This is a genomic window from Chryseobacterium sp. A301 (assembly GCF_054489425.1).
This window is the reverse complement of sequence record NZ_JBTMWY010000002.1, coordinates 173,015-230,685: the sequence shown is the minus strand read 5'-3', so window position 1 is coordinate 230,685 and position 57,671 is coordinate 173,015. Positions and strand designations below refer to the sequence as shown.

Here is a 57,671-nt window from a genome sequence, read left to right as displayed (position 1 = left end):
GAAAAACGGTTCTCGAGTCTTACAATAATGTAATAAACCACAGGAACAATAATTAAGGTTAAGAATAACGAAGAGATTAGTCCTCCGATAATAACAATCGCAAGACCGTTATTCATTGAGGCTGCTGCGCCCGTTGCCATGGCAATAGGAAGCATCCCAAAGACCATTGCAATGGTCGTCATTAGAATCGGACGAAGTCTCGCATGATTCGCCTGGACAATCGCATTTTCAATATTCTCCCCCGCATCGAGTCGGTGGTTAATGAAGTCCACTAGTAAGATGGCGTTCTTGGCCACCAGACCAATCAGCATGATAATCCCTAAGATGGTGAAAATATTCAAACTCTGATTCGTTAACGCAAGTGCCCAAAGTGCTCCAATGAAGGAAAGTGGGATCGAGAATAAAACGATAAAAGGTTTGATAAAGTCATCGTAGAGAACGACCATAATCATGTACACGAGTAGAACCGCTGCCATTAGGGCAACTCCCAGTGTTCCAAACCCATCGCTTTGATTTTCCATGTTTCCACCCCAAACCCAAGTTACGCCTGCAGGTGCTTTTTCTTCTGCAAGAGAGGCTTCCCAATCTGCAGCCACAGCTCCCGTCGTACGACCTACAACCTGCGCTTGCACCGTTACGGAAGGGGTTCTGTTAAAACGCTCTAGAAGCGCAGGACCTGAACTGTAAACGATGTCTGCAAACTGCGCCAATTGGATCTGCTGTCCTTGGTTGTTTACAAACGTTACGTTTTTCACGTCCTCTATGCTTTTTCTGTTGGTTTCATCTAAAATGATGTTAATGTCATACTCGCTGTTTCCGGTACGGAACTTATTGTCTGTATTTCCACTAAATCCAGTTCTTAGGGTCGTTCCGACGCTCGCCACGTTGAGACCTAAAGCGGTCATTTTATCCCGGTCGACATTAATTGAAATCTCTGGATTTCCTTCCTCGACACTGAGTTCCACTTCAGAAGAACCGTCAATCGATTTTAGTTTTGCTTCCGAAATTTTCGCGTACTTCATTACACTCTCAAGTTCTGGACCTGTGATTGTCATTTGTAGGGGCGCTTGTTCCGCACCCATGAAACCTACAGGAACTGTGGTGATTTTTACGCCAACGACTTCTTTTTCAAGTTCTCTTTTTAGTTTGGCAGAATAGACCTTGGTCGCTTCCTCTGTGTCTTCTTTTAAGACAATGCTTATCTCCGATTTGTAATTGGTGGATTGCATTGCGCCCATATCTCCGCTCACAAGACCTACAGAAGTAATCATACTTTCTACTTCCGGCTTTTGAGCCACATAATCCTCTGCCTTTTGAGTCATGAAATTGGTTTCTTCAAGTGAGGTGTCTTTCGGCATCTCGAATTGAACTAAGAATTCTCCTTTGTCATTGGCTGGGAAGAAATCCGTTCCAATGTAGCCAAAGGCTAAAAGCAGAATGGAACTTACAAAAAGGACAATTACCACTCCAAAAGTTCTAAGTTTATGAACCAAACTCCATCTAAGGATGGATTCTATTTTACGTGTAAACCAGCTTAGTCCCTGTTCAAACTTCGTAATGATTTTTCCAAACCATGTTTTGTTGCTCATGGTCTCTAATTTCCCATATCGAGAGAAGAGCCATGGCACCACTGTAAACGAAACGAGTAAGGAAAGCAAGGTCGCAATAATTACGGTGACCGTAAACTGCTTAATAATGTCTGTTACAAGACCAGAAGAAAGGGCAATCGGTAAGAATACCACCACAATTACAAGGGTAATGGCAGTTACGGTAAACCCAATTTCCTTCGCTCCATCATAGGACGCTCGTACTTTGTTTTTCCCCATCTCCATGTGACGGTGAATGTTTTCAATTACTACGATCGCGTCATCCACCAGAATCCCCACCACAAGAGAGAGACCTAATAAACTCATTAAGTTCAAACTATAATCGAGCAGATTAAGTCCAATAAAGGTGGCAATAAGCGAGGTTGGAATCGCAACCATTACAATCAAAGCGTTTCTAAAACTATGAAGGAAGAAAAGCATCACGAAAGCCACAAGACAAATCGCGATCAGTAAGTCTTTGATTACCGCGTTTGCTGCTTCCAGGGTAAATAAGGAGGTATCGTCCGCAATGTCGATCTTCACGCCCGTATCTTGATACTGCGCTTCAATTTGTGCGATTTTCTCTCGCACGAGGGAACTCACTTCCACCGCGTTGGCATCCGTTTGCTTTTGCACCTGAAGCATAATCGTACTTTGACGGTTGATTCGGGCTAGTTTGTCCGCTTCTTTCTGTGTATCCTGTACTTCGGCCACATCCAAAAGCTTAATATTTTGACCTCCAACGGAGGCAATGGTTAAATTCCTTAGCTGATCTACGGAGGTAATTTTACCTGCCAAACGGATCAAAGTGGAATTTTCTCTCGTCTTTAAACTTCCCGTTGGGAAGTCCAAATTCGAAGCCGCAATGATTTGCTCTACTTGAGGAATGGTAAGACCATACCCCTGTAGTTTGTTTTGATCTAAGTTGATTCGAATCTCTCTTTCTTGCCCTCCGACAATGTCCACTTTTGACACCCCCGAAATTCTGGAGATTTCCGGTTGAATTCGCTCGTCAATTAAGTCGTAGAGTTCGTTTTCTGTTAAGTTGGCTGTTACCCCCATACGCACAATCGGCATATCAGAAAGTGAGAACTGGGAGAGCGAAGGCTCGTCAATGTCCTCAGGTAAATCCGATCGAATGGCATTAATTTTCCGCTGCGCTTCGTTTAAGGCGAAGTCGACATCGGCATCGTTGTTAAATTCAATAATTACAACGGATAAACTTTCGTAGGATTTGGATTGAATCTTCTTAATTCCTTCCAGGGCGGAGATCGCGTCTTCTATTTTACGCGAAACTGTATTTTCTACCTCGGCAGGCGAAGCTCCCGGATAGACCGTAGCCACTGTGACTACCTTCACTTCAAATTTAGGGATCAGCTCATAATTCAGCTGAGAGTAACTAAAGAGTCCCCCAATAATCAGTAAGGCAAGCATCACGATGACCAAACTTGGTCGCTTGATCGATACTTCTGCTAATTTCATTCTATTCTTGTATTACAATCGTTATTTAAGTAGGCTTACTTTTGTTTTGTCGCTTAGGTTGATCTGACCGCTGGTCACGACCATTTCGCCTTCTTTCAGGCCACTTACCACTTCTACATTGTCGCCTAAATTAGCTCCACTTTGAATTTTTGTTAAGTAAGCCACTCCATTTTTAACCACGAACACTTGGTTGTCACTAACGGATCCTACAAAAGCAGATCTAGGAATTAAAAGCGTTTTCCCATCCGATACGCGATTGAACATGGCGGTTCCGTACATTCCCGCTCTTAGTTGATTGTATGCATTTTTAACCGCTATTTCTACAGGGAATTTTAAAGCTCCAGACGCTGAGGGTGCAATAAAAGTAATTCTTCCCTCTAGTTCTGCATCGCTTACATCCACTTTCACTTTAATTAAGTCCCCCACTTTTAGGTTACTCACTAAAGATTGGTCCACATCCACGCGTAGTTTCACAGAAGAAATGTCTACGATTTCCACAATCGGAGTTCCTGGACTTAGAATGGTTCCAATTTCCACGAATTTCTGATTGACAATCCCGCTTATTTTCGAAACGATGTTCGTATCGCCTGATACCAAGTTCGCAGACTGCACTTGAGCTCTTGCGTTGGTCACTTGAAGTCTAGCTTGGTCCAATTGAAGGGCAGTTACCCCTCCCGTTTTGTACGCCTGTTCGTATCGGCTAAGTGCCTGTTGTGCGTTGGCTAAATTGGCCTGTGCATTCGATACGTTTACATTCAACTTATCGCCTACGAGACGACCAATGCTTTGTCCTGCTTTCACGTAACTTCCTTCTTTTACATAAAGAGAGGCTAACTGTCCGGCAATTTCAGAAGCGATCGTTACCTCGCGGTTCGGTACAAAGTTTCCGTTCACTTGAAAAGCTCCTTCAATCAATTCGGATTTTACAAGAGTCGTTCGAACGGCTACATCTTTATTTTTTTGCGCTACGATCGCCACTTCGGCCTCGTTTTTTGATTTGTTGCGTTGCAAAATGAAAAACGCAAGTACCCCAACTACGATAAGGGAAACCAGGGTGATAATTGTATTTTTTTTCATGATCGAATTAATAATTTAAAGTTCTTAGTTTCCCCTGTGATTTTAACAGGTTGATTTCAGCAAGTTTATAATCTAGTTTGGCTTGAGTTAAATGGTCTTTTGCATCCGTTAAATCCCGTTCTGCATCCAATATATCGTTTAGGGTTGCAAGTCCGTACTGGTAGTTGCTACGCGTGTTGGAAAGAACATCTTGCGCCAATTGAACGTTCTCTTCTTGCGAAGCGATAAGCGTTAAATTGTTTTCAAGAGAGGTGCGAGCATTCTTATAAGCAAGGTCGAGACCTAATTTGGTTTCTACAAGGTCTGCCTCTGCCTTTTGAATTTCTATTTTATTGAGTTCTATTTTTGATTTCGTGGCAAATCCATTAAAAATAGGCACTTGAATATTAAGTCCAATGGAAGCCATGTCAGACCAAAAAACGCCCTGCTTCTGTCCATTCCACCAAGGCATTTTCTCACCTTGTCCTAGAAAGCCATAGTTCGCTGAAAGCGATACGGTAGGATAGTACTCCGCTTCTGAGGCTTTCTTTTGCCAATCGAGAAGTTCAAGTTGCTTGTTCATTAATTTCACTTCCGTGCGCTGGTCTACTTCATAATCCGCTTGAGAGAGCATTCCCGGTTCAAAACTTCCTTCTGGTAGCGTGATCTCCGATTCCATCGGCATTCCGATCATGAACTTAAGTGCATTCTCGGCCAAGTCCACACTGTTTTCTAGCTGTTTCACACCGGAACTCACATTGTTACGAGCCACGACCACACGATCGTAATCGATCTTACGGGCAAGTCCTGCATCGTATAGACCTTTAATAATTTGAATGGTTTGATTTGTAATTTCCAGGTTGTTTTCCGCATTGTGGAGCATTTCTTCGGATTGGTATACTTGAAAATAAGCTGTAGCTACTTTTTCAATGATCTGTTCCTCCGTAAGCTCTGCATTAATTTGGTAAAACTCTGTGGTGGACTTGGCTGCTTTCAGCCCTGTAAACACCGACTGGTTAAACAGAACTTGCGATAGCTGAACCATGTTACTAGAAGTCCATTTTTGTCCAAAGGCTACTTTCACTTGTTGTCCGGGAGCCCCAAACATTTCCCCAGGGAGAACCGTTTCTTGAAGCAAAGGATTGTAAGAAGTTGAGCTCGTAAAATTCACATGAGGATAAGCGCCCGCTTTCACCTCTGCAATTTGAGCCTGACCTTTGAGCACATCCAGTCTTGCTTTTTGCGCCTCGGCCTTGTGCTCGAGTGCAAAATTAATCGCCTCAGACAGAGTCAGCACCTGCGTGTTTTGTCCAAAAGCAATTCCACTTGCCATAAGGGCGACTGCCATTAATAGTTTATTCATCGATTTTATTTGTTAACTTTTTCTAATTCTCTCTTGCCCTCTTCGCTCGTAATCGATTGCATGTACATAAGGATTACTTCCTCCATAAAATCCGTACGTTCCTTCTCTTCCTCGTCAAAGAAGGGAGATGCATCGTAGGACATCACGAGTTGCAAAAACAACTTGGCATAAATTTTCTCGTCAAAATCCTTTCGGTAAAGTCCCTGCTCTCTCCCCCTATGAATATTGCGAATAAGCACTGTCGCGAATCGGTTTCCGAAACGCTTCATGTGCGAGTAAAAAATATTGGGGTAATAGCGTATCAATTGACGAATCAGCATGGAATTGTTGGTGCGAACCGCCTGATCAATTTCTTCATCTCGGCAAAACATGCGCGCCACTGCGTTTTCCACTTTGGAATCTAACAGTTCCATTTTTTCTATCACTTTTTGAAGTTGATAGTTAAGTACATCTTCTAATAACGCTTCTTTATTTTTGTACAATTGGTAGAGCGTCTTCTTTGAAATCGAAAATTCTCTCGCGACCTCATCCATGGTCAGAGTTTTGGCTCCGTTCTCCATAAAGAGCTTCGAGGCGGTTTCTAAAAATTCTTCATTCGAGGCCATTCTTGTAAATTTCAAGTGGCAAAGATACGCTAGAGAAAACTAATAAACCAAAAAAGTTTCCTAGTTTTTTTCAATTATTTTTCATCCCTCTTTTCCGATGCCTGTTTTCACTGCTATCGCCCATGCAAAAATACTTCCTTTCAAAAAGGAAGTATTTTAAAAATGCATGAACGTAAGGTTAATTTAAGTAAAACGAATAGCGATTGTCTCCTTTTAAACTAGAAAGGAGCGTTGGATTTACCTCGATTTGCGCTTTTAAAGAAGGCAGTTCCATATGGGACTGATCTCGCGAGTCTTTGAAATAGAAATTCAACTTTTGGTCGCCTGGAAACTCGGCTAGAACCCGTTTCAAGAATTCAAAATCTTCCCTTCGTACATGAACTACATCCAGCACAAGGGAAAGACTTCTTGCAAACTTTTCAAACGCTTCCTTCAAATCAAAAACTTCGGAAACGTTGACAAAAACGCGTGAGTCTTTTGCGATGGAGTACTTGATTTTTAAGATGACGAAGCGTTGCAAATCGAGCCGGTCTCGAAGTCGGAGATAATCTCGGTCACCCAATCGGAACGAATAACTACCGCTATAGTCTTCTAAGGTTAGGAACGCAATTTTTTCTCCGCTGTTTCTCGCATCGCGCACGGTGTATTCCGTAATAAGTCCAGAGACCATGTATTCTTTTGCATTCTCCCGAAATCTTTGCTTCTCTTTGTAGTCTTTGATTTCTTCATAGAGTCGGATTTGTTCCGGTCCATACTGCTGGTCGCGGAACGGATCAATCTGATCCAAGTTCAAAAATCCAAGGGCGCCCCTGGGTTCAATAACCGTTTGTTCCAGTCCCACCATAGCATCCATATCGTCTGCTTCTAGGTCTAAATCTATACCCTCCTCAAGGACTATATCCGCATCCATCGACACGAGAGGTGCTTTTTCAAGTTCTGCCTGCTCACTTGGATCCTGCAAAACGCTTTGTTTTGAGAGTTGTCCTTGCAAGAATTCAAATTGAAACTTGAATTCATCTAAAGGGTGTGAAGACAAGTAGAACCCAATAATTTCTTTTTCTTTGTTTAGCTTGTGCATGCTCTGCCATTCGGGCGCCGGTAAAATCTTTGGCGTTTCGATTTGTACCTCGTCCGCAAAATCAGCAAAGAGTGAATTTTGAATTTCATTCTTGCCCTCTTGAAAACTCTGTCCGTATCGAAGAAGCCTCTCAAGGGTGGTTTTGCCCATCGTATCGATTTCAAAATACTGCGCTCTATGGTAAGAGTCTAGTTCGTCAAAGGCGCCTGCAATCACCAAACTTTCCGCTACCCTTTTGTTCATTTCTCGAGACGGAATGCGTTCAAAAAAATCATAGACCGTTTCAAAGCGACCTGCTTCCCTAGCCTGAACAATGGCCTCACTTGGCCCTTCTCCAATTCCTTTAATGGCTCCTAAGCCAAAACGGATTTGCCCTTTGTCATTGACCGCAAACTCGTAATGGGATTCGTTCACATCGGGTCCAAGTACATCGACACCAATGCTACGGCAGTCCTCCATGAAAAGAGTAATCTGCTTCGTGTTATTTAAATTGTGGGTCATGACACTTGCCATGTACTCCGCAGGATAGTTCGCTTTTAGATAAGCCGTATGGTAGGCAATAAGTGCGTAACAAGTCGAGTGGGATTTGTTAAAGGCATACTCGGCAAAGGCCTCCCAGTCTTTCCATATTTTATTGAGGGCTTTTTCGTCGTGTCCTTTCTCTTTTCCTCCTTCCATGAATTTAGGATAGAGTTCATCGAGAACGCTTTTTAGCTTCTTCCCCATGGCCTTTCTAAGGGTATCTGCCTCCCCTTTCGTAAAGCCTGCAAGCTTTTGAGAAAGGAGCATTACCTGTTCCTGGTAAACGGTAATTCCATAGGTTTCCTTTAGGTATTCTTCCGCCTCAGGAAGGTCGTATACGATTTCTTCTTCTCCATGTTTTCGGTTAATGAAACTTGGAATGTATTTAATAGGACCTGGACGATACAGAGCGTTCATCGCAATTAAATCCGCAAAAACGGTCGGTTTTAGCTCCCGCATGTATTTTTGCATTCCCGGACTCTCGTACTGGAAAATCCCTACCGTGTGTCCTTTTTGGAAGAGTTCATACGTTTTGGTATCGTCAAGTGGAAGGGTATCTATGTCGATATCCACCCCGTGGTTCTTTTTAATTAATTTAAGAGCATCCTTCAGTATCGTCAAGGTACGAAGTCCTAAAAAGTCCATCTTGAGAAGTCCCGCATTCTCCGCCACCGAGTTGTCAAACTGAGAAACTAAGATTTCAGAGTCTTTCGCCGCAATGGAAATAGGGACTAAATTGGAGATGTCTTCGGGCGTAATGATGACCCCGCAAGCATGAATCCCTGTATTTCGAATGGCTCCTTCTAATTTCTGAGCCGCGGAAAGCACGGCATGACGGGGATCTTTCGAGTCCCCTAGGATTCTCTTCATTTCATCGACAAGCATTTGATCCTCTGGGGGCAGTTTGTCGTATTTCGCAAAGGCTTTTTGAAAGTTCATCCCCGGAGAGGGAGGAATTAATTTGGCGAGTTCGTTGGTTTCTCCAATAGAGAATTCAAGGACCCTACCTGCGTCTTTAATCGCGGATTTCCCTCCTAAAACAGAATACGTGATAATTTGAGCTACATTGGTTTTCCCATACTTTTCAATCACCCACTTAATAATTCGGTCTCTTCCTTCGTCATCAAAGTCAATGTCAATATCGGGCATGGACACCCTTTCTGGATTCAAAAATCGCTCAAATAGCAAATCGTATTTAATCGGATCCACATTGGTAATCCCCGTGCAGTATGCCACGGCAGAACCGGCTGCCGATCCCCTACCCGGTCCAACCCATACGCCCATCTTTCTGGCTTCGTTACAAAAGTCTTGCACAATTAAGAAGTATCCAGGATACCCCGTATTGGCAATTACCTCCAGTTCAAAATCCAAACGCTCCTGAATCTCAGGCGTAATTTCCTTATAACGCGCTTTGGCTCCTTCAATCGTAAGGTGTCGGAGATACGCATTCTCTCCTCGTTTCCCTCCGTCCTCTAAATCCAGTGGACTTCGAAATTCTTCTGGAATCGCAAATTCGGGAAGAAGCACATCGCGCTTCAAACTATAAGGTTCAAATTTTTTGACCAGATCCTCGTACGCGGAGAACGCGGTGGGAAACTGGGCAAAGGATTTCTTTAACTCCTGTCTGTTTTTAAGGTAGTACTCTTTGGAAGGAAGCGCTTTTCGTTTCCCAAAGCCTCGTCCGACCTCCGTACTTAACTTCTCTCCGTCTTTTATACAGCTAAGGATTTCTTGAATCTTCGCGTCCGTAGCCTCAGAATAATAGGTTTCGTTTTGAGCAAGTAGCGGAATCGAATGCTTTTCGCTCAATTCCACCAAAACAGAATTTACGTGGTTCTCTTCTTGCACTCCATGGCTTTGAATTTGAAGATAGAAATCCTCACCAAAGGTTTCCTTCCACCACAGGGTGAGCTCCTCCCCTTTCTGCGTCCCTAGTTCCAAAATGGTTTGAGGGATGTCGCCCTGAAGGCCAGCCGAAAGGGCAATTAAGTCCTCCTTATATTCTTTTACCATCTGTCTTGAGATTCGAGGAACCCCAAAATAAAAACCATTCACATAGCCAAGGGAAGAGAGTTTTACTAAATTCTTATACCCGTTCCTATTCTTCGCAAGCAAAACTACGCGCGATCGTTTGTCGGGATTGTCTTTGGTAAACTGCTTTTGCTCCGGTCGGTCCGACAAATAGAACTCACACCCAATGATTCCTACAATGGGCTTCTTTGGGGGCACTTCGTTCCACTCTTCTCCTTTCTCTTTTGCCTCCTTTTCTCTTTCCGTATAAGCTCTGTACTCTTTTTCAAGAGCACTGTTTCTATTTTGAAGTTCCGCATTGAATTTAAAGGCGCCCATCATGTTGCCAAGATCCACGAGACCTACCGCGGGAAACTCATTTTCAAAGGCCTCGTCAATTAAGTCCGTAAGGCTACTTGAGCCTTGTAAAGAAGAGTATATACTATGGTTATGAAAATTGAAATAAGATCCGAGTTCGATCTCTACCGTAGGTTTTTTCGTCTTGTCGACTGTAGGAGACTCAATACCCGGCTGCTTTTTGACCACAATCTCAAAGGACTGAATTTGCGTAGGATTTTTCGCTTTAAAAGAAGTGTATTGCTGCTCAGAAATCCCTACGCTTGCTAGTGGCACCGCGTTTAAACGCAAAAGCTCGAAAAAGGCTCTGGCCGTCGCATTTACGTCCGCCGCCGAGTTGTGCGCCTGATCAAAATCCTCTTGAAAGAGAATCTGGTAAAGCTCTCCAAGTCTAGGAGGTTTGTAGCCTGCACGTCCCCAAGAGAGTTTACAAAAGTCGGTTCCAAAGTGCATGGTATCGGCTACTTGCAATTCTTCAATTTCAAAGGGAAGGGTTTTTCTAAAAAACTCGGAGCCTAAAACCCCAAGGTCAAACTCTAAATTATGCCCTACCATGACCTTAGTCCTAGATAAGACTTCCTTAAATTCGAGCAGTATTTCTTTTAAATCCTGTCCTTCTTTTTGTGCAATTTCGGTGGTGATTTTATGCACCTCCGCTGCTTTGTAGGGAATATCGAATCCCTCCGGACGAATGATATAGTCTTTGTTTTCAATTAGCGTACCGTCTGTATCGTGCAACTGCCAACTGATCTGCACCATGCGCGGCCAGTTCTCCGTGTCACTGTAGGGCGCTTGCATGCTTTTCGCAAGCCCGGTGGTTTCTGTATCAAATACTAAATACATTTTGCTAACTATTTTTGGTAAAATTAGAGCCTTTTTTTCTGAGATTCAAATTGTATATAAACTTCTTTTATTTTCGCTGCTCACCTGCCCTTTTGGGGAAAGGAATATTTCTCTTCTGATTGGAATTTTCAAGTGAAATTCCCGTCTCTAGACGCGCGACGCTCTAAAAGCCATGCGTTTAGTACAGCCAGTAGCAGAGAGCATTTCAATATACGACAAAAGTATTATATTTAACTCCTATGAAAACCAAGACTTCCGCTCCTATTTCAAAACAGATTCTTTTAAAAGCGTACGAACATATGATGATGGCTAAATCCATGGCCGATCATTACGAGGAGAACAGAGCCCTCTGTCCCTATGTGCATTCTACGTCTCGAGGCCATGAGGCAGTGCAGCTCGCGACCGCTTATCTTCTTACCAAAGACGATTGGGTTTCTCCTTACTACCGAGACGAGAGCCTTTTGTTAGGGATGGGATTTACTCCCTACGAGCTCATGCTTCAATTACTCGCTAAAAAGGACGATCCTTTTTCTGGAGGAAGATCTTACTATTCTCATCCTTCGAGCCGGGACAAGGAAATGCCTAAAATGATTCATCAAAGTTCTGCCACAGGCATGCAGGCGATTCCCACCACAGGAGTTGCGCAAGGACTTAAGTACATAAAAACCCAGAAGCTAAAAGCCTTTGAGAAAGATCCCATCGTCGTTTGCTCTCTAGGGGACAATTCAGTCACTGAAGGAGAAGTCTCCGAGGCCTTTCAATTCGCTGCTTTGCACCAACTTCCCATTTTGTTTTTAGTTCAGGATAACGATTGGGGTATCTCCGTCACGGGCAAAGAAGCCCGCACTGCAGATGCCTATGAATTCACAAGTGGATTTACCGGTCTTGAGCGCTTACGCATTGATGGAACTAATTTCGTAGAGGCCTATCAGGGCATGGAAAAAGCATTTTCCATTGTGCGTGATCAGCATAAACCCGTCGTGGTTTGCGCAAAAACGGTTCTTATTGGCCACCATACTTCGGGCGTAAGACGAGAGTTTTACCGGGATGAAGAGGACCTTTCAGAGCACCGAAAAAAGGATCCAGGCGTTTTGCTAAGAAACGATCTTCTAGAATACGGCATCTTAGAGTCTACTTTACAGGGAATCGAGCAAGAGGCAAAAAAAGAAACGAAACTTAGTTTTGAAAAAGCTCTCCAAGCGCCAGATCCAGACCCAGAAAGCGTGATGGACCATGTCTTTGCCCCCACGCCCATTTTGGAAGAAAAAGGAATAAGAGTTCCCGAAGGAACCAAGGAAAAGATTGTCATGGTGGATGCGGCGATTCATGCCATCCAAGAAATCATGTACGCTCATCCGGAAGCCTTACTCTATGGACAGGACGTAGGCAAACGAATTGGTGGAGTCTTTAGAGAAGCCGTGACCTTAGGAAATAAATTTGGAGACGAGCGCGTTTTCAACACCGCCATTCAAGAGGCCTATATTATAGGCTCCACGGTAGGAATGAGCGCCGTGGGACTAAAACCGATTGTGGAAGTCCAATTTGCAGACTACCTTTACCCAGGTCTTAATCAGCTCATCACGGAAATTTCAAAATCTTCTTATCTCTCGATGGGTAAATTTCCTATCTCTACACTCATCCGTGTCCCTATCGGCGCGTACGGAGGAGGAGGCCCCTACCACAGTGGAAGCATTGAAAGCATTTTAGCCACCATCAAAGGAATCAAGATTGCCTACCCTAGCAACGCGGCCGATTTTAAAGGACTCCTAAAGGCTGCATTTTACGACCCTAACCCGGTTCTCATGCTAGAGCACAAAGGACTTTACTGGTCTAAAGTTCCAGGAACAGAAGAAGCAAAAACCATTGAACCTGATTCCGACTACATTTTGCCCTTTGGAAAGGCGAACCAGATTCTTTTGGCAGACCAAGAGCAAATCGATAAAGGACGCACCCTTGTGGTAGTCACCTACGGAATGGGCGTATATTGGGCCAAGCAAGCGGCAAAAGCCTTTGAAAATCGGATTGAAATCATTGATCTTCGAACGCTTGTTCCCTTAGACGAAGACCTTGTATTTGAAAGAGTTTCTGTTCACGGAAAATGCCTTGTACTCACGGAGGAGGCAGTGACCAATTCCTTTGCTCAGGCCTTTAGTAGTCGAATCGCCCACCACTGTTTCTTCCAACTGGATTTGCCCGTGGAAACCTTAGGAGCAAAAGACACTCCCGCGGTTCCTATCAATGTCGTACTCGAAAAGGAAATGCTCCCTACGGCCGAAAAAGTAGAATCAAAAATAAGAGAAATGCTTTCTCGTTAAGTGCATCGACAAGGTATGGAAAGTCGGCTGTTGCCGTATTTTTACAAAAAAAATCCTAATTTTTAGTCCTGTTTTAAGGGGTAAAAATTAGGATTTTTAGGATTCTAGTAGGCTCTTGCTTTAAGATTCTACAGGAGCCGTTTTGGTAAAGCGGATCGATTCGATTTGCGCTTTACTCTGTTCTAATTCCACAAAGAGTTTCTTTTTAAGGGAAGAGAAATAAGGGGTCTTTTCAAACAAAGATTTGTAGTAGTCGATTCCACTAAGAAGATTCTCTTTGAAAGCCTTCCATTTCTTTTCAAGGGCAGGACTCACTACTTTCGTTTTCTCAATTTCGGATCGGAAATACTTTAAGTACTCGTCCAATTCTTTTATAAAGACATGGGGTCTGTTCTCATGGTTTTCCACAGAAGGACCTCCATAAATATGACGCATCATTTCCTTCAAACTAACTTCTTTCGAAAAATAAGCGATGTTCGGTCCAGGACAAACCACAACCCCTTGCTTTTGACCTTTTACGGGAATCCCTAATTCCAACTGAGCAGAATTTGCGAGCCCTACACAGAGGCAGGCTTTCTCAGTAATGCTTACTCTTTCTTCCTGGTACTCCCTCACATCCAATTGCGCTTTTTTCTCCTCCAATTCCTCTAGTCGGCGGTCTTGGTATTTTTTAGAGGCCGTGCAAATTCCCTCGGTTTCTCCATAGGCTTTACTCAAGGCTAAGTATTTTTTCGGGCAAGAGCTTCCCGCTTTATTCTCCTGAATTCTTTTGTTCTTAAAATACTCATTGCTCGTGCCTCGAATTGTATTAAAGGGAACCCCTAAAGGAGAAATGTCACTTAAGTACAAATCCTCTTCTTTCGCTTTTGCAAGAAGTTCGCGCGTTTCTTTATCCACTGAGGTCGCCTCGGGAACTAAAAGAAAGGGAGATCCCCAACCCACACTATCGACCTGGTAATGATCTCTTAAAAAAGCGTGCTCAGTGCCGGTTCCAACTCCCCCTTGCACCGTAATGGCAAGAGAAGGCAAAACCGTAGGAACGGTCTTCCCTTTTTGTTCTAAGGCAGGGGCCAAAAGAGCAAAGGCAGATTCGATAAGTTCCCTTTTCTTGGATCTGAATTCTTCAAGAATAGGTCCCATGAGAAGTCCTTGCGTGGCAAAGGCGTGCCCTCCACAGTTGAGTCCCGATTCAATTCGGTATTCAGAAACCCAAAGCCCTTTCTTGGCTAAGAATTGCCCTTGCACCATAGCAGAGCGAAAATCACTCACTTTAAGCACAATCTTCTTCTGGAAATCTCCCTCGAGATTTGGATAAAACACGTCAAAATTCTCCATATAACTGTAGAGACGTGGATTCATTCCTGCGGAAAAAATCACAGAACTACGCGTGGTGCTAAGGGCAAAGCCGCGAAGAGCGGCATGCGCATCGTTATACTCTCCACTCAAAGGTTCAGAATCCTTAAAATTGTCTTTATCCACCTTGGTCATGATATTCACATCGATTGAACCTGGATACAAGTATCTATTTAAGATCTCTTTTAGACCTTGAAAATCCAGCTTTTTCTCGTGGATCACCTCCTCAAGTTTCGATTTTAAAGTCGAACTGCTTGGAAGAGTTTGCAAGAAGGACTCAAGCTCTTTCTGATTCGAGGCTAAATCTTCTTTAAAATGTTCGAATTTAGTGGCAATATGCTGATCTAAAAAATTCAAATACGACGTAATTCGTTTGGCTCTATAATCCTCGATTTTCGTAGAAATCGACTCGTAAGGCTGCTTAAATTTTTCACTGTAAAAGCCTCGAACCTTCTCAATTAAATCGTCGTCCATAATGGATATTACAGAATCTATTCCGTACTGCGCCACGCGAAGCGGACTGTCAATGGTAAAGGCAAGGCCCATAACGGGTATGTGAAAATGATGTGTTTTCGAAATCGCTGTCATAAAATGTAAATAGAGTTCGGTTTGTATTAATTTTTAAACGCATAAAGATACTTGTTTCTGCGTACCTGATTTGTATGGCAAACATAACATTTATCATGCGTACCGATTGCATCCTAGATAAGCCCCTTGCCTCCTTTTATCTAGAACGACAGCCTCTAGTCTATTCCAAACCGAAAAGAAACAAAAAAAGCCTCCAGAACACAAACGCATTCTGAAGGCCGAAAATTAAAAAATTGAAAATTTAAGGTACTAGCTTAATCTCATCGACCTTAAAGGTGGTCTTCTCCGTAGCGGTTTTCCCATAACGGTCTGTCGCTCTCACTTCAAAACTGTGCGTTCCCACGCTTAGACCTTTTGGAACTCCAATGCTCCAAAGGTGGTTGGAAGGCTCGGGATTGGAAGGTCTTCTTCCCTCTTCAAGTTCAGACCTTTCATCCCACTTAAAAGTAGTCAGCATAAAGGAAGGATCTATTTCTTTCGTGAAGTTCATCGGTTTCCACTCCCCTCCGTCAATGCTATATTCTACCTTATCCAAGGCCGATCCTGTAAAGAAATTAGCATAGAATTTTGCGGAACTTCTTGTTTTCGTAACCACTTTCGGGGCATGAAGTTTAATGAGGAAGGATTCAGGATGCCCTGCCGCCTTGTACTGAACTTCGTATTTGTTGTCTTTAATGGTGAGGTAGGAATACCCGCGGTACGTTCCGTCTCTCATGATGGACATCGGAACTCCTATTGAATCCACCGTTCCGGAATACCAATCCCCTGAGGTGGTTCCCATGTTAATCTCATGAAGCATTCCTTCTCCATCCCAGCCCTCTTCCTTACCGTAGTAGATCTGAGTTTGTTTGTGGGTGTGAGCAGACATTAAAAGCACATTCTTGAAAGGCTTTAGAGCTTTAAAGATTCTTTCTCTGTCTGACAATCTAAAATGCTCGTCTCCTGCTCTCTCCGCCTTCATTTGAATGTGGTAAGAAACCACAATCAGAGTATTTGGATCCACGTGTTTTAGATCGTTTTCAAAAAACTGCAATTGCTCCTCTCTTAGTCCTCCCCAGTACCCTTTTTGGTCTCTTGGATCCGGATAAAGAATATTGTCTAAAATAACAAAATGGGCATTTGCGTAGTTGAAGGCATAATTGGCAGGACCAAAATTTTTCTCAAAGGTTTCGTCGGCTTTTGTATCGTCTGACGCCTCGTAATTCATATCGTGATTGCCCATGACATTGTACCAAGGCAGTTCGAGCTCCTTTACCGCGTCAATATAAGGTTGATGGAGAGAAAGATCGTCTCCTACTAAATCGCCTAAAGTGATCCCAAAACGAGCATTCTTTTTCGCTCCTTTCACCTCGTCAATAATCCCTCGTCTGAAGTAGTCCACTTCTTTCAGATTGTAAGGCTGAGGATCTCCAAAAACCAAAACAGTAAACTCTTTCTCTTCCTCCGATTTATAAAGCGGAAAATCGACTGATTTTGGAAGCTTTCCTGTCGGGCTCACCCCCGCATACTTAAAGTTTGTTGGGGAACCCTCAGGTTTGAAATGGTAGTAAAATTTAGGAAGTTGATCCTTTCCTACTTTGGTTTGAAACCCGGAGGGTTTAATTACAAAAAGGGTATTGTCGCCGGTCAGCGGAAGGGAATAACGACCCGTCGCATCGGTTACACTAACGTGTTGCCCGTTGGAGACAGAAACCCCTTCAATCCCTTTTTCCTTGCGGTCTTTCCGCTCGTTTCCGTTCGCATCCTCAAACACATATCCCGATACGGAACTCTGTGCGATAACGGCGGTGCCTAGAAGCAGCAGGGGTAAAATAAAACTTGTTTTCATGGGTTTGATAAAATTAATTGTTCTGGAATGTCACTTGTCACAAGATCGATCCCCATGGATTTTAATTGAGTGAAGACAGAAAGGGAGTTCACGGTCCAGGAATTGGTGCTAAGCCCTAAAGCTTTGGCCTCCGCCACCCAAGTGGGGTTGGCTAAAAGCACCGCGTACGGATAGTCAAAACCGTCAATCCCTTCTTCTTTTAGCGCCTTAGGCGAAAGATCTCCTTTTAGATACTGAACCTCAACGGATGGGTCTAGTTCCTTTAGCGCTTTGCAAATGCCAAGAGAGAAAGAGATGTACTCGCTTTGCCCAGCCACGCCTACTTTATTTACCTCCGCGAGAACCTCTTGAGCTACGATTTTCTCTAGCATAGAATCTGCAGTCGGTTTGATTTCAACCACAAGTCTTACCTTGGGATCCTTCTTCCCTACTTTTAGATACTGCCTAAGTGTAGGAAGCTTTTCCCCATTGCTTAACCTCAGATTCTTAAGGTCTTTGTACAAAGTTTTTGAAATTTCATGACCCTGAATGTCCGCATCGTGGTTAATGACAAGGACTCCGTCCAAAGTTCTTTGCACATCAAATTCAGATCCGTACACGTTTAGCGACTGAGCCGCTTTCAGCGAGGAGATGGAATTCTGCGAGGTTTCGCTTGCTTTCCAATGGCCGCGGTGCGCTACAATTCCGGTTTGCGCCTGGCACCAGCCGGCCATTAGAAGAAAGCTGATAATGTATTTTTTCATTCTTAAGGTTTGTTCCACCACATTAAGGTGTTAATATCGTCTCCGCCCATGCTCTGAACGGCCGCCTGATAGTTTGCCGGGTTCATGACTTTTGGATTGGTTGGGTACATTAAACGCTGGGGCATCTTCCCTCCGTTGAGTAGACCTCCATTGTTTGGTAGTGTTGGGAAACCCGTTCTACGGTGTTCAAACCACTGCTGATGGTCCACAAAGAAAAGTGCGATGTACTTCTGGGTCATAATCTGCTCTAAAGTTCCGTTATAAGCCACTACAGGATTGTCAAAATAACCTTCAGGAACCTCAGCATTCCATTGCTGTAAGGCCGAGCTTACACCCTTTTCATAGTAGGCTTTCGCATCTCCCGAAATAATATTCTTAAGAGCAAGTTCACTTAGGGTGAATTGAAGCTCACTGTAAGGATACACCAGCACTTTCAAAGGAGCTTTGGCAAGATTCTGATTCATATTGGACGGTTGGTAGTCTAAGGCCGTCCCTGGCGCATAACCCGAGGGAGCTCCTTTAAATCCAATCACCGTATTGTCACTAAGCTTTCTAGCCGATGTGAAAAACTGAGAAAGTCTTGGGTCACCGTTTTTCTCTAAGGTCTCCACAAAAAATTCTCCCGCTGCACGGTACGAAGTAAAGTCTTGAGGTCTTGGAATCGGGGGCATAAAAGGAGAAACTCCAGAAAGTAACATGGCAGCAGAATCGTCATTCGATTCAAAAAGTGGATAGTCTGCCGGATTGTTTACAATCGTACGGATACGCTCATTCACATTAAGTTCCCCGTTTCTTTTCTGAATTCTATTGAGAAGTCGAATCGAAAGCGAGTTTCCGAATTTCTTCCATTTAAGCACGCCTGCTGCAGACTGCTCGCCGTGGTAGAAGAGGTCTAGTTCCCCTAGGGATTTGCTCGTATCAAAAAGAAGGTTCGCCTCTTTCAAATCGTCTAAAAGAGCGACATAAATGTCTTTCTGAGAATCAAACTTAGGGGTCATGATTCCCTCTTCCAAACGAAGTGCTTCTGAAAAGGGAACATCTCCAAAGGTATCGGTTAGGTTGGAATACATCCACGCCTGAAGTACCTTGGCAATGGCTACATAGTTTGCATTGTTTTCAGCCGCTGCAAAAGATTCCATCTCTTTTGCCTGCTTAAGCCATTTGTAACTTGTGTTCCAATACCCACCACCAGAATTTTCTGTGAAATAGTAGCGACTTGGTGTATTTCCTTCGTTTGGAAAAGGAAGCGCTACTTGCATAAGTTGGAAGGTAAAGTCATCCGCACGGTTGTACCCGTAAGAGGCCATTTCGTATTGGAGTGGCGCTAGAAAACTTCCCGCCGTTGGGTTAATAATTTTACTCGTGTCGGTATTAATCTCGTCCATGTTTCTATCGCAGCTGCTTAGAAAGGCGAAAGAGAGAAGAACGAAACTTAATTTGATTGCTGTATTTTTCATTGTTGTATTAAAGCTTTAGAATTTTACATTCAATTGAATGCCTACGGTTCTTGAAGAAGGAAGCTGTCCAATTTCAACCCCTGGAGTAATGGTGCTGTTGTCAAGCGCCGCCACTTCCGGATCAAACATTGGGAAATCGGTCCACATCCATAGATTTTTACCGAAAAGAGCGAGTGTTAAATTCTCTACTCCCATCGGCTCGGTGAGCGTTTTAGGAAGCGAGTACGAGATTCGAGCGTCCCGAAGTTTGATAAACGAAGTATCAAACGTGTTGGTCTCGATGTTCGCACGACGGTAGTAATCCCCGTAGTAAGAATTAAGCGTTACTTTCTTCGTATTCGGGCTGTAAGAACCGTCTGCATTTTGCACGACTCCTTCTCCAATGATCATCCCATCCACTGCATCACGGCCTTTCAGGGTATGCATGAGTTTTCCTTGCTCAGACATCTTGTGATGCGTTTGAGAGTATGCATTTCCACCTAACTGTCCATCAAAAGAGAAACTTAGGCTAAAGTTTTTGTATTTGAACTCATTTTGAAGTCCGGCTCTCCATTCTGGAAATGCGTTGGCTACTTTCTCTATGGTGGCTGGTCTTGCGGGAAGTCCATTCTCCCCATAAATCACTTGCCCGTCGGGCGTTCTCATAAGTTTGTACCCATAGAAATCGCCTAGCGATCCTCCTACGACGGCATTAAAATAAAGAACTCCCGCCACAGTCGACATCGTGTACGGCTCCCCATTAAACTCGGGAGGAAGGGAAAGGATTTCGTTTCGGTTTAAGGACCAGTTCGCGTTCACATTCCAAGTGAAATTTTTGTTTCGAATGGGCGTTGCATCGAGGCTCATTTCCACACCCCTGTTGCGAATTTTTCCTCCGTTAATAATTCGGTGAGAATACCCCGATTCATAAAGTGCAGGAATCGAAAGGATTTGATTGTCCGTTAAGTTTTCATAGAGGGTAACACTGTAGTTCAAACGGTTTTTGAAGAAACCAAAATCCATCCCCGCTTCCATGTTTGTATTGTTCTCTGGTTTCAAGTTTGGATTCGGATACACATTAGGCGTCTGAATACTTCCTGGAAAATCACCCACGTTGTAATACTTAGTCAGCTGGTAGGGAGACCCGTCGATTCCCACCTTCGCCCAAGAGGCGCGAAGTTTCCAGAAATTAAACCCAGAACTACGAACATTAAAGATATCAGAAAGAATAAAACTCGTACTTACGGAAGGATAAAAGAAAGAGCGGTTCGATTGGATCAGCGTGGAACTCCAGTCATTTCTTCCGGTTACATCTACGAATACTTTTTGATCGTACCCTAGCGTTAAGAGTCCATAGGCACTGTTTACGCGCTCATCATAAGGCTTTGGAAGCCTTGTGTTCAGCGTAATGGCATTGGATAAACTGTAATCTCCTGCTACCTTTAGACCTTCTGCACGGTAATCGTTCATCAAATATTCGTTGTAACGAATACTTCCTCCCACCGAAGCAGACACGTCCAGTTTACCCAACTGATTCTTGTAAGTAAAAAGCGCATCCGTATTGTATTCTTGGTTTGTGATTAGTTGTTCACGGTAGAATCCTTGACGATAGTTCGCACTGCTGTAAGGTCTTTTCGTGGTTCTTTCTTCATTCAAATAATCCACTCCCGAACGTAGCATAAAGCTAAACTGATCATTCATTTGATAGTCTAAACTTACGTTCGCCCCAATGGAGCGCTTGTCCACTCCGTTTAGCATGTGGTAAGCGATTAGATACGGGTTGTCTATATAAGAGGAGAACGGGTGAATCTGATCTATATTTTCTTGCCCCTTCTTCCACACCGGTTTGTACCAAGCCAAATCCACGTTTGGATTTTGGAAGATCATGAAGTAAGAGATCGATTGGTTGTTGTACCCAGTGGCAGGTAAATTGTCACTTTTGGTTCGGTTAAAGGAAAGCTTTGTGCTTATTTTTAAGCGGTCATTTAGCTTATGTGAAAAGGATCCTGCAAAATTGAAACGGTCAAAACCCGTATTGGGCATCATCCACTCGTTCGATAAATACGTAAGGGAAGTTCTATAGCTTGTCTTCTCATTGGAGTTCTCAATCGAGATGCTATTGGAATAAGTCGATCCCGTTTCCCAGAAATCTTTTACGTTGTTTTTATAAGGTCTCCACAGTTGAGGAGAAAGACTCTGTCCCTCGACCGTAGGATCATATTGGTAATACATTTGCCCGTCAAACTTAGGTCCAAAGGCACTGGAAGTTCCCCCTGTGCTAACTCCGTCTGGAGAGGCGCCGTAGGAATAATAGAAATTTCCGTTTTTATCCTTTGCAAGAGTACCTTGTCCGTATTCGTGTTGGTAATCTGGCCATTTTAGAACGGTATCAAACGAAGCGCTTGAATTCAGAGTCACTCTGATTTTTCCATTCTTTCCTTTTCCGGATTTCGTGGTAATCATTAAAGCACCGTTCGCAGCGCGCGATCCGTAAAGTGCAGCCGCGGAGGCTCCTTTTAGAACCGTTACACTTTCAATGTCGTCTGGATTAATGGAATTAAGACCGTTCCCAAAATCAATGGGAAGGTCTCCACCAGAACCGGCACCGTAAGCAGAAGTTCCCGACCCGGAATTCACTCTCGGTCCGTCACTAAGGGGAATCCCATCCACTACAATAAGCGCATAGTTATTGTCCATGCTCATGGACTTCTCTCCACGAAGCGTGATTCGAGAAGATCCTAAAGGTCCAGCGCCTGTGGTTTGAATTTTCAAACCGGCTACTTTCCCTTCCATGGACTGCGCCCAGTTGTTGTTCTGGGTTTCTTCGAAGGTCTCAGATCCGACAGTTTCCGCCACATACCCAAGAGACTTATCTTGTCTTTTAATCCCAAGAGCGGTCACAACCACTTCTTCGATTTGTTTTTCTTTCACTGTATCGACTCGGCTTTGGGCAGCAATTTCCACAGAAATCGAACCGCTCATTGCGAGGATTAGTAGAGTTACAATTTGTCTTTTCACTTTACATATTTATTAAGTGGCAAAAGTACCCCGCATTGCTCCATAAGGGTGTTACCTCGCCCTTAACGTTTTTTTAACAATTTATCACGTGAAAATGAACCCAATGTTTCGTGTCAGCCTAATCGGCTGAAAAGCCGATCCATAGAAGCGTTAACAAAAGTTAATACCCAAATTTTTCGTTTATGTCTCCCGATTTTGTTATGCAGCGCATCGTATGCAGGAGAAAGTAGATTAATCTTAGAATTAAAGCTCTCTTCCAATAACGAACCTTTTATCGAATCTTCTAAAAAAAGCGAAGAGGACAAAAGGGAATCTGAGCGAAAATCAGTAATATTGCATAGGGCCAAGCGGCCCCAAAACCCATCTTTTGGCAAGTCCAAAAGAATCAAAGTTTAAAAATAGCGTATACTAGGATTTTAACCCTCTTCGATCAAAACCATGTCCGATTCCATTAAAGCCACAATCGAGTCTCTAAGAAAAGAACTGCACGAGTACAATTACAATTACTATATCCTCGATTCGCCTCGAATCTCGGATTTTGAGTTTGATCAAAAACTAAAAACCCTTCAGTCTTTAGAGCTTCAGTATCCTGAGTTTGACGATCCCTCTTCTCCTACCCATCGTGTGGGAGGAAGCATCAACAAATCGTTTCCGACCGTGAGCCATGAATTTCGAATGTATTCCCTGGACAACTCCTATAACGAGAAGGATTTAGAGGATTGGGCAAAGCGAGCAAGCAAAACCCTTGAGGAACCTCTCGAATTTGTGGCAGAATTAAAATACGACGGAGCCTCAATTTCTCTCTATTATGAGAATGGGAAATTAAAATCCGCGACTACGCGTGGGGATGGATTTCAAGGAGATGAAATTACAGCCAATGTAAAAACCATATCGGATATCCCACTCTCGCTAAGAGGGGAGTATCCAGAGCGCTTTTACATTCGCGGTGAAATCTTTCTTGGCAAAGACCAGTTTGCCCGGATTAACTCCCAACGCATAGAGGAAGGACTAGATCCCTTTATGAACCCACGAAACTCAGCCTCAGGAAGTTTAAAGTTGCAAGACAGCTCAGAGGTGCGTAGGCGTCGACTCTCGGCTCTCATGTATCAGATTGTTACTACAGATCCGATTGCAGAGAGTCACTCCGAACTTTTAGAAAAAGCCAATTCTTGGGGCTTTAAAACCTCTTCGCACACGAAAACATGCAAAACCCTTGAGGAGGTTTGGGCGTTCATCTCCTATTGGCAAGAAGAAAAAGACAATCTTCCTTTTGAAATCGACGGGATTGTAATCAAGATCAACAGCCTTTTGCAGCAACAAGAACTAGGTTTCACAGCAAAATCTCCCCGTTGGGCGATTGCTTATAAGTTTCCTTCCACAGCGCAAGAAACGAAATTAGAAAAAGTGACCTACCAAGTAGGCCGCACAGGGGCGGTTACGCCCGTGGCAAATTTAGCTCCCGTCCTATTAAACGGAACGGTTGTAAAAAGAGCCTCCCTTCACAACGAAGACATCATTCGAAAACTGGATCTTCACGAGAAGGACTATGTTTTTGTCGAAAAAGGGGGAGAAATCATACCCAAGATTGTAGGGATCAATCTGGATAAACGATCTACTGACAGTCAGCCCATTCAGTACATCACGCACTGTCCTGAATGCGGCACGCCGCTTGAGAAAATTGAGGACCAAGCAATTCACTACTGTCCAAACGAGCTTCACTGTCCCCCTCAAGTGGTAGGGAAAATGATTCATTATGTCTCGAGAAAGGCGCTCGACATTGAAAATTTAGGAAGCGAAACCATTGAGCAGCTCTACACGGCCAAGCTTATCGAAAACCCAGCAGATTTTTATGTCCTTACAAAGGAAATGCTCCTTCCACTCGAAAGAATGGCGGAGAAATCGGCTCAAAACATTTTAGATGCCATTGAAAAATCCAAAACGGCTCCCTTCGAGAAAGTACTCTTTGGACTCGGTATCAAACATGTGGGAGAAACCGTGGCCAAGAAATTGGCAAGAGAATTCCCTTCTATTGATGCATTAAAAGAGGCCTCTCCAGAGGATCTTTTGCAAGTGGCCGACATCGGAGAAAAGATTGTGCAAAGTTTAGTCGCGTATTTTGAGAATCCAGAGAACCAAAGAATCCTTGAACGACTAAAACTCTATGGAGTGCAGCTTGAGAGCACGGGAGAAGAAAAAACCCAGCTAAGTAGCGCCCTCAAAGATCAATCGTTTCTCTTCACGGGCAAACTCTCCTTATTCTCGAGAGAACAAGCAGAAAAAATGGTTGAGGACCATGGAGGGAAAAATGTCTCTTCCGTGTCAAGTAAACTAAACTATTTGGTAGTCGGCGAGAAAGCGGGAAGCAAACTAAAAAAAGCAATGGATTTAAAAACGGTTCAAATTTTAGACGAGCAGCAATTTCTAGATTTGATTGAACCTAGCGAAAGTGCTACTTCTTAGGCCGTTTCAACCTCAATTTAGAGGCCTCTTTTTTTTCTCATCTCGCTAAATTTTAGTAGTTTTAGCCTTTCAATTATATAAAATAAATCACCATTATGATCAAACGTAATTTTATTCTCTCTGCCCTTTTGATTCCGGCAGCGATGGCATTTGCCCAACAGTACGGGGGCATGTGGATCCCGACCGAAATCAACGAGCAAGAAATGAAAGAAATGGGCATGAAAATCAGTGCAAAAGATATTTTCGACCCAAACAAACCCTCTATTAAAGATGCTGTAGTACAGTTTAACGGAGGCTGTACGGCCGAAATTATTTCTCCACAAGGCCTTTTACTGACCAACCATCACTGTGGATACGGGCAGATTCAAAAGCATTCTAGCGTAGAGCACGATTATTTAGCAGATGGATTTTGGGCTGGAAACATGGGGGAAGAACTCGCTAACCCTGGGGTGACTGTAGACTTCATTAACGACATTAAGGAAGTGACTACTGAGGTGCTTAAAGGCACAGAAAAACTAGAAGGAAAAGCGTTAGAAGCCTTACTTGCCAAGAATACAAAGGCCGTTGAAAGTTCTTTTAAAATTAAGCCTTACCAAAAAGTTTTGGTGAGAGCCGCGTATTACGGAAACAAATACTACGCGTATATTATTGATACCTATAGAGACATTCGTCTTGTAGGGGCACCCCCAAGTTCGATTGGAAAATTTGGATCTGACACAGACAACTGGGTTTTCCCAAGACATACGGGAGATTTCTCTCTCTTTAGGATTTATGCCAATAAAAACAATGAGCCTGCAGAATACAGCGAGGACAACGTTCCTTTTGTACCGAAGCACTTCCTTCCCATTTCACTAAAGGATAAAAAAGAAGGAGACTTCACGTTCGTATTTGGATTCCCAGGTCGTACAACGGAGTATCTTCCTTCCATCGCAGTGGAAAAAATCAGAACGGAGATTGATCCGGCCATGATTGCAGTAAGAGACGTTGCGATCAAAACCTTAGACGCTCAAATGCGCGCAGACCAAGCAACGAAGATTAAGTATGCTTCGAAATTTGCTAGCGTAGCGAATTATTGGAAAAAATGGAGCGGCGAAGTCGAAGGATTAACCAAATCCAATGCAGTAGGAAAAAAACAGGCATACGAACAAACGCTTATTGCGAAAAATCCTGCGATCAAAACCACGATCGATCGATTCAATGTTCTTTACACGGAACAAGCGCCTTACGCTCTCAACCGCGCGTACTATAGCGAAGTCATTCGTAACTCTGAGACGCTAAGCCTAGCCAGTAGCTATCTTCAATACTTAGCTTTAGCAGAAAGTGGCAAGCTCAATGAGCAAACCAAAGCTAATTTCGCAAATAGACTTAGTAGTACGTATAAGAATTACGATGCGGAGTTGGATGCAAAAGTAACGGCAAAAGTGCTTGCTCTTTACGCAAACAACATGGATGCTAAATTTTTACCTTCTGGATTTGCTGCCTTCAAGGATGAAGCCCGCAATTTAGCGACGATCGAGTCTTTTTCTAAAAACTCCATCGTGAGCGGTAGAGCCTCTCTTAACGGCGCAACCGCCTACACGGATCTTGAGAAAGTCCTTTCCGATCCTAAATCGCTTGCGACTGCCCTTGAGAAAGATCCGATGGTAAAACTCTTTGCGACCCTTAGAGACACCTACAGCAAAACGACGCAGAACCAATACACGAAGTACCAAGACGAGATCGATGCACTTCAAAAAACGTACATGGCGCAACAAATGGCCACGGACAAAGACCGTAAATTCTTCCCGGACGCGAACTCTACCCTTCGTGTTACGTACGGAAAAGTAGCCGGTTCTAACCCGAAAGACGCCCTTTACTACGGATATCAAACCCATCTTTCTGGAGTGATGGAAAAATACATTCCAGGAGATTATGAATTTGATGTACCTGAAAAGCTAATCACGCTCTACAACGACAAGAACTACGGACCGTATGCGAATGCGAATGGAGAAGTTCCTGTGAATTTCACAGCGACCAACCATACGACTGGGGGTAACTCCGGAAGTCCAACCTTAGATGCAGAAGGAAACCTAATTGGTCTCAATTTCGACCGTCAATGGGAAGGGACCATGAGTGATATCAACTACGACCCTCGTTTTAGTAGAAACATTATGGTCGATGCGAAGTACATTCTCTTTATTGTAGACAAGTACGCGGATGCCAAATGGCTAATCAACGAAATGAAAATTGTAAAATAGTCCTCGAAAGACTTTATAGCGGAATGCCCTTTGAACGACTGGTTCAAAGGGCATTCTTCATTTTATCTTTATAAAAAATGCACTTTCTTACCATAGGTCAATTTCCCACAGCCTGGCTTGGTGTACATTTGCACTCAAAATAATAAACAATTTATCAAAATGAAAAAATTATCCCTTGTTGCGCTAGTATCCGTTCTAGCCCTTGCATCTTGTAAAGAATCGAAAGCAGACCAAGCTACTACAGGTGAAGCTCAATCCGTAGCCGCACACGCTGAAGACATCTACGCAGTCGCTGCAGACAGCAGTAAAGTAAACTGGACCGCGTACCACGCAGGTGGTCTTAACCCAAGATTTGGAACTACAGAGACCACAGGAACTTTATCTGTACAAGACGGAGAACTTATTTCTGGAAACTTAGTATCCGATATGGGAACTTTAACAACAGATCCAAAAGCAGTTGACTCAAGCATTTCCGACGGAAAAACTTCTGTGGATCTTGACAACCACTTAAAGAGTGCCGATTTCTTCGACATTGAAAAAAACCCAACCGTTACTTTTGACATTACGAAAGTAGAAGCTTTGCCTGCGGAAACAGTAAGCAAAGTAGAAGGAGCCAACAAACTGGTTAGCGGGAACCTTACCATCAAAGGAAAAACAGTGAACGTTAGCTTCCCAGCGAAAGTAGACGTGAGCGATAGCACCGTTTCTTTAACTTCTAAATTCACGATCAACCGTCAAGATTGGGGTCTAACGTACGGAACCGAAGGAGATCCAAAAGATTGGATGATTTCTCAAGAAGTAGATTTAGATCTAAACTTGGTTGCCACGAAATAATCGCAGCGAAAAAAAACTTACTAACCGTCTCAATTTACGAATTGAGACGGTTTTTTTTAGGTTCCCATTCATGCGATCGCACAAGAAAAAAAAGACCCTTGCGAATTGCAAGGGTCCTTTACTTGGGTCTGTTCAAAACCTAAATAAGCCTGAGCCGACTGTTTCGCTTACCAGATACGAATACGATCTTCTGGCGCTTTGTATAGATTGTCTCCTGGTTTTGTACCAAATGCTTCGTGGAACGCATCTACGTTAAGTAGAGGTGCGAACGCTCTATAGTATCCTGGAGAGTGTGGATCTGTTTTTACTTGATTCTGCATGTATTGATCCGTAGATTTGGTTCTCCAAACCGTAGCCCAACTCATAAAGAAACGTTGATCTTGCGTGAATCCACTGATCTTCCCTGGATTGCCGTGGTCTTTTAGGTACATCTGTAAAGCTTCGTATGCCACAGAAACGCCCCCTAAATCCCCGATATTTTCTCCACTCGTGAATTTACCGTTTACGAAACTTCCTTTTACAGGTTCGTAAGCATCGTACTGAGCGGCTAATTCCCCTACTTTCTTATCAAAATTCGTACGATCGGATTCCGTCCACCAGTTCTTAAGGTTTCCGTCTCCGTCAAATCTGGATCCCCCGTCGTCAAATCCGTGAGAAATCTCGTGTCCGATTACGGCACCAATTCCACCAAAATTCACTGCAGGATCTGCTTTGAAATTAAAGAAAGGAGGTTGAAGGATGGCTGCAGGGAATACGATTTCATTGTTAGAAGAGCTGTAGTATGCATTCACCGTTTGAGGAGACATTCCCCATTCTGTTTTGTCTACCGCCTTCCCTATTTTCGCTAGGTTTTTGTCGTAATTCCACTTCGATAAATTCACAAGGTTTCCATAAAGGGATCCTCCGTCTTTAGGCGAAGCCATTTGAAGTTTTGAATAGTCTTTCCAAGTATCTGGATACGCAATCTTAACCGTGAATTTAGAGAGTTTTTCTTTTGCTTTCACTTTCGTATCCGCGCTCATCCAGTCTAGGTCTCCAATGCGCTTATCAAACGCTTTGCGGATGTAATCCACATAGGTTACCATTTGCGATTTTGCTTCTGCTGGGAAATATTTCTCTACATATAGTTTTCCGAAGGCTTCTCCTAAAATACCGTTGATTAGAGAAAGACCTCTTTTTTCCATCGGTCTTTGTTCTTTCTGTCCTTGAAGGTATTTTGAGTAGAAATCAAAATTCAGATCGTCCATTTTTTGATCTAGGTTCCCCATGTTTCCTCTTAGCAGGTGCATTTTCATGTACTCTTTTAAGAGAGGTAGGTTCTTCTCTGTAATGAACTTATCCATATTTTGGTAATACTCAAGTTCACCCACGATCACGCGGTCTGTATTCACTCCTACTGTTTTTAAATAGGTAGGAAGATCTACATTTTTCACAAGACTCTTAAGCTCTGCATTGGTCTTTGGATTGTAACGTAAGTTCGCATCTCTACCCTCTTCATTGGTAAGTAGGTAATTTGCCAATTGGTTTTCAAAAGCGACCACTTCAGAAGCCGACTTCGCTGGATTCGTAGACCCTAGCGTTTCAAAAAGTTTCCCTGCAAACTCTGTGTATTTTGCAAGAGTGGCTGTATTCGCTTCGCTTTTCTTTTGGTAATAGTCTTTTCCAAGGCCTAAGGCTGGACCTCCTAAGTACACTGCATTCATTACAGAGTTTTTAAGATCGGCCCCGACTCTCCATCCGTAGAAAGGATTGTCTCCCGTTTTGGTGGCTTCATTTAAATAAGACTGGAACTGCTTTAAATTTGAAATTGCATCAATTTTTGCAAGATCTGCTTTGATGGGAGAAAGACCAAGAGCGTTACGGGTATCCCAGTCGATAAAGCTCCCGTAAAGAGCCTGAATTTTTTGACCTTCAGATCCTTTTGCAAAAGAATCGGTTAGGATTTTATTTAAAATTTCAAGCGACGCATTGTCCGTTTCGTCTCTAAGTTCGTTGAACGAACCCCAAGATACTTTGTCCGAAGGAATCTCCGTGTTCTTGTACCAATTTCCGTTCACGTACGTAAAGAAATCCTCGGTAGGTTTTACCGAAGTATCCATGTACTCAAGGTTGATTCCATGTTCCTCTGCATCGGATGTGGCGGATGCACTCGCCTCAGTTTGGGTGTCGGCTGCAGGAGCTTTTGTAGCACAAGAATTGAGTAAAACCATTCCTGAAAAAGCAAGCAAACCAATAGTAACTTTTTTCATGTATAACTTTGATTTAATAGTATATAGGTTGTAAGTAAGAATTAAACGTTACAATTTAGTTAAATTATTTGATTAATGTTAAAGGTTTTGGCCTTAAGCGAGCCAGTCCATTCGTCGTTTTACTAGGATTTCAGCGAGTTCATGTAGCGCTCTCAAGGAAACAAAATTCATAAAATCCTTGCGGTCCAAATGAGGCAAGTAAAGTCGTCTGGTCACTTCAAAGTCATGTACACGGATCGAATAATAGACTTCACCCACCGGCGTGTTGTAAGCATCTGATGAGGGCCCTGCTGCCCCTGTCGTGGCAATGGCTAGCTCACTCCCGAAGAATTTTTGACAGCACAAACTCATTTCCTTTGCCACTTCAGAAGAGACGACACCGAACTCCTGGATTGTCTTTTCACGAACACCCAATAGCTTTACTTTCTGACTTGTATCGTAGGGCACGATTCCCCCAAGATAATGGGCGGATATTCCGGGAACACTTACAAGGCAACTAGAAATGGTTCCTCCAGTGCAGCTCTCGGCTACACTTAAAGTCAACTTCTCTTTCTGGAGCAAAGTGTGAAGTACAGCCTCAATACTACTTCCATCCCACGAAAATACAAAGGGCGCTAAAAGAGATCGGATCGGTTCAAACGTATCGGTAAGCTCCTTTTTCAACAATTCTAGATTGTTGCCAGATCCACTCAATTGCAATTTGATTCGACCTTCCACCGGTAGGTACGAAAGACTCAAATGCTTGGGTAGCGAAAGCTCCCACTCTTCAATAAGATTAGAAAGTTCGCTCTCTGGGATACCGGAGACAGAAACGGTCCTCGTCACTAAAAAAGGCAAGGAAAATCGAGAAGACAGGTAGGGAATAATCTGATCCTTCACTAGGGGTTTCACTTCGTAGGGAACGCCGGGCATACAAATCGCAATCTTCCCCTCTTTTTCCATCATTTGACAGGGAGCGGTTCCATGTTCGTTCTGAAAGACTTTTGCTCCCTCTAGTACGAGCGCTTGGTTCTTATTCAAATCAAGAAGGTAAGACCTGTTTCTCTTTTCAAGGATAGACTTCAAATGCTCATAGGTTGCCGGATCAATGGCAGAACTTACTCCGAAATAACGCCCAAAGGCCAATAGCGTTTGATCGTCCTTGGTAGGACCGAGTCCACCCGTGGTTAAAACGAGATCCGCCCTTTCAAATGCGCGACCTAATGCCGATACGATTTCGGCAAGTTCGTCCTTTACCGTAAGAATAGCTTCCAGAGCAACTCCAATCTTTTTCAATTCCGTGGCTATAAAATTCGAATTGGTATCTAGGGTGTCGCCAGAAAGAATTTCTCCACCCACGGCAATAATCACTGCTTTCATTAAGGAAAGGTCGGAATTTTGACTGAGAAATCGATCGCGATCTGGAATTAAATTGATGTCGTTATTAATAATTTGAAATGCACTAGTAGGTTTATTCCTTTTTCTTTAAAAAAAAATAAATTCATCAAACAAGAGACCCCCACATAGAAAACTCTATAAACATCGTGCTAAATTTTATAAAGCTATAGCCAAACATCCTATTTATCTTTGTCATACAAAAACACAATTATGAAAGTAGACTTAGGCATTTCAGCCAAAAATTTAAAATCTTTACATGAACTTCTTAACAAAGTTCTTGCGGACGGGAACGTCCTATATATTAAATTGAGAAAATTCCATTGGAACTTAAACGGTCCTGATTTCTTAGAATTGCATGAGCTTTTCGAAGCGCAGTACACCGCATTAGAAGTCGCCATTGATCAAGTGGCAGAACGCATTAGCACCCTTGGAGGAATTGCGGACGGTACAATGAGTGAATTTATTGCAAATTCTCAGATTAAGGAAACACCAGGCAAAATTCCAACGAATCAAATGATGTTAAAAGAGCTTGTGGGTGATCATGAAAAGATTGTAAAAGCCCTACGTAAATATGTGGATAGTGCCGACACCAAATATGGGGATGCAGGGACTGCCGACTTCTTAACGGGTCTTATGACAGATCACGAGACGATGGCGTGGAAACTACGTCAGTACTTTAGAGAATAAATCATTTATTTCATTTTACTTAAGCAATTAGGCCCGCTTCAATTTTGAAGCGGGCCTAATTTTATTGCAGTAAAAGTATTTCCTTTCTATTGGAAAATGGAGGAGAAAAAGGCTTTCATTTCTTCCCAAGATTTCTCATCTGCCTCTTTGTTGTAGGCAATGTTCATATCAAACTTCTTCCCTACTTCTGTTGAAGCAGGATTGGTAAAGGCGTGCACTGCGCCTGGGTAGTTCACAAACTTATAATCAATCTTCGCAGAATCCATTTCTTTCTTAAAAGCGGCGATTTCTTCCGCCGGTACAAAATTATCCGCCTCCCCATTCAGCACGAGGTATTTCACTTTTGAATTTGTCGGTTTGACGCCCGTTTGAAGATTTCCATGGAAACTTACCACTCCTTTTAACTCCTGGTTTTGGCGACCGAGATTCAGCGCTTGCGCTCCTCCAAAACAGTAACCCATCACGGCTATTTTACTTCCATCCGCCTTCGAATCTTTCGCCAAAGTGGCTTTCACGGCCTGATAAATAGCCTGCCCTTTCGAGGGATCTTGGTAGAACACAGTAGCTTCCTTTTGCGCCTCTTCAGGGGTTTGAACTGCCTTTCCATTGCCGTAATAGTCTAGCGCTACAGCGTAATACCCTAGACTGGCTAATTGGTCGGCCCTGCCCTTTGCATAGTCATTTAAGCCCCACCATTCCGGAATTACCAGTACAATCGGGAGCGATCCTGCGCGCGTAGAATCGTACGCCACATAGCCTTTATGACTAATTCCATTGGCATCATACTCTAGGACTTTGGTATGAAGTTGAGCCTGTTCAACGGTAACAGAATCCGAACTCACCTCGGGTTCCAATACTTTAGAATCTGTCTTTTTCTGACAGGAAACGAGCGCAATACTGGCAAACAAAAGCGCGCTGAAGAATGTTAATTTCATATTTTTTTATTTTTTGGTGTTTTTAAAGTTAAAAAAAATATTCTAAAGCTTTATAAAAAAGAGAGCGACCCAAAAGGTCGCTCTCTATATATTTTCTGTCGTACTTAGTAATTACAATAAGTGTCTTTCGGCGTGGTAAGAACTTCTTACCAAAGGAGAGCTCTCCACGTGTCGGAACCCTAACCCTAAAGCAAATTCGCGGTACTCTTCAAATTCTTCAGGACTTACAAATCGCTTTACGGGCAAATGGTTTTTACTAGGTTGTAAATATTGTCCTATCGTGATCACATCTACTTTCGCTTCGCGAATGTCTTCGATGGTTCTTAGTACTTCGTCTTTCTCTTCTCCAAGTCCTAACATTAGACCCGTCTTGGTTCTTCTTTGACCTGAGTCTTTCAAGTAACGAAGCACATCAAGGCTACGTTCATACTTCGCTTGAATCCGTACTTCTCTTGTTAATCGTTTTACAGTTTCCATGTTATGGGAAATCACCTCGGGTGCCACCTCAAGCATGCGATCGATATGTTTATGAACGCCTTGGAAGTCTGGGATTAACGTCTCCATTGTGGTTCCCGGGGAAATTCTTCTCACCGCATTCACGGTTTCTGCCCATAGAATGGATCCCATGTCTTTCAAGTCATCACGGTCTACAGAGGTAAGAACTGCATGCTTAATTTTCATAAGCTTAATAGATCGTGCTACTTTCTCAGGTTCATCCCAGTTGACATCGAGTGGCTTCCCAGTCTTAACGCCGCAAAAACCACAACTACGCGTACAAATATTTCCAAGGATCATGAACGTGGCCGTCCCCTCTCCCCAACATTCACCCATGTTGGGACAGCTCCCACTTTGGCAAATCGTATTAAGTTTGTATTTATCCACTAAGGAACGAAGTTCCCGGTAGTTTTTACCGGTTGGGAGTTTCACCCGAATCCATTTCGGTTTTTGTATCGTTGTATTTGGGGTCATTAATTGCTCTTCCATAATAGTCTGCACGCTTTCGCCTGCTTTTTTATTTCTTTAATAATTCCGCTAGGACCTTTTTGGCTCGCATAATTCGAACCTTTGTATTCGAAACCGAGAGTCCTAATTCCTCGGCAATTTCTTTAATGCTTTTCTCTTCGTAAAAGCGAAGCGTTATAATTTGCTGATAGCTTTTATCCATGGTAGAGAGAATCTGCCTAATCTCTGACTGCTCTTCTAGACTAATCATGAGTTCCTCGGGAGATTGTGCAAATTCATTATGCACTTCTTCTAAATCGGTATGCAAGTCTTTCGTCTCCCGACTCTTTTTTCTCCAAAAATCAATCGTCGTGTTCTGTGCAATGGTCAAAACCCACGTTTTAAATTCAAACTGCGGATCAAAATAATCGAGTTTGCCTAAGACTTTCGAAAACACCTTCACGGTGATTTCATCTGCATCGTTCTTATCCCCTACTTTCTTTAAGACATAAGAGAAGACCGCTACCCAATACAAATTAATGAGTTGAGTCTGCGCTTTTTGGTCTTTTTCACGCGCTTTTTGAATGAGCAAAAGGAGCTTTGATTTCGTCATTTAAAAGACAAATTTACGAAAAAATAAAGTGTAAATCGAACCTTCTACAGCAAGTCCTTAGAATTGAAGAAACCCACAAAAATTCCACTTCAAAATAAGAGTGAGGAACTTAATGAAACTAGAGATAAGGGGGCTGCTCACTCCTAGGCAAAGAATGGAACCTTTAAAGGAAAGTGGCTAAAAGCATGTTAGGTTTAATTAGGCGCTCTAGGAAGTATTTACTAATTTTGCACGTTATAAATTTAGAATAATGAATCCTTTTATCGAAGAATTAAAATGGCGCGGCCTTTACGCCGACATGATGCCAGGAACCGAAGATCAACTCAATAAAGAGATGACCTCTGCCTATATCGGGTTTGACCCCACGGCCGATTCTTTGCACATAGGGAGTCTTATTCCCATTAAAGTTCTTGCTCATTTCCAGCAGCATGGCCACAAGCCAATCGCACTTGTGGGTGGAGCGACAGGTATGATTGGTGACCCTTCTGGGAAATCCTCGGAAAGGAACCTTTTGGACGAGGCGACCCTTAATCACTATGTAGAATGTTTGAAAGGCCAGCTTTCTCGTTTCCTAGACTTTGAAGGTTCAGGAGAGAATCGTGCAGAATTGGTGAACAACTATGACTGGATGAAGGAAGTTACCTTTCTAGATTTCGTTAAAGACATCGGAAAGCATTTAACGGTTAATTACATGATGGCGAAAGACTCTGTAAAAAAGCGTTTTTCAGGCCAAGACGGTGCTGACGGAATGAGTTTTACTGAATTCACCTACCAACTATTGCAAGGATATGATTTCCTGCACTTATACAAAGAGAAGAATGTAAAACTACAAATGGGCGGTTCCGACCAGTGGGGAAACATCACCACAGGATCCGAACTAATCCGTAGAAAAGTACAAGGAGAAGCCTTCGCCTTAACGGTGCCCCTCATTACCAAAGCGGACGGAACTAAATTTGGAAAATCAGAAAGCGGTGAAAATTACTGGCTCGATAAAAAAAGAACCTCCCCGTATAAATTTTACCAATTCTGGTTAAATTCAAGCGATCAAGATAGCGAGCGCTTTATTAAGTTCTACACGTTTTTAGATCAACAGACCATTACGGATTTAATTACCCTTCATAAAGAAGCCCCGCACGAACGCAAACTTCAAAAGACCTTGGCGAAGGAAGTCACCACGTGGGTGCACGGAGAGGAAGAATACGAGAAGGCGGTTAAAGCTTCTGAGATTCTCTTTGGACGTTCCACGGCCTCTGACTTAGTTGAACTTGAAGAAGAAACTTTTTTGGAAGTTTTTGAAGGGGTTCCTCAAAAAGAAGTTTCAAAAGCAGATCTTTTTGATAGTAACTTAACCGATGTTTTATCGGAGTTGAGTGGCTTTTTAAAATCCAAAAGCGAAGCACAAAGAGAACTAAAAGGACAAAGTATTTCGGTCAACAAAGTGAAAGTGGATGCCGAGTTTCAATGCACGGAAAGCGATTTAATCGATGGGAAATTCCTTTTGCTACAGAAAGGGAAAAAGAATTACTTCATTCTTAAAGCAATCTAACTAGTCTTTTCACAAGAAATATACAAACTAAGCCGAATCGTAAAAAATTCGGCTTTTTTACTTCGTAGCCAAATGTAAGGGACAATGATTCTCTCTCTTTTTAAAGAAAATCTTTACCTTTGGGCTATGGTATTAGATCACTTAGTAAGGGAACCTGAAACAATCACTCCCGCTACCCCCATATTATTTTTACTCCACGGCTATGGAAGCCACGAGGAGGACCTTTTTGCTTTTACACCGGACTTACCCTCGGACTGGATCATTGTAAGCTTTAGAGCGCCGTTAAACGCCCCCATTGAGGGCTACGCATGGTATTCGATTGACTTCATGGATCTGGAACGTCTGGTGGATGTTCCTGAGGCAACCGATTCTCTCAATGCCGTGATGAACTCGATTAAAGAAATTCGAGAACGCTATAAGCTTGACAATACGACCCCATCGCATTTGTGCGGGTTTAGTCAAGGGGGAATTCTAAGTTATGCCCTCTCCCTTACTTATCCAGAGCAATTCTCAAAAGTAGCTTTGCTTTCTGCTTATCCCGAAAATAGACTTCTGACCCAAAGAGTCAAAGAAAAAAAGCGTTTGGAACACCTTCGCTTTTTCGTATCTCATGGAACTGACGATGTCACAATTCCTTTAGAATGGGGCTCAAAAGGAGCAGAAATGCTTTACGATTTTGGATGCTACTTCACTTTCCGTGAGTATGTAAGTGGACACGGCGTAAACCAAAAGAACTACAAAGATTTAATGGAGTTTTTTGAATCGTAAAACCAAAAAAATGAAATTTTTACCCCTTCTCATGGCGATTGGAATGCTTGGCACCGCCACAGCGCAAGAGCATTCAAGTTCTACAAGAGAAAAAAACGTTCATATTCTCTCTGAGAACTTTGAAATCCCTCAATTAAATCGAGAACGAAGAATTTGGATCTATCTACCTCCTTCGTATACCTCATCGAATAAAAAGTTTCCAGTTCTATACTTGCACGATGGACAAAACCTTTTTGACAAGGCCACATCCTATGCAGGGGAATGGGGAGTAGACGAGACGCTTAATACCCTTTCGAAAGAAGGATATGCTGAGAGTATTGTCGTAGGGATAGACAACGGAGGAGAAAAACGGATGGATGAACTCTCTCCTTTTAAAAACGAAGAGTACAAAGCAGGAGGAAGCGGAGATGAATATCTCGCCTTTGTCGTGGAGACTTTAAAACCTTATATTGATTCTCATTACCGTACTAAAGCTTCACGCAAGAATACGACCCTTGGTGGAAGTTCTTTAGGTGCACTAATATCGGTTTACGGCGGTGTGAAATACCCCGATACTTTTGGAAACATCCTCGCTTTTAGTTCCGCATTTTGGTTCAATCGTGAACCTTTAATGACCTATATAAAAGAATCGGATCACTCGCTGAGGAAACAGCGATACTATTTCATTGAAGGGGAAAAGGAATCCTTTGACATGGGAAAAGACACCTCAAAGGTGATTACTTTACTAAAAGAGAAAGGAGTAAAAACGAAGAACGTTTTTTACAAAGTTCACCCTGATGGAAAACACAACGAAGCGTACTGGAATCGTGAGTTTCCAGGTGCTTACAAGTGGTTACACTAAAGGTCGTATCCGTTCGGATGCTGCTCTTTAAGCGCCTGCACAGTTCCAAGAACTTTGGTCTCTAGTCCTTTTTGATACTCTGATAGTCTATTGGATATAGCCTCATCAAAACTGCCGATAATTTTTGCAGCCAAAAGACCTGCATTCACTGCGCCGTCCAATCCGACGGTGGCTACTGGAATCCCAGCTGGCATTTGAAGTATGGAAAGGATGGAGTCCCATCCGTCAATTGAATTGCTTGAATGAATAGGCACCCCAATTACTGGCAATGTGGTTTCACTTGCGACCATTCCTGGCAAATGGGCAGCGCCCCCTGCTCCTGCAATGATCACACGAAGTCCTCTTTCTTTGGCTCTTGAGGCGTAATCAAACATTCTTTTAGGGGTACGATGCGCCGACACAACGGTCAATTCATAAGGGACCTCAAGGGTTTTTAATATGTCTGCTGCACCTTGCATAATTCTAAGATCGCTCTGCGAACCCATGATGATTCCTACCATATCTACTTGTTTAGTTTTCAAAGATAATGAAAATATAAAAAAATTAGGCTACCAAACGAATGCGCGGAAGTGGCCATTTAAATAGCTTGTAAATTAAAATGAGTAAAACCCCGATGGACCTACCAAAAAAAATCCGGAGTCCTATTTCGAAATCACTCGTACTACTTTCTTCAGCTCTAAGAGCTCCTGGATTAACTCTTCTCTATTTTCTGCAACCACGTTCACGTGTCCCATTTTTCGACCTGGTTTCGTCTCTGTCTTGCCATAAAGGTGAACATACGTATTGGGTCTAGATAGGAGATTCTCTAGTCCTTCATAGAGAACAGGTCCTGAATACCCTGCCTCTCCTACTAAATTTAACATACCGGAATAGCCTTTCTCCTTGGTACTGGCTAACGGAAGATTTTTAAGCACTCGATACATCTGCTCAAACTGGGAATTAAAATTCCCCTCTTGCGTTTGGTGCCCTGAGTTATGAAGCCTTGGCGCAGTTTCATTTACCCAAACTTTCCCCTTTTTATCTAAAAAGAGTTCAATAGCAAATAAGCCGGGAGATTCTGCAGCTTGAAGGAATTGCTTTGCAATCATTTCAATTTGGGAGGCTGCATCCAAAGAAATGTCGCTTGGACAAAGATTAAAATCAAGTAAGTTTAGAACGGGATCTGCAAGCATTTCCGTGACAGGGAAAACCGCCACTTCTCCCTTTTGATTGCGAGCTACAATGACGGAAAGTTCTTTTTCAATATCGACCAGGGATTCAATTACAGAGGGTGCATCCCATAGTTTTTCTAAATCTTCCTCTGAACGAATCACTTGAACGCCCTTTCCATCGTATCCACCTGTATTGAGCTTTTGTACGAAAGGAAATTCAAAATCGATTTCTGTTTTAGACTGCACCGCTTGAAATTTAGGAGACGGAATTCCCTTCTCCTTATAAAACTCTTTTTGAAGAATTTTTTGTTGGATAATCTGAATGATTCTAGGTCTAGGGATTACCTCAACTCCTGTTTTTTCCAGTTCAAAGAGCGCTTCGACGTTCACATGCTCAATCTCAATGGACACCACGTCTTTCCCCTCTCCAAAGTCTAGAACCGTTTGATAGTTATTAAAATCGCCCTGCGTAAAATCAGAAATCGTGTGGCAAGGTGCATCTTTAGCGGGATCGAGCGTGAACCACTGATCGTCGTATTTTAAAGCTTCTTGAATGAGCATTCGTCCGAGCTGGCCTCCGCCTAATAATCCTATTTTCATTCCTCTGTGAATTTACGGTTGTCTCTAATTTTCTATTAATCTTCTTTTTTGAAAGGGTTAAAAAACCATTTCGTCTTTTACAATGCCTCCTTTTTGGGTGAGTGGCTTTAAGCTGGTTTCAATAAAGGTGGTGATGGCCTCTCTAGATTCGTTCTGTGGGAAAAGCAAATGGACATTCGCTCCTGCATCTAAAGTGAAAAAAAGGGGATGTCCCGTTTCTTTTCTGAAATTCCAAATTTCATTAATCACCTCAAGAGTTCCCGACTTCATTAAAAGATAAGCCGGATTACTCATCATCATGAGCGCATGAAGAGTAAGAGCCTCATGCTCCACAAGTTTAATGAAAGCCTGTAGATCCCCTGCTTTTAATATTCTTAAGAGTTCACTTAAGTTCTCTCTTGCTTCTTCAAAGCGACGCTCTGCATAAGGATGGTCGTTCATAAGGGAATGTCCGACTGTAGAACTTACACTTTTCTCACCTTCGTGAATTAATAGAACCCAATCGTTAAAGGATCTAAAGAGGGGATGAACTTCGCTAGAAGGATAAGGAAGTCCGTAAAGAGAGGAGCTTTTTTCCATTTCTGGGATTTCTCCCCAAACCACAAGTCCTTCGTGCAGACTTCGAGCGGCACTTCCACTTCCGAGTCTGGCTAAGAAACTAGCCTTTTGGAGACTCTGTTCTTGGGAAAGGGTAGATCCAAACTTCTCATCTAGAGCCATCAGACATTTAGCTAAGGCTGCAAATCCAGAGGCAGAAGACGCAATTCCCGAACTATGAGGAAAGGAGTTTTCTGTGTGGATTTCGTAGAACCCTTTTGTGATCCAAGGCAAATAAGCCTGAATGGTTTTAAAATAAGTTTCAATTTTCTTTGAAAATGCCGGGTTCTTTTCCCCTGCTAGATAGAGCTCCACCCCAAAAGGCTTCTCCGTATCAAAACTCATTTCCGTTTGGGTGTTGCAATTCTTAAGCGTGTAGCTAATGCTTGGATTCGCTGGAATTTGCCCTGCGTATTTCCCCCAATATTTCACAAGGGCAATATTGCTGGGAGCCATTTGTTTTACACTTGTTGAAAAAACCTTTGCCTCAAACAAGGCCAAAAATTCGGTATGCATTTCTTTTTCTATTTGATTCAAACTTGTCTCTTTCTGGAAGGACTTAAGCTTTGTACAATTTCTCAATTTCTGTATGGTACTTCTCGAGCACCACTTTTCTTTTGACTTTTAAAGTCGGGGTAATCTCACCCGACTCAATTTCAAATTCTTTTGGAAGCAAAATGAATTTCTTGATTTTTTCATGACCTTGCAATCCCTTTTGCAACTCGCCAATTCTTTCGCTGTAATACTCGTGCAATCTAGAATTCTTGGTGACTTCTTCCCAATCTCCTGGGGTTATATTTAAACTTGTAAGTTTAGATTCAATCACTTCAAAATTAGGAACAACAATAGCACTTGCAAACGGTCGACCTTCTGCAATGAGCATCACTTGAGAGATATCCTCGTCATTCAAAAGTATATTTTCAATCAATTGGGGAGCTAAGTACTTCCCGTTGGAGGTTTTCATTAAGTCCTTGATACGATCGGTAATGTAAAGATTCCCTTTTGAATCTATTTTCCCTGCATCGCCGGTTCGAAACCAACCGTCGGAAGTAAAAACATGATCGGTCTCCTCCGGTTTCTTGTAATATCCTTTCATAATTCCGGGACCTTTCACAAGAATTTCATCCTCTGGACCTATTTTGATTTCGGTTCCATTCAGGGGGATTCCACAAGAGCCGTGCTCATAGCGAGTACGAGGAAAAGCGGTAAGGGTCGCTGTGGTTTCGGTAAGTCCATACCCTACGGTCATAGGAATGCCTAGGGCCGCAAAAAACTTTGTCACTTCAGGAGAAATGGACGCTCCGCCGCAAGGCATAAACCATAGGTTTCCTCCCATTTTATTTTTAATCTTTTGAAACACTAAACCGTTCGCAATTGCATACTTTACACGAAGAGAAAGCGAAGGCTTTCCTTCCAATCGTAAAATCTCAGCGCGCTCCGTACCCGCTTTAAGTGCCCAAGCAAAGAGCTTTTTCTTTACAGGTGAGGATTTCTCCACCATCCCGTGAACGCCTGCATAGATTTTCTGATAGAAGCGTGGAACCGCGCACATAAGGGTGGGCTTTACCTCCGTAAGCGCAGAGGCTATCAATTTGGTATTTTCTAAGAAACTTACTTTGGCAGCCCCTGTAAGGCAAAGCAAAGTCCAGCTTCTTTCGAAGACATGCGTTAAAGGCAGAAATGCAAGCGAATGCTCCTTTTCAAAGGATTGAAATTTAAAAAACTCAAAATGCGCCGCGATGGCCTTTGTGAAATTTCCGTGGGTGAGCATCACTCCTTTCGGTTCTCCTGTGGTTCCAGAGGTATAAATAAGGGTCGCTAGATCTTCGTGCTCTTTTGGCTCAATCTCTAAGGTTTCGCTCGCCTTTTTAATGAACTCGTCTAGGTAAACACTTTTGGTTTTCTTCGTCCAAATTCTCTTCTTGGCCAAAATAAGCTGTTCGATTTCTAGGCCATTTTCCATTAAATCAAAAGCCAGATCATACTGCTCTTGGTTTCCGACAAGTAGGACGCGAACCTTGGCTTCCTGCAGGATGTAAGAAACCTGCTCTGCATTCGCGGTCGAATAAAGCGGAACGCTCACGGCCCCTAAGGCCATTGTAGCTAAATCAAAAACAATCCATTCTGCAGAATTGTCGGAATAAATTCCGACATGATCTCCGTTTTTAATTCCAAACTCTTTTAAGGCGTTGGCCGTTTTGTACACGATACGAGAAAAATCCATCCAAGAAAGCTCCTTCCACTCCTCGTCTTTTTTAAAGCCAATCGCCGGACGCGTGGGATATTTCTGGGTGTTTGCTTTTAGAAATTCAGTTACATTCATAAAAGTGAGGATTTGTCTTTGTTTATATAATGATCAAGATGGTAATTAAGGCTTTCTTCTACCGGTATGAACTCAAAATTAAATTCGTTCTTAAACTGTTCGCTGCTCACTTTGCTGCTCGAACAAAGGGCTTTTACATTTACGGAATTGAGCATTCGTAGCGATGGAACAAGCCACCCTAATAGGAACTGAAGTCCTACGCCTAGTTTTAAAACAAAGGCAGGTAAAACTTTGGCCTCTTTTTTTTGGAAGGCTGCCCGTATATGATTCGCAACCCACAGATTGGGTTTGCTTTCTGAAACAAGTATATAGCGCTCATTCTTCGGCTCTGAGTTCATTAAGAGGCGAGACGCTTTAGAGACGTCCCTTACATCGACATAACTGGAAATGCCTGGAGGAGCAAAAGGCAAGTCTTTATAACGAGAATAAAGCTCTCCGCTGCTTTGCTTCCAGTTTCCGGAACCGAGAATGATTCCTGGATTCACCACAATTACTCTTAAGCCTTCTGCTGAAGCGCGCATGACTTCCAACTCTGCCATGTGTTTTGAAATTGCGTACGAAGAATGGGTAAGTTTGGGATTAAAATCACACGTTTCGTCCACTTCTCCCTCTGCATTATGCCCGTCTAAAACCGCAATGGAGCTCACGTGTAAAAGAGACTCTACCTGTGAATTTTCGATCGCATAAAGAAGGTTTTGGATTCCCTCTGCGTTGGTCTGATAAATCTTTTCTTCTTTCCTGGGATCAAAAGAAACTTCTCCCATGCAGTGGTAAACACTTTTTACGCCTACAAGAGCTTTTTCCAGGGTATCGAGGTCCTTAAAATCCACCTCTACCCACTCAATTTGCTCCCAGAGCTTTTGCGTTCCCCCGTGGTATAAGAAAAAAGCATCTTTAACGGCCCTTAGGTCACTTGAGGCGCGGCAAAGAGCACGAACCTCTTGTGCTTCGCGAATAAGATCAAACACGAGGACTCGACCTAGTAGACCTGTGGCGCCGGTAACTGCAATCATGGGGCGTAAAATTTTAAATTTTGCGTTCTTGGCAAAGATAATTAAAAAACCCCGAAGCAGCGTACTTTAGCCATTCTTACCTTCGAGCTAAAAACCAATACAAAACAAGGTTTTCGTTTCCCTTCTCTGCCCTCTGTTTGCTGTCTTCCCTTCTCGTAAAGGAGAGACGGATTAAGCGAAATAAGTAGGGCTAAGATACCGAAGGGACCGAAAGAAATTCAAAGACTTCTTTATTGAAATCCACCGGATTTTCACTTTGCACCCAATGCCCTGCTTTCGGGACTTCGACTACTTTTGAATTTGGGAATTGCTGCTTAATTTGAAAGGAATCTTGTGGAAGAAGATAATTGGATTTTTCTCCTTTGACAAACAAGGTAGGACCCTCAAAAACGCCGTATCGAATGGGATTGCCTACGAGATCATGGTATTTCTCCGTTAAGACTTTCAAATTAAATCGCCAGGAAAGTAGTCCGGGCTCTTTCCAAGTTAAATTCTTTGCCAAAAACTGAATGACGGACTTTTCCAGTCCGTGGTTTACGAGGATCGAATCGACGTCTTGCCGCGAAAGTCCCGGTTGAAAATCCACACTGTTGAGCGCTTTTAAAATCGCTTGGTGGTGAGGCGGATAGGCTTTAGGTCCCATATCCACTACAATGAGTTTCTCCACAAGCTCAGGATAAAGAATAGAGAACTGCATCACGGCTTTTCCCCCTAAGGAATGTCCAAGCAAAATGACTTTCTCCATTTGATGGCTCTCCATGTACGTACGAATGTCCTCTGCCATTAAATCATGGCTAATTTCCGCAGAGTGAAAGCTCTTGCCATGGTTACGAAGATCGATCAAATGCACAGGGAAATACTCCCCTAGAGCTTTTCCAAAACTTCCCCAATTGTCTAGCATGCCAAAAAGACCATGAAAAACAAGTACAGGAGTTGTCTCAAGCTGACTGCCGTATATTTTTGAATTAAGAATTTCCATTGTTCTAATTTACCCCTGCAAGTCGCAAGGCCTATTTAAAGTGAAAAAAAAAAAGGAATTAAGAGAGTCTTTTCAGGTAGGCTTGTATGGTGTTTTCAAGTCCCATATAAAGCGCTTCTGAAATCAAAGCATGTCCAATCGAGACTTCCAGAAGTCCCGGAAGATTCTGCTTAAAGTACTGAAGATTCTCTAGCGAAAGATCGTGCCCCGCATTGATTCCAAGACCAAATTCCTGAGCTCGTAGAGCAGTCTCGATGTAAGGCGCTAGTGCCTTTTCTCTATTTTGGGCATACCCAGAAGCGTACGCTTCTGTGTAAAGTTCAATTCGATCGGTCCCCGTGGAAAAAGCGGCCTCGACCATGTCTGGATTTGGATCCAAAAAGATGGAAGTCCGAATTCCTGCCTTTTTAAACTCGGCAATGACTTCTGTTAAAAAGTCTTTGTGCGTCACGCAGTCCCACCCTTGATTGGAGGTGATTGCATCGGGCAAATCGGGAACCAGGGTTACTTGCTCAGGTTTCACCTTCTTTACCATGTCGATAAAAAAGGATTCGGGATTGCCCTCAATATTAAACTCCGTATACACCAGGGGCTTTAGGTCATAAACATCTTTGCGGGTAATGTGCCTTTCGTCTGGTCTTGGATGAATCGTAATCCCCTGGGCTCCAAATGATTGAATTTTTTTCGCAGCCTCGGTAACGCTCGGGGTATCGGCCCCTCTTGCATTGCGAATGGTCGCTATTTTGTTAATGTTAACACTTAATTTTGTCATGATTCTCTATGCATTGAACGCAGTGAATTAATCCCATTAAATTCCTCTGGAATCTAGTAGTAACTTACCTGCGAAATTTCTAGTTCGAAAAGTTTTGCTGCCGTTAGCAAATGGTCAAAAATATCGGCTTGTATGGTTTCAAAATCGGTAAGTCCTGCTTTGTTTGCAAAACAATAGACCTCTAGAGGAAGTCCCTGCGGCGTGTTCTCTAGCTGACGCACGAGGATCATTTCGTCGGGATCAATATCCGGATCTTGCTTCAAATACTCCAGAGCATATTTTCGAAAGACGCCAATATTGGTAAGTTGTCTTCCGTTAATGGCTTCTGCTGGGTTCGGATGCGCTTGCTTTTCTTTTTCAATTTCGAGGGAAACATTCTCAAGATAGTGAGATAATAAATTCACTTTCTTGAGCTGGCCTAAAAGCTCTTGATCAATAAATTTAAAAGAATTAATGTTAAAGATAATGGAGCGCTTTATTCTTCGCTTGTTCCCTTCCGCCATGATCTGATTGTTCCGAATTTCCGTGGAAAGCAAATCATAGGTAGGAATAGTAGAAATCGTTTTGTCGAAGTTTGCAATTTTGGTCGTAATAATATTAATGTCCTCAATGATCCCCTCTAGGTTGTATTTGGGAATCCCGATCCAGTCTCCCACCTTTAAGCTTTTCGAGGTCGCGACATGAATCCCGGTCATAAACCCAAGGATCGTATCTCGGAACACGAGAACAAGTACCGCCGTAATCGCACCTAGACTGGTTAGAATGGTCGTGGCTTTAATTCCAAAGATGACACTTATTGCCAGCAGAGTAAAGATAAAAATCCCTACCGTTTTTAAGGTTTGAGAAATAGCATTAATCGCTACAATGCGGTAATAATCACCCTTATAGGTGTAATAATATTGAATTGCTTTTAAGAATCGGGCCGCTAAATTGGCAATGACCACCACAATCACTAGACCTATGATTCTCTCTAGGTATTGGTGACTGTACTTATGTCTCCAGAAAACGGAATACAAAGCCATCTGCGCAAAGGAAAGAGTGATCAGGTGAGCAAGGGAATAGGTGATCCTCGATTGAGAAATCGCTTTTATTAAAGGATAGACCTTTTCGTTCGAAAATTGACGAAACACAAAGCTAACGACATGCTTTAATAGGAAATCTAACACAAAGACCAAAAGTCCTAAAAACAGAAACTTGGCCAGCACCTGAAGCATCCATCCATCATAGATGTAATCTTTCACAAAATAATGAATCTTGTCGCTGATTAGCTGCAGTAAATCGAGGGTTTTATTTAATTCTTGCTCCACGAGTACAAAATTAACGAAATCGCTTGTGAATTCCTTGCAATTCTGTAAATTTAACGATAATTTGAGAATATGGACTACGGAATTATCGTACTTATTAGCCTTGTTTTGCTTGTGGTAGGCCTACTAGGAACCTTTCTACCGGTACTTCCGGGACTGCTTCTAAGTCTTTGCGGACTGTTAATTTATAAATTCGGAACCGACGCAAGTCTTTCCATGACTTTTGTTTGGATCTTTTCCTTTCTGACCGTGGTTGCAGTGATCCTAAATTATGTAATTCCGGCTAGGACCACCCGAAAATACGGTGGAACGCGATGGGGCTCCATTGGCTCCGTGATTGGTACTTTTGTGGGACTCTTGTTTATACCGGTTCCTTTTGGTTTTTTAATTGGTATGTTTTTAGGCGTCTTCGTCGGCGAGCTTTTGCACGATCGAACCGACACCAAGAAAGCGGTTCGATCCATGAAAGGCGCTTTAATAGGCTTCTTTTACGGAACAGGATTTAATTTTGTGGTAGCGCTCGCCATGTTATTTGTAGTTGTGTACGATCTCTTTTAATTTTAAAAACCCCTTAGAGATGAATGCCATTAAAAATTCAATTAGCCGCAGTTTTACTTTTGTCCTATTTGTGCTCGCTCTCACTTTATTTTTAGCAAGCTGCCAATCTAGAAAAAAAGCAGAAACCCCATCTCCAAGCACCACTCAAAAAGATACGCCCCAAAGCCAAACGCTCACTTTAGAACTAGCGAAGTCGGGCACTCTTAAATTCTCTACGGAAGGAAACAGGGAAGATGTCGTTTTCCTTGAATTCGCAAAAGTCGTAGGAGACAGTAGATGTCCCTTAGATGTCAACTGTGTTTGGGCCGGAAATGTACAAATCGCAGTTAACATAGCGGTAAATGATACGAAAAACGATTGGCGAATCCTCTCCATTGGAGCCAAAGCCCTCTCCAAACTTGAATTCGAGGGCTATACCTTTGAGCTTGTCGAGGTAAATCCTTATCCCAAAACTCAACTGGAAAAAAATGCGCTTCCTTATTCTGCAAAAATTAAGGTGTACCCGACGCCTATAACCAATCCATAGGAGCAAGCCCCCTAGCCTCTAAATCCGCATTGATCTTTGAAAAAACTTTGCTTCCAAAAAAGCCTCGATAGGCTGAGAGTGGCGAAGGGTGGGCACTTTGAAGGACCAAGTGCTTGGTGGAATCAATAAGGGGCAATTTCTTTTGGGCCTGTGCGCCCCAGAGCACGAAAATAACGCGGTCTTTGTTCTTACTTAAATGGGAAAGAAATTGATCGGTGTACTTCTCCCATCCTAAAAACTGATGCGAGCCTGGACTTCCCTCACGAACACTCAGAACGGAGTTTAACAGAAGAACACCTTGTCTTGCCCACGGCTGCAAATCTCCAGAAACCCTCTCTATCCCAAGATCCGACTGAAGTTCCTTAAATATATTGCGAAGCGAAGGCGGAAGTTTTACGTTTTCATCCACAGAAAAACTAAGCCCGTTGGCTTGTCCTACTCCATGGTAAGGATCTTGCCCTACAATCACCACTTTTACTTCTTCAAACGGTGTGATTTCAAGCGCCCGAAACAGGTGCTCTTTCTTAGGATAAACGGTGGCTTTCTCATACTCTAAATCAAGAGCACTTCGAAGTTCTTGGTACTGAGCATCCGATTCTAAGGACTCTAAAAGCGTGTTCCAACTGTTCATAAGGCAATAAGCGAGGTTTCGAGTTTCAAAGATAAGCACAAGGCGGAAACTAAAAAAAGGAAAAACCGTAAGTTTTGCTATTTTTGCACTGTGCAAATAAAAACCGACGATTTAATCGAACTGGAATTTCCAGAACTGCTTTCTCAGATTGCGCCCTTTGCGTATTCTCCTTATGTGGCGGAGCAAATCATGGAGCTTTTGCCTTTGCCTTTTGAAGAGGCACAAAGAGCTCTAAAGAAGACCTCTGAATACCTGACCAGTTTTCAGAGTCAAAACGCCATTCCTTTTTCAGAGTATCCAAACCTGGAACAGGATTTAAAGCATATCAAGATTGAGAACTTTCGTTTGGAAAACGCAGGGTTCATCCGAATTAAAACCCTAACCGAACAAATTGGGCGGCTAAAGAAATTCTTCCCTAGTGTTTCTCTCACTTTCCCCCTCCTTTTAGAAGAAGTGGAAAAACTCGATTACCAAAAAGAAATCGTAGACAAAATCGATCGAGTTTTTAACCGATTTGGGGAAGTCAAACAAGAAGCCTCCCCCGCTTTAAAGGAACTTCGAACCGAAATTCAGCATGCACAAAAAGCAATTCAAGAGAATTTCAATCGCGCACTTGTCACCTACGGAGGACAGGACCTTCTGGACGATATCCGGGAAACAATTATCGACGACCAAAGGGTACTCGCGGTCAAATCTGGATTCAAAAAAAGAGTCCCCGGACCCACCCTTGGGGTTTCCAAAACCGGCTCTATATCTTACATCCAACCCGAAAGTGTTCAAAAACACCAATTTCGTCTTCGCGAAGCCAAAGACGAAGAGAAAAAAGAAATTGACCGTATCCTTCGCGCCTTAACCGCGGAACTAGCTCCCTTTGAGGAGGTTCTTGCCCAGTACCAAGCCTATGCTTTTGACTTAGATCTTACGCAGGCAAAGGCAAGATTTGCAGAATTGACAAATTCGGTGCTCCCGAAATTAAACGCTCACCGAACGCTTCGTTTAAAAGACGCCTTCCATCCACTGCTATATTTAAAGAATAAGAAAAAAGGAGAAACCATTTTTCCGCAGTCTCTTACTTTAACGGAACAAAACCGGATCCTTTGTATTTCGGGACCGAACGCCGGTGGAAAATCCATTACGCTTAAGACCGTGGGCCTTTTGCAACTCATGATTCAAAGTGGAATCATGGTTCCAGTGCATCCTAAAAGTGAGATGTTCTTTTTTGAAAAGATGGCCTCGGATATTGGAGACAACCAGTCCATTGAAAACCACCTCTCGACCTACTCCTCTCGTCTTAAAAAGATGGCAGGAATCATAAAGGAGGCCGATCAAAACACCCTTTTGCTCATTGATGAATTTGGAACCGGATCCGACCCTGAACTAGGAGGTGCTCTGGCAGAGAGTTTCCTTGAATTCTTTTATCAAAAGAGAAGTTTCGCCATTATAACGACGCACTATACAAACATTAAACTCTTAGTTGAAAGCTTACCGGACGCCCAAAATGCGGCGATGCTTTTTGATGAGAGAACTTTTACTCCTCTCTATAAATTGGAAGTAGGTCAGGCCGGCAGCTCTTTCACGTTTGAAGTTGCAGAGAAAAATAAAATTCCACGATTCATCTTAAATTCGGCCCGAAAAAAAGTAGAAAAAGATGTGGTGAACCTCGATAAGACCATCGTCAAACTTCAACAAGAAAAGTTTGAAGTCGAGAAACTCAAATCCAATCTGGCTCAAACGAAGGAATCCAGTGAGGCTAAAAAAGAAAACCTGCAAAAGCTAAATGAGCAGATGCAGCAAAAGCTCTACAATTTTCAGAAACTATACGATACTGAGCACCGAAAACTTCAGTTTGGTTCCCGCATAGAAGAGTTCATAAAGAGCTACACAAAGGGCAAGGCTAGAAAAGAAGTGGTAAAAGATTTTGTCAAACTCTTAGAACAAGAAAAATTCAAATCCACTGAATCCGACAAAGACGAAACGAAACGCCTTCAAGTGATTAAGCGTAAAGTCACCCAACAGCTTAAAAACAAAGACATTCAGGAGAAAATCGTAGAAACCAACGAGAAAATCGAAAAGCGCAGTCAGGACGAAAGAAACCTGTGGTTAAAACCAGGGCAAAAGGTCCGAATCATTGGTTCTTCTAGTGTGGGTACCATTGAGAAGCTCGATAAGAAAAAAGCAATTGTGAATTTTGGGCATTTGAAGACTACGATTGATTCCGATCGACTCGAACGAATCTAAGAAAGAAGTTTACCATTGGATATGGACTCCTCAAGAAGGCACTAATTATTAGGCCGCTAATAAATAAAATCACCATCATTAGCTACAAAAATTTTCATTTACAGGCAAATAAATATCAGAAAATTAGGTATATTAGCACTGATATTTACGATCTAGTGATTTTTTCAATTACCCGATACGAAAGAGGAGAAAATATAGAAACTATTTAGAACAAATAGCATTATTCATACTAATCACTTTCCTCAATATGATCTTAAAACAATAAAATTTCAAATAAAAAAATAAACCTATAGGTTGATTATATGGAAATAGTTAGTATCTTTGCGGCAGATTTATTTGCTATTACCTTTCCTAATCAATCATTAGATGAATATAACAGAGCATTAGATGAATGGACAGATGTAGAATATTTAAAAAAGTTCTATGAAGACAATATCAAACTAATCGAAAATAACGAGTATTTTCCAGTTCATAATTTATTTGAGTTTGTAGAATTTATAAAGAAAAACACAGATGCTTTTGACAACAGTCTTGTTAATGCAGCGGCTGAAGGGAGTACAATAAATAATTTTGAGTCATTTTATAAAGGTGTAAGTGTTTACGAAATTCTACCCCATAAAAAAGCAAAATATCAGGTTTTAAGATTATATGGCATACAATTAGGTAGCATTATTATAATAGCAGGAAGTGCAATAAAATTGTCACAAGAAAACAGCGGACATATATTAACTGAAAAACAAGAAATTAAGCTAAGGTCACTTCAGGATTTCTTAAGAGACAACTCCATTACAGACGAAGATTCATTCTTCGATTATCTTTCTGAACAACAACAATATGACTAGTAAAGAAAAATATTTCCTTAAAACTGCAGGTAGAGAAACACAAGCAGTTAAATTAGCAAAAGAGAGAATTAAAAACCGCGAGTGGTTAAAAGAATCTCAACGGTTAGCAGTTAGAATAATGTTAAAATTAGACGATCTAAAACTAACCCAGAGAGACTTAGCTTCAATGTTAAATGTAACACCACAATACGTAAATAAGCTTTTAAAAGGGAAAGAAAAGTTTGGTTGGGAAATAATAGTTGCGTTGCAGAAAACTTTAGATATGCCTATTCTTTATAGTTATGAGCAAGAATTAGAAATGACCACAAAATCATATATTAACGAAATCGTGATAAAACGAAGTACTACTTTACCTTCAGCCAAAAAAGAGTTAGAGGTTCCAACAAAATGCAAAATAATTCCATTATTTGGCACCAAGAGTAACGAATACGAAAGTTATCAACCTGCATTTGAAATGTAAATGAAAATGAAACAAAATATTGATTTTCAACTTATTAAAATTGAAAATCCAGAATTTGCGATATTAGAGCCTTCGTATGACGACGTAAAGAGAATTAAGGTCAATACAGCTTTGCGTTTCAGTATTTCAGACCCCCATAACATGATTACTTGTCAAGTTATTATTGAATATATTTCACATGATTCAAAGAAATTATTAAAACTACAGACAGACAATCATTTTAAAGTAAAGCCTAATGATTGGGCTAAATTTAAAACGGAAAACATGATAACACTCCCTAAAGGTTTTCTCGCACACTTAGCAACAATCTCTGTGGGTAATACCAGAGGAGTTTTATTTAGTAAATCGGAAAACACATTTTATAATCGATTTCTTTTACCTTTAATTAATGTTGTAGAAATGATTCCAGAAGATGAGATTATTGAAATAAAGAACTAGACGAAAATTTCAATTCAAATTGTCTAATTCTGAATTAACTTTATTATTCAACAGAAACCAGTATTGGATAAGTTATCAGGTGAGGAAGTGATTAATAGGTCAAACTATTTCTTCTTTCGATGAGTTGAACTGCTCACTTTTCATTTTCAAAAAACAGGTAAAGCAATTGTGAATTTTGGGCATTTGAAGACTACGATTGATTCCAATCGACTCGAACGAATCTAAGAAAGAAGTTTACCCTTGGAAATGGACTCCTCAAAAAGGTTTTCAAAAAGTTCACCCATTTCTACAGAGGCACGTCTAACAGCCTCGCCTACGATGCTTTCTACTTGACTTGCCTTGACCCCCGCTTCTGTCCAACTCTTTGCGCTCGTCGCGCAGTTTAAAAGAAAAGGCATAATCCGATCTACGGCGCAGGCAAAAATGGCATCAGGCGTATCTTCCGCTTCAAACTCCATCCATAGTTCGAGAAACTCCTCTCCTATGGGATTCTCTAAGATCCCAAATAGACTCTTGGCCGCCTCTAGTTCTCGCTCGTATTTTCCAGTCATTGCCTCGTTGTCAAACAAAAACGTATCCCCCGCTTTAATCTCTACGATGTCATGAATGGAGAGCATACGCAGTACACGCAAAAGTGAAATCGATTCTTTGTTTTTGGCATAGGGATACAGAATTTGGGCAAGCACCACAATTTGCCAACTATGCTCCGCTGTGTTTTCTCGACGAGATTCGTCTAGATTGTAATTCCTACGTTCCACACTTTTCAATGCGTCCATCGCGAGGATGAACTTAAGTTCATTTTGAAGTCCCATAGTACAATATTCGGAATTTTTGATTGAATCACCTTAAAAACTACACTATATATTTACCAAGTAATACAGTCCACTTTACAAAATTGCTTCACAGCAACCCAAAAATGAGAAAAAATCGCACTTTTCTCCCAATTCCCTCCATTTCAATTTTCGCTTCTAGAAAATAATACAAGTGATTACCAGTACTTTACATTTATTTGATAAATTATTTCACTACTTTGTATTGCATAATACTAATATAATTACATATCTTTGCATCATAAAGTTAAAGGTATAACTTCTTAGCGCTTACAATTGAGTCGTGGCCTTTACAATAAATTAACCAATGCTTACGTACTAAAAATGAATACAGAAAACACAAAAGCGCAAATGCGCAAAGGCATTCTGGAGTTCTGCATCTTAAGTCTGATCCGCAGTCGAGAAATGTATGTTTCCGATTTGATGGAAGAACTTAAAGGCGGAAAACTAGACGTAGTGGAAGGCACTCTGTACCCTCTACTCACTCGGCTGAAAAATGGAGAATTTCTCTCCTACCGATGGGAAGAATCCACTGGAGGCCCTCCCCGAAAATACTACCAAATCACAGACAAAGGCATTCTGTTTTTGGAAGAACTACAAAATACCTGGAACGAACTCACAAACTCAGTGAACCAAATCACTAGCAAAATTTAGAATATCATGAACAAAACACTATCCATAGGACTTGCAGGCTTCTCATTCGTAATCGAAGAGCACGCCTACATCAAACTAAGCGACTACCTACAGGCTCTAAAGAGCTCTCTAGATCCGCAGGAAGCTGAGGAAGTCATGCACGATATCGAAATTCGTATGGTCGAAATTTTCAAAGATATTCTCGGCGCTCGTGAGGTAATTAACGCAGACGACGTAGAGAAAGTCATTGCCCAGATTGGACGTCCCGAACAAATCGAGGAACAAGAAGAAGCATACTATTCCGAAACGAAAGAAAAAACTTCGAAAAAAGGATCTACCTATACAGGACAAAGACAACTCTTTAGAGATCCGGAAAGACAAAAAATTGCTGGAGTTTGCGCAGGACTAGCACATTATACAGGTCTTGACATCACAGTAATGAGAGCTATTTGGCTAGGATTTGCAGTCCTAGGTATCTTTACTGCAGCCATTTCTACCTCAGTGATTGCTCTTATCTATATCATTCTTTGGGTGGTTCTTCCTGTGGCCAAAACCGCATCGGACCATTTAAAGATGAAAGGGATGCCCGTCAATTTTGACAACCTAAAGGAAGAATCTAACAAGATTGTTCAATTTGCAAACGAATCCACTCAAAGAGTAGGAGAAATTTACAACGAGAACAAGCCGTATATTTCTTCGGCAACCAACGGACTTTGGAATGTAGCGCGCTACGTACTTGGGGGTCTTTTCCTACTGATGAGCATCTCGTGCATCATTGGAACCTTTGCTGTATTCGGCTTCATGGGATCCACTACGTTTAGCGGATTTAACGAACTCGACTTTCTTTTTGACGGAGACTCCTTAGGTTGGTCGGTGAAAGCCATGGCTGTACTTGGAACCCTAATTCCTGCTCTCCTTTTTGGGTATTTTGCTCTTAAGCTTCTTTCTCCAAAAACACAGATGAAAAATGTTGGGTATGTTCTACTCGCCTTGTTCGTTGCCTTAATCGGTCTCGGTGCATTCTTTGGCATCAACGTAGCGAAGAAAAACATGATCTACAAAGGACACAACGAAGACACTGAGAATTTAGCGATTCCTACTACAAGCGATTCGATTTATGTCAATATCAATAAAGTAGATATCCCTCAAAACTTCAGAGCGTACGACAACGATCTATTCTCAGATAAGAACCGCGTATTCGAAGAGGATCATCCCGACGTGGACATCACTCGACAAGCGGGGATTACAGAGCCTTACCTAATTATCAAAAAAGAAGCGGAAGGTTACAACGTACCCCTAGACTTAAAAGTTCCGGTACAGGTAACAGGAAACACCCTTTATCTTCCGAACTTCATCCAATATCCTTACGACCACCGCTTCCGCGACTACAATGTGAGATACGAACTCGTTGTACCGATGGATACGAAAGTATTTAACCAAGCAGGAGAATACCAAATGCGTATCAATGGGGATTTGGATGGAAATGGCATCGATGATGATGACGAAGACCAGGACGACCACGACGTCAATGGAGTGACAATCAAATCCGATCAGGACAATCCAGGTGTACGCATCTCCAAATCTTTTGAAATGACCGTTGATGGAAAACGAATTTCTTACGATTCAAAAATGGGCGACAGTGTGATTATTGACAACAAAAAATACTCACAAAAAGAAGCGGATCGTATCTTGGATTCCATGGACATTGATTTAGGAAGCCTAAAGAATATTCATATCCAAAGTGGAAAAAAAGAAATCACAATTAAGACAAATTAATTGTAGATTTGTAAATCGCCTAACTAGGAGTAGAGTTCTAGAGAATAAATTGACTCGACGACCTCACTCTTAGTGAATTAGAAGTAAAATAAATACCTCAATGTAATGCTAGAATCGATTCGATTGTCTTATCTTTACACAGCGGTATTTAAAATCTAGAAACCAACCCTTTAAAAAAGCATCTTATGATACAGTTAGTTCTTGAGATTGTGATCAAAGTCATTGATTTCATCACCAATTTGTTTTAAGCGATTCAATTTTCAATATATTTGTAAAGTATAACCAATTACGTTGGTTATACTTTTTTGTTTCAACCTAAAAAGTCTTATGAAAAAATTAATCGGAAGCCTAGCCCTAAAACTTGTGGGATGGAAAGTGGTGTTGCACGGCGATAAAGACAACCTCGATCGCTGCGTACTCGTGGTAGCCCCACACACGCACAACTCAGAATTTGTTCTGGGATGCCTCTCCTACTGGAAGCTAGGAAAACCCCTCAAAATTATAATTAAAGACCAGCATACCAAAGCGTGGTACGGCCCAATCGTCGAATGGATTGGAGGCGTTGGCATTGACCGCAGTCAGAAAAACGATTTGGTCAATTTCGTCGCTGAGGAATTTAAGAAGGACAATTTCAGCCTTGTCATTACGCCGGAAGGAACCAGAAGCTGGGTTCCAAAATGGAGAAAAGGATTTTACCACATGGCCATGAAAGCCAAAGTTCCTATTGTGATTGCGGGAGGATGCTACAAAAAGAAAACCGTCTTCCTAGCTCATCAAATCCCTTACGAGCAATTAGAAAAGATGACTTATGAAGAAGTGCTTGAGGCGATAAGCGATTATATTGTAACAAACGACATTACTCCAAAAATTCCAGAAAACTGGAACCCAAACATTTCTTAGACCATGGATTTAAAAGAAAAAGAAGAACGTTTAAAAGCTCTAAACTCTTGGGGAAAAGAATCGATGGCGATCACGCTCGGGATTCAATTTACGGACATTGATGAGGAAAGTCTTTCTGCCACTATGCCCGTACAACCTAAGGTTCATCAACCCTACGGCATCTTGCATGGAGGAGCAAGTGTCGCCTTAGCCGAAACCCTTGGCTCTACCCTTTCTGTTCTACACGTGGACCGAGAGCAGTTTGCCCCTGTGGGAACGAACATCAACTCAAACCATCTTCGCAGCATAAAACAAGGGATTGTGACCGGAAAAGCGACGTTTATTCGCAAAGGAAATACGATGCACGTTTCTCAAATTGAGATTCGCGACGAGCGTGGAAAGCTGATCAACCACACCACCATGACAAACAACATTATTCCTCTTTCTAAACTAAAGTAATGCTTTATTTCAAGCTTCCTTTTTCTTCGGACCTCTATACGCTTCAGGGAGAACCTTCAAAGGATTCCCTTCAGTTCATCTCTTTTGACGAAAAGAAAACCCTCAGCTTTAAAGGAACTCTAGAAAAAGTAAGTGAAAAGCAAATTCTAGATTCTGAATTCACCTCCTCACAGCTTACAGATAGTTCTGAGCTTATTTCTCAAACGAGGGAGCAGTACAACGAAAGATTAGAAGAGGCAATAGAGCTTATCAAAGAACACGAGCTCGATAAGCTTGTGCTTTCGAGACGAAAGCTTATCGCTTATAAAGAGCTCTCCCTTTCTAAAAGCTTTCTTAATCTGACAGAAGCGTATCCCAAAGCCTTTTCTTACGTATTTGCACAAGGAACGGAGAGCTGGATTGGGGCGTTCTCCGAATTACTCGGTGAATACGATCTCCTTACAGGGCAATTTAAAACGATGAGTTTAGCAGGAACTCTTCCTTTAGAAGAAGAGTGGGAAGTAAAGGAAAATGAGGAACAGGCGGCGGTGACTCGTTATATGGAATCGGTGCTCTCAAAATACTCTACAGGGATTAAGACCTCAGAGACCTATTCTCATCCCTCGGGCTCCATCAAACACTTACGAACCGATTTCACCTGCCAAGTAGATCCAGAAAATCTGGACGCTTTGATTCAGGACCTCCATCCCACTCCGGCCGTTCTAGGAACGCCCAAAGACTTGTGCATACAGCTTCTAGAGAACCTTGAACCTTACCCAAGAGAATTCTATGGGGGATACAGTCGGTTAAAAGTGGGAAATAAACTCTATTTCTTTGTGACGCTTCGCTGCGCAAAACTATTTACTCGCTCAGCCCATCTTTTTGTGGGCGGAGGAATTACTGCGAAAAGCAGCGTCGAAAAAGAATTTCAAGAAACGGAGCTAAAAGCTCAGGCGATCGGAAATCAGCTCGAAATAATCTCTTAATTAGAAGCCTCTTTCTTTGCAGGAA

At 42.3% G+C, this 57,671-nt stretch carries 45 protein-coding genes (2 of these 45 running past the window's edge); 19 read left to right on the top strand and 26 right to left on the bottom strand.

The window, feature by feature from the left end:
* From ACX3PU_RS04335 to dnaE, 5 genes are all read right to left on the bottom strand, one after another.
* A protein-coding gene (locus ACX3PU_RS04335; protein WP_459083691.1) for an efflux RND transporter permease subunit crosses the window boundary here: on the bottom strand, positions 1-3,068 show its 5' portion. Its footprint begins 82 nt before the window's first position; 3,068 of the gene's 3,150 nt are visible here — the first part of the coding sequence; its start codon is at positions 3,066-3,068; its stop codon lies beyond the left edge, outside the window.
* A gap of 21 nt (positions 3,069-3,089) precedes the next feature.
* Positions 3,090-4,145 carry an efflux RND transporter periplasmic adaptor subunit gene (locus ACX3PU_RS04330; protein WP_459083690.1) on the bottom strand — a complete coding sequence of 352 codons (1,056 nt, stop codon included), beginning with the start codon at positions 4,143-4,145 and terminating at the stop codon, positions 3,090-3,092.
* A 7-nt stretch (positions 4,146-4,152) separates the two neighbouring features.
* Positions 4,153-5,487, bottom strand: a complete 1,335-nt coding sequence (locus tag ACX3PU_RS04325) for a TolC family protein (RefSeq protein WP_459083689.1) — start codon at positions 5,485-5,487, stop codon at positions 4,153-4,155.
* 5 nt (positions 5,488-5,492) lie between these two features.
* The gene (locus ACX3PU_RS04320; RefSeq protein ID WP_459083688.1) at positions 5,493-6,092 is read right to left on the bottom strand and encodes a TetR/AcrR family transcriptional regulator; all 600 of its coding nucleotides are present in this window, start codon (positions 6,090-6,092) and stop codon (positions 5,493-5,495) included.
* A 178-nt stretch (positions 6,093-6,270) separates the two neighbouring features.
* Complete coding sequence (gene dnaE / locus ACX3PU_RS04315; protein ID WP_459083687.1) at positions 6,271-10,902, bottom strand: DNA polymerase III subunit alpha; 4,632 nt, start codon at positions 10,900-10,902, stop codon at positions 6,271-6,273.
* 239 nt (positions 10,903-11,141) lie between these two features.
* On the opposite strand from dnaE, the gene ACX3PU_RS04310 reads away from it, so the two are divergent.
* Positions 11,142-13,217, top strand: coding sequence for an alpha-ketoacid dehydrogenase subunit alpha/beta (locus tag ACX3PU_RS04310; RefSeq protein WP_459083686.1), 2,076 nt, complete (start codon positions 11,142-11,144; stop codon positions 13,215-13,217).
* A 120-nt stretch (positions 13,218-13,337) separates the two neighbouring features.
* Here ACX3PU_RS04310 and ACX3PU_RS04305 read toward each other — a convergent pair whose 3' ends face one another.
* From ACX3PU_RS04305 to ACX3PU_RS04285, 5 genes are all read right to left on the bottom strand, one after another.
* Positions 13,338-15,158, bottom strand: coding sequence for a hypothetical protein (locus tag ACX3PU_RS04305; RefSeq protein WP_459083685.1), 1,821 nt, complete (start codon positions 15,156-15,158; stop codon positions 13,338-13,340).
* 241 nt (positions 15,159-15,399) lie between these two features.
* The gene (locus ACX3PU_RS04300; protein ID WP_459083684.1) at positions 15,400-16,986 is read right to left on the bottom strand and encodes a calcineurin-like phosphoesterase C-terminal domain-containing protein; all 1,587 of its coding nucleotides are present in this window, start codon (positions 16,984-16,986) and stop codon (positions 15,400-15,402) included.
* A complete protein-coding gene (locus ACX3PU_RS04295; RefSeq protein WP_459083683.1) occupies positions 16,983-17,729 on the bottom strand; it encodes a glycerophosphodiester phosphodiesterase family protein in 747 nt (248 codons plus the stop codon). The genes ACX3PU_RS04300 and ACX3PU_RS04295 overlap by 4 nt, the downstream gene beginning before the upstream one ends.
* A gap of 2 nt (positions 17,730-17,731) precedes the next feature.
* Positions 17,732-19,186: a SusD/RagB family nutrient-binding outer membrane lipoprotein gene (locus ACX3PU_RS04290; RefSeq protein WP_459083682.1), complete on the bottom strand. Its 1,455-nt coding sequence runs from the start codon at positions 19,184-19,186 to the stop codon at positions 17,732-17,734.
* 15 nt (positions 19,187-19,201) lie between these two features.
* A complete protein-coding gene (locus ACX3PU_RS04285) occupies positions 19,202-22,183 on the bottom strand; it encodes a SusC/RagA family TonB-linked outer membrane protein (protein WP_459083681.1) in 2,982 nt (993 codons plus the stop codon).
* A gap of 438 nt (positions 22,184-22,621) precedes the next feature.
* On the opposite strand from ACX3PU_RS04285, the gene ligA reads away from it, so the two are divergent.
* The 3 genes from ligA to ACX3PU_RS04270 all read left to right on the top strand — a co-directional run bounded on the left by ligA (position 22,622) and on the right by ACX3PU_RS04270 (position 27,714).
* Positions 22,622-24,643 carry an NAD-dependent DNA ligase LigA gene (gene ligA / locus ACX3PU_RS04280; RefSeq protein ID WP_459083680.1) on the top strand — a complete coding sequence of 674 codons (2,022 nt, stop codon included), beginning with the start codon at positions 22,622-22,624 and terminating at the stop codon, positions 24,641-24,643.
* A 95-nt stretch (positions 24,644-24,738) separates the two neighbouring features.
* Positions 24,739-26,880, top strand: a complete 2,142-nt coding sequence (locus tag ACX3PU_RS04275; RefSeq protein WP_459083679.1) for a S46 family peptidase — start codon at positions 24,739-24,741, stop codon at positions 26,878-26,880.
* A gap of 159 nt (positions 26,881-27,039) precedes the next feature.
* Complete coding sequence (locus ACX3PU_RS04270; protein WP_459083678.1) at positions 27,040-27,714, top strand: YceI family protein; 675 nt, start codon at positions 27,040-27,042, stop codon at positions 27,712-27,714.
* A 167-nt stretch (positions 27,715-27,881) separates the two neighbouring features.
* On the opposite strand, the gene ACX3PU_RS04265 is transcribed toward ACX3PU_RS04270, so the two are convergent.
* Both ACX3PU_RS04265 and ACX3PU_RS04260 read right to left on the bottom strand, forming a co-directional pair.
* Positions 27,882-29,963: a M13 family metallopeptidase gene (locus ACX3PU_RS04265; RefSeq protein ID WP_459083677.1), complete on the bottom strand. Its 2,082-nt coding sequence runs from the start codon at positions 29,961-29,963 to the stop codon at positions 27,882-27,884.
* A gap of 93 nt (positions 29,964-30,056) precedes the next feature.
* A complete protein-coding gene (locus ACX3PU_RS04260) occupies positions 30,057-31,322 on the bottom strand; it encodes a CinA family nicotinamide mononucleotide deamidase-related protein (RefSeq protein ID WP_459083676.1) in 1,266 nt (421 codons plus the stop codon).
* A 228-nt stretch (positions 31,323-31,550) separates the two neighbouring features.
* Here ACX3PU_RS04260 and ACX3PU_RS04255 point away from each other — a divergent pair, with 228 nt between their 5' ends.
* The gene (locus tag ACX3PU_RS04255) at positions 31,551-32,027 is read left to right on the top strand and encodes a Dps family protein (RefSeq protein ID WP_459083675.1); all 477 of its coding nucleotides are present in this window, start codon (positions 31,551-31,553) and stop codon (positions 32,025-32,027) included.
* Positions 32,028-32,113: 86 nt separating this feature from the next.
* On the opposite strand, the gene ACX3PU_RS04250 is transcribed toward ACX3PU_RS04255, so the two are convergent.
* The 3 genes from ACX3PU_RS04250 to ACX3PU_RS04240 form a co-directional block, all read right to left on the bottom strand.
* A complete protein-coding gene (locus ACX3PU_RS04250) occupies positions 32,114-32,962 on the bottom strand; it encodes a dienelactone hydrolase family protein (RefSeq protein ID WP_459083674.1) in 849 nt (282 codons plus the stop codon).
* A gap of 111 nt (positions 32,963-33,073) precedes the next feature.
* Complete coding sequence (lipA, locus tag ACX3PU_RS04245; protein ID WP_459083673.1) at positions 33,074-33,946, bottom strand: lipoyl synthase; 873 nt, start codon at positions 33,944-33,946, stop codon at positions 33,074-33,076.
* Between the two features lie 28 nt (positions 33,947-33,974).
* Entirely contained in the window at positions 33,975-34,517 is a 543-nt protein-coding gene (locus ACX3PU_RS04240) for an RNA polymerase sigma factor (RefSeq protein ID WP_459083672.1), read from the bottom strand.
* 250 nt (positions 34,518-34,767) lie between these two features.
* On the opposite strand from ACX3PU_RS04240, the gene tyrS reads away from it, so the two are divergent.
* From tyrS to ACX3PU_RS04225, 3 genes are all read left to right on the top strand, one after another.
* The gene (tyrS, locus tag ACX3PU_RS04235; RefSeq protein ID WP_459083671.1) at positions 34,768-36,063 is read left to right on the top strand and encodes a tyrosine--tRNA ligase; all 1,296 of its coding nucleotides are present in this window, start codon (positions 34,768-34,770) and stop codon (positions 36,061-36,063) included.
* Between the two features lie 126 nt (positions 36,064-36,189).
* Complete coding sequence (locus ACX3PU_RS04230; protein ID WP_459084013.1) at positions 36,190-36,831, top strand: alpha/beta hydrolase; 642 nt, start codon at positions 36,190-36,192, stop codon at positions 36,829-36,831.
* Positions 36,832-36,841: 10 nt separating this feature from the next.
* On the top strand, positions 36,842-37,672 hold the full coding sequence (locus ACX3PU_RS04225) for an alpha/beta hydrolase (protein WP_459083670.1): 831 nt from the start codon (positions 36,842-36,844) through the stop codon (positions 37,670-37,672).
* Here the strand turns inward: ACX3PU_RS04225 and purE are convergent.
* The 8 genes from purE to ACX3PU_RS04185 form a co-directional block, all read right to left on the bottom strand.
* Entirely contained in the window at positions 37,669-38,172 is a 504-nt protein-coding gene (gene purE / locus ACX3PU_RS04220) for a 5-(carboxyamino)imidazole ribonucleotide mutase (protein ID WP_459084012.1), read from the bottom strand. The genes ACX3PU_RS04225 and purE overlap by 4 nt on opposite strands.
* A gap of 141 nt (positions 38,173-38,313) precedes the next feature.
* Positions 38,314-39,423: a 5-(carboxyamino)imidazole ribonucleotide synthase gene (locus tag ACX3PU_RS04215; protein WP_459083669.1), complete on the bottom strand. Its 1,110-nt coding sequence runs from the start codon at positions 39,421-39,423 to the stop codon at positions 38,314-38,316.
* 57 nt (positions 39,424-39,480) lie between these two features.
* A complete protein-coding gene (locus ACX3PU_RS04210) occupies positions 39,481-40,536 on the bottom strand; it encodes a diphosphomevalonate decarboxylase (RefSeq protein WP_459083668.1) in 1,056 nt (351 codons plus the stop codon).
* A 43-nt stretch (positions 40,537-40,579) separates the two neighbouring features.
* The gene (locus ACX3PU_RS04205) at positions 40,580-42,343 is read right to left on the bottom strand and encodes an AMP-dependent synthetase/ligase (protein WP_459083667.1); all 1,764 of its coding nucleotides are present in this window, start codon (positions 42,341-42,343) and stop codon (positions 40,580-40,582) included.
* The gene (locus ACX3PU_RS04200) at positions 42,340-43,356 is read right to left on the bottom strand and encodes an NAD-dependent epimerase/dehydratase family protein (RefSeq protein WP_459083666.1); all 1,017 of its coding nucleotides are present in this window, start codon (positions 43,354-43,356) and stop codon (positions 42,340-42,342) included. Before ACX3PU_RS04200 ends, ACX3PU_RS04205 begins: the two co-directional genes overlap by 4 nt.
* A 190-nt stretch (positions 43,357-43,546) precedes the next feature.
* Positions 43,547-44,335 (bottom strand): alpha/beta fold hydrolase, encoded by a 789-nt coding sequence (locus ACX3PU_RS04195; protein WP_459083665.1) that lies wholly within the window; start codon positions 44,333-44,335, stop codon positions 43,547-43,549.
* A 58-nt stretch (positions 44,336-44,393) separates the two neighbouring features.
* Entirely contained in the window at positions 44,394-45,107 is a 714-nt protein-coding gene (locus tag ACX3PU_RS04190) for a pyridoxine 5'-phosphate synthase (protein WP_459083664.1), read from the bottom strand.
* 53 nt (positions 45,108-45,160) lie between these two features.
* Positions 45,161-46,414, bottom strand: coding sequence for a mechanosensitive ion channel family protein (locus ACX3PU_RS04185; protein ID WP_459083663.1), 1,254 nt, complete (start codon positions 46,412-46,414; stop codon positions 45,161-45,163).
* A gap of 69 nt (positions 46,415-46,483) precedes the next feature.
* On the opposite strand from ACX3PU_RS04185, the gene ACX3PU_RS04180 reads away from it, so the two are divergent.
* Positions 46,484-46,969, top strand: a complete 486-nt coding sequence (locus tag ACX3PU_RS04180; protein ID WP_459083662.1) for a DUF456 domain-containing protein — start codon at positions 46,484-46,486, stop codon at positions 46,967-46,969.
* 19 nt (positions 46,970-46,988) lie between these two features.
* Entirely contained in the window at positions 46,989-47,495 is a 507-nt protein-coding gene (locus tag ACX3PU_RS04175; protein WP_459083661.1) for a hypothetical protein, read from the top strand.
* On the opposite strand, the gene ACX3PU_RS04170 is transcribed toward ACX3PU_RS04175, so the two are convergent.
* Positions 47,479-48,126 carry a uracil-DNA glycosylase gene (locus ACX3PU_RS04170; RefSeq protein WP_459083660.1) on the bottom strand — a complete coding sequence of 216 codons (648 nt, stop codon included), beginning with the start codon at positions 48,124-48,126 and terminating at the stop codon, positions 47,479-47,481. The genes ACX3PU_RS04175 and ACX3PU_RS04170 overlap by 17 nt on opposite strands.
* A gap of 90 nt (positions 48,127-48,216) precedes the next feature.
* On the opposite strand from ACX3PU_RS04170, the gene ACX3PU_RS04165 reads away from it, so the two are divergent.
* The 4 genes from ACX3PU_RS04165 to ACX3PU_RS04150 all read left to right on the top strand — a co-directional run bounded on the left by ACX3PU_RS04165 (position 48,217) and on the right by ACX3PU_RS04150 (position 52,104).
* Positions 48,217-50,364 (top strand): endonuclease MutS2, encoded by a 2,148-nt coding sequence (locus ACX3PU_RS04165; RefSeq protein WP_459083659.1) that lies wholly within the window; start codon positions 48,217-48,219, stop codon positions 50,362-50,364.
* Between the two features lie 302 nt (positions 50,365-50,666).
* A complete protein-coding gene (locus ACX3PU_RS04160; protein WP_459083658.1) occupies positions 50,667-51,206 on the top strand; it encodes a hypothetical protein in 540 nt (179 codons plus the stop codon).
* On the top strand, positions 51,199-51,666 hold the full coding sequence (locus tag ACX3PU_RS04155) for a helix-turn-helix domain-containing protein (RefSeq protein WP_459083657.1): 468 nt from the start codon (positions 51,199-51,201) through the stop codon (positions 51,664-51,666). The genes ACX3PU_RS04160 and ACX3PU_RS04155 overlap by 8 nt, the downstream gene beginning before the upstream one ends.
* Before the next feature lie 6 nt (positions 51,667-51,672).
* A complete protein-coding gene (locus ACX3PU_RS04150; RefSeq protein WP_459083656.1) occupies positions 51,673-52,104 on the top strand; it encodes a hypothetical protein in 432 nt (143 codons plus the stop codon).
* Between the two features lie 221 nt (positions 52,105-52,325).
* On the opposite strand, the gene ACX3PU_RS04145 is transcribed toward ACX3PU_RS04150, so the two are convergent.
* The gene (locus ACX3PU_RS04145; protein ID WP_459083655.1) at positions 52,326-52,916 is read right to left on the bottom strand and encodes an HD domain-containing protein; all 591 of its coding nucleotides are present in this window, start codon (positions 52,914-52,916) and stop codon (positions 52,326-52,328) included.
* 342 nt (positions 52,917-53,258) lie between these two features.
* Between ACX3PU_RS04145 and ACX3PU_RS04140 the strand changes: the two genes are divergently transcribed.
* The 5 genes from ACX3PU_RS04140 to ACX3PU_RS04120 all read left to right on the top strand — a co-directional run bounded on the left by ACX3PU_RS04140 (position 53,259) and on the right by ACX3PU_RS04120 (position 57,646).
* A complete protein-coding gene (locus tag ACX3PU_RS04140) occupies positions 53,259-53,588 on the top strand; it encodes a PadR family transcriptional regulator (protein WP_459083654.1) in 330 nt (109 codons plus the stop codon).
* Between the two features lie 6 nt (positions 53,589-53,594).
* Positions 53,595-55,343 carry a PspC domain-containing protein gene (locus ACX3PU_RS04135; RefSeq protein WP_459083653.1) on the top strand — a complete coding sequence of 583 codons (1,749 nt, stop codon included), beginning with the start codon at positions 53,595-53,597 and terminating at the stop codon, positions 55,341-55,343.
* Positions 55,344-55,670: 327 nt separating this feature from the next.
* Positions 55,671-56,243 carry a 1-acyl-sn-glycerol-3-phosphate acyltransferase gene (locus ACX3PU_RS04130; RefSeq protein WP_459083652.1) on the top strand — a complete coding sequence of 191 codons (573 nt, stop codon included), beginning with the start codon at positions 55,671-55,673 and terminating at the stop codon, positions 56,241-56,243.
* 3 nt (positions 56,244-56,246) lie between these two features.
* On the top strand, positions 56,247-56,681 hold the full coding sequence (locus tag ACX3PU_RS04125) for a PaaI family thioesterase (RefSeq protein ID WP_459083651.1): 435 nt from the start codon (positions 56,247-56,249) through the stop codon (positions 56,679-56,681).
* Positions 56,681-57,646, top strand: coding sequence for a chorismate-binding protein (locus ACX3PU_RS04120; protein WP_459083650.1), 966 nt, complete (start codon positions 56,681-56,683; stop codon positions 57,644-57,646). Before ACX3PU_RS04125 ends, ACX3PU_RS04120 begins: the two co-directional genes overlap by 1 nt.
* Here ACX3PU_RS04120 and ACX3PU_RS04115 read toward each other — a convergent pair.
* On the bottom strand, positions 57,643-57,671 hold the 3' portion of the coding sequence (locus ACX3PU_RS04115; RefSeq protein WP_459083649.1) for a hypothetical protein. 178 nt of this gene lie beyond the right edge of the window; 29 of the gene's 207 nt are visible here — the last part of the coding sequence; its start codon lies beyond the right edge, outside the window — the gene reads right to left on this strand; it ends in the stop codon at positions 57,643-57,645. The genes ACX3PU_RS04120 and ACX3PU_RS04115 overlap by 4 nt on opposite strands.

What these genes read in the sequence shown, in the direction of transcription:
- ACX3PU_RS04330 (WP_459083690.1), bottom strand. Translation starts at nt 4,145, where the DNA reads ATGAAAAAAAATACAATTATCACCCTGGTTTCCCTTATCGTAGTTGGG.
- ACX3PU_RS04325 (WP_459083689.1), bottom strand. Translation starts at nt 5,487, where the DNA reads ATGAATAAACTATTAATGGCAGTCGCCCTTATGGCAAGTGGAATTGCT.
- ACX3PU_RS04320 (WP_459083688.1), bottom strand. Translation starts at nt 6,092, where the DNA reads ATGGCCTCGAATGAAGAATTTTTAGAAACCGCCTCGAAGCTCTTTATG.
- dnaE (WP_459083687.1), bottom strand. Translation starts at nt 10,902, where the DNA reads ATGTATTTAGTATTTGATACAGAAACCACCGGGCTTGCGAAAAGCATG.
- ACX3PU_RS04310 (WP_459083686.1), top strand. Translation starts at nt 11,142, where the DNA reads ATGAAAACCAAGACTTCCGCTCCTATTTCAAAACAGATTCTTTTAAAA.
- ACX3PU_RS04305 (WP_459083685.1), bottom strand. Translation starts at nt 15,158, where the DNA reads ATGACAGCGATTTCGAAAACACATCATTTTCACATACCCGTTATGGGC.
- ACX3PU_RS04300 (WP_459083684.1), bottom strand. Translation starts at nt 16,986, where the DNA reads ATGAAAACAAGTTTTATTTTACCCCTGCTGCTTCTAGGCACCGCCGTT.
- ACX3PU_RS04295 (WP_459083683.1), bottom strand. Translation starts at nt 17,729, where the DNA reads ATGAAAAAATACATTATCAGCTTTCTTCTAATGGCCGGCTGGTGCCAG.
- ACX3PU_RS04290 (WP_459083682.1), bottom strand. Translation starts at nt 19,186, where the DNA reads ATGAAAAATACAGCAATCAAATTAAGTTTCGTTCTTCTCTCTTTCGCC.
- ligA (WP_459083680.1), top strand. Translation starts at nt 22,622, where the DNA reads ATGTCCGATTCCATTAAAGCCACAATCGAGTCTCTAAGAAAAGAACTG.
- ACX3PU_RS04275 (WP_459083679.1), top strand. Translation starts at nt 24,739, where the DNA reads ATGATCAAACGTAATTTTATTCTCTCTGCCCTTTTGATTCCGGCAGCG.
- ACX3PU_RS04270 (WP_459083678.1), top strand. Translation starts at nt 27,040, where the DNA reads ATGAAAAAATTATCCCTTGTTGCGCTAGTATCCGTTCTAGCCCTTGCA.
- ACX3PU_RS04265 (WP_459083677.1), bottom strand. Translation starts at nt 29,963, where the DNA reads ATGAAAAAAGTTACTATTGGTTTGCTTGCTTTTTCAGGAATGGTTTTA.
- ACX3PU_RS04260 (WP_459083676.1), bottom strand. Translation starts at nt 31,322, where the DNA reads ATGAAAGCAGTGATTATTGCCGTGGGTGGAGAAATTCTTTCTGGCGAC.
- ACX3PU_RS04255 (WP_459083675.1), top strand. Translation starts at nt 31,551, where the DNA reads ATGAAAGTAGACTTAGGCATTTCAGCCAAAAATTTAAAATCTTTACAT.
- ACX3PU_RS04250 (WP_459083674.1), bottom strand. Translation starts at nt 32,962, where the DNA reads ATGAAATTAACATTCTTCAGCGCGCTTTTGTTTGCCAGTATTGCGCTC.
- lipA (WP_459083673.1), bottom strand. Translation starts at nt 33,946, where the DNA reads ATGGAAGAGCAATTAATGACCCCAAATACAACGATACAAAAACCGAAA.
- ACX3PU_RS04240 (WP_459083672.1), bottom strand. Translation starts at nt 34,517, where the DNA reads ATGACGAAATCAAAGCTCCTTTTGCTCATTCAAAAAGCGCGTGAAAAA.
- tyrS (WP_459083671.1), top strand. Translation starts at nt 34,768, where the DNA reads ATGAATCCTTTTATCGAAGAATTAAAATGGCGCGGCCTTTACGCCGAC.
- ACX3PU_RS04230 (WP_459084013.1), top strand. Translation starts at nt 36,190, where the DNA reads ATGGTATTAGATCACTTAGTAAGGGAACCTGAAACAATCACTCCCGCT.
- ACX3PU_RS04225 (WP_459083670.1), top strand. Translation starts at nt 36,842, where the DNA reads ATGAAATTTTTACCCCTTCTCATGGCGATTGGAATGCTTGGCACCGCC.
- purE (WP_459084012.1), bottom strand. Translation starts at nt 38,172, where the DNA reads ATGGTAGGAATCATCATGGGTTCGCAGAGCGATCTTAGAATTATGCAA.
- ACX3PU_RS04215 (WP_459083669.1), bottom strand. Translation starts at nt 39,423, where the DNA reads ATGAAAATAGGATTATTAGGCGGAGGCCAGCTCGGACGAATGCTCATT.
- ACX3PU_RS04210 (WP_459083668.1), bottom strand. Translation starts at nt 40,536, where the DNA reads ATGCATACCGAATTTTTGGCCTTGTTTGAGGCAAAGGTTTTTTCAACA.
- ACX3PU_RS04205 (WP_459083667.1), bottom strand. Translation starts at nt 42,343, where the DNA reads ATGAATGTAACTGAATTTCTAAAAGCAAACACCCAGAAATATCCCACG.
- ACX3PU_RS04200 (WP_459083666.1), bottom strand. Translation starts at nt 43,356, where the DNA reads ATGATTGCAGTTACCGGCGCCACAGGTCTACTAGGTCGAGTCCTCGTG.
- ACX3PU_RS04195 (WP_459083665.1), bottom strand. Translation starts at nt 44,335, where the DNA reads ATGGAAATTCTTAATTCAAAAATATACGGCAGTCAGCTTGAGACAACT.
- ACX3PU_RS04190 (WP_459083664.1), bottom strand. Translation starts at nt 45,107, where the DNA reads ATGACAAAATTAAGTGTTAACATTAACAAAATAGCGACCATTCGCAAT.
- ACX3PU_RS04180 (WP_459083662.1), top strand. Translation starts at nt 46,484, where the DNA reads ATGGACTACGGAATTATCGTACTTATTAGCCTTGTTTTGCTTGTGGTA.
- ACX3PU_RS04175 (WP_459083661.1), top strand. Translation starts at nt 46,989, where the DNA reads ATGAATGCCATTAAAAATTCAATTAGCCGCAGTTTTACTTTTGTCCTA.
- ACX3PU_RS04170 (WP_459083660.1), bottom strand. Translation starts at nt 48,126, where the DNA reads ATGAACAGTTGGAACACGCTTTTAGAGTCCTTAGAATCGGATGCTCAG.
- ACX3PU_RS04160 (WP_459083658.1), top strand. Translation starts at nt 50,667, where the DNA reads ATGGAAATAGTTAGTATCTTTGCGGCAGATTTATTTGCTATTACCTTT.
- ACX3PU_RS04155 (WP_459083657.1), top strand. Translation starts at nt 51,199, where the DNA reads ATGACTAGTAAAGAAAAATATTTCCTTAAAACTGCAGGTAGAGAAACA.
- ACX3PU_RS04150 (WP_459083656.1), top strand. Translation starts at nt 51,673, where the DNA reads ATGAAACAAAATATTGATTTTCAACTTATTAAAATTGAAAATCCAGAA.
- ACX3PU_RS04145 (WP_459083655.1), bottom strand. Translation starts at nt 52,916, where the DNA reads ATGGGACTTCAAAATGAACTTAAGTTCATCCTCGCGATGGACGCATTG.
- ACX3PU_RS04140 (WP_459083654.1), top strand. Translation starts at nt 53,259, where the DNA reads ATGAATACAGAAAACACAAAAGCGCAAATGCGCAAAGGCATTCTGGAG.
- ACX3PU_RS04135 (WP_459083653.1), top strand. Translation starts at nt 53,595, where the DNA reads ATGAACAAAACACTATCCATAGGACTTGCAGGCTTCTCATTCGTAATC.
- ACX3PU_RS04130 (WP_459083652.1), top strand. Translation starts at nt 55,671, where the DNA reads ATGAAAAAATTAATCGGAAGCCTAGCCCTAAAACTTGTGGGATGGAAA.
- ACX3PU_RS04125 (WP_459083651.1), top strand. Translation starts at nt 56,247, where the DNA reads ATGGATTTAAAAGAAAAAGAAGAACGTTTAAAAGCTCTAAACTCTTGG.
- ACX3PU_RS04120 (WP_459083650.1), top strand. Translation starts at nt 56,681, where the DNA reads ATGCTTTATTTCAAGCTTCCTTTTTCTTCGGACCTCTATACGCTTCAG.